The 57671-nt window shown below is 40.3% G+C and carries 57 protein-coding genes and 1 pseudogene (1 of these 58 running past the window's edge); 16 read left to right on the forward strand and 42 right to left on the reverse strand.

The annotated features are described in order from the left end of the window. Window positions 1-382: 382 nt before the first annotated feature. On the forward strand, window positions 383-769 hold the full coding sequence (locus ACRYKC_RS02735) for a DUF7147 family protein (RefSeq protein WP_433805134.1): 387 nt from the start codon (window positions 383-385) through the stop codon (window positions 767-769). Between the two features lie 78 nt (window positions 770-847). On the opposite strand, the gene ACRYKC_RS02740 is transcribed toward ACRYKC_RS02735, so the two are convergent. Beyond that, window positions 848-1126, reverse strand: coding sequence for a YlbG family protein (locus tag ACRYKC_RS02740; protein ID WP_433805135.1), 279 nt, complete (start codon window positions 1124-1126; stop codon window positions 848-850). Window positions 1127-1212: 86 nt separating this feature from the next. Between ACRYKC_RS02740 and ACRYKC_RS02745 the strand changes: the two genes are divergently transcribed. After that, window positions 1213-1542: a hypothetical protein gene (locus ACRYKC_RS02745; RefSeq protein ID WP_433805136.1), complete on the forward strand. Its 330-nt coding sequence runs from the start codon at window positions 1213-1215 to the stop codon at window positions 1540-1542. On the opposite strand, the gene ACRYKC_RS02750 is transcribed toward ACRYKC_RS02745, so the two are convergent. The 4 genes from ACRYKC_RS02750 to ACRYKC_RS02765 form a co-directional block, all read right to left on the reverse strand. Continuing rightward, window positions 1539-1982 (reverse strand): YlbF/YmcA family competence regulator, encoded by a 444-nt coding sequence (locus ACRYKC_RS02750; RefSeq protein ID WP_433805137.1) that lies wholly within the window; start codon window positions 1980-1982, stop codon window positions 1539-1541. The two genes, ACRYKC_RS02745 and ACRYKC_RS02750, sit on opposite strands and share 4 nt — an antisense overlap. A gap of 78 nt (window positions 1983-2060) precedes the next feature. Then, the gene (gene ylbD / locus ACRYKC_RS02755) at window positions 2061-2426 is read right to left on the reverse strand and encodes a spore coat protein YlbD (RefSeq protein ID WP_433805138.1); all 366 of its coding nucleotides are present in this window, start codon (window positions 2424-2426) and stop codon (window positions 2061-2063) included. 59 nt (window positions 2427-2485) lie between these two features. Further along, window positions 2486-3499: a CAP domain-containing protein gene (locus ACRYKC_RS02760; RefSeq protein ID WP_433805139.1), complete on the reverse strand. Its 1014-nt coding sequence runs from the start codon at window positions 3497-3499 to the stop codon at window positions 2486-2488. Window positions 3500-4370: 871 nt separating this feature from the next. Further along, window positions 4371-4799 carry a CBS domain-containing protein gene (locus tag ACRYKC_RS02765; RefSeq protein WP_433805140.1) on the reverse strand — a complete coding sequence of 143 codons (429 nt, stop codon included), beginning with the start codon at window positions 4797-4799 and terminating at the stop codon, window positions 4371-4373. 212 nt (window positions 4800-5011) lie between these two features. Here ACRYKC_RS02765 and ACRYKC_RS02770 point away from each other — a divergent pair, with 212 nt between their 5' ends. After that, window positions 5012-5491, forward strand: a complete 480-nt coding sequence (locus tag ACRYKC_RS02770) for a YugN family protein (protein WP_433805141.1) — start codon at window positions 5012-5014, stop codon at window positions 5489-5491. A gap of 137 nt (window positions 5492-5628) precedes the next feature. Continuing rightward, a complete protein-coding gene (ytvI, locus tag ACRYKC_RS02775) occupies window positions 5629-6687 on the forward strand; it encodes a sporulation integral membrane protein YtvI (protein ID WP_433805142.1) in 1059 nt (352 codons plus the stop codon). 32 nt (window positions 6688-6719) lie between these two features. Here the strand turns inward: ytvI and ACRYKC_RS02780 are convergent, their stop codons facing one another. The 12 genes from ACRYKC_RS02780 to glsA form a co-directional block, all read right to left on the reverse strand. Beyond that, entirely contained in the window at window positions 6720-7259 is a 540-nt protein-coding gene (locus ACRYKC_RS02780) for a GNAT family N-acetyltransferase (RefSeq protein WP_433805143.1), read from the reverse strand. A gap of 136 nt (window positions 7260-7395) precedes the next feature. Continuing rightward, a complete protein-coding gene (locus ACRYKC_RS02785) occupies window positions 7396-7851 on the reverse strand; it encodes a DUF420 domain-containing protein (RefSeq protein ID WP_433805144.1) in 456 nt (151 codons plus the stop codon). Window positions 7852-8052: 201 nt separating this feature from the next. Beyond that, a complete protein-coding gene (ctaG, locus tag ACRYKC_RS02790) occupies window positions 8053-8952 on the reverse strand; it encodes a cytochrome c oxidase assembly factor CtaG (protein ID WP_433805145.1) in 900 nt (299 codons plus the stop codon). A gap of 182 nt (window positions 8953-9134) precedes the next feature. Continuing rightward, window positions 9135-9455, reverse strand: a complete 321-nt coding sequence (gene ctaF, locus ACRYKC_RS02795) for a cytochrome c oxidase subunit IVB (protein WP_433805146.1) — start codon at window positions 9453-9455, stop codon at window positions 9135-9137. A gap of 3 nt (window positions 9456-9458) precedes the next feature. Continuing rightward, window positions 9459-10082, reverse strand: coding sequence for a cytochrome (ubi)quinol oxidase subunit III (locus ACRYKC_RS02800; RefSeq protein ID WP_433805147.1), 624 nt, complete (start codon window positions 10080-10082; stop codon window positions 9459-9461). Next, window positions 10082-11953 (reverse strand): cytochrome c oxidase subunit I, encoded by a 1872-nt coding sequence (gene ctaD, locus ACRYKC_RS02805; RefSeq protein WP_433805148.1) that lies wholly within the window; start codon window positions 11951-11953, stop codon window positions 10082-10084. The genes ACRYKC_RS02800 and ctaD overlap by 1 nt, the downstream gene beginning before the upstream one ends. A gap of 41 nt (window positions 11954-11994) precedes the next feature. Beyond that, window positions 11995-13059, reverse strand: a complete 1065-nt coding sequence (coxB, locus tag ACRYKC_RS02810) for a cytochrome c oxidase subunit II (protein WP_433805149.1) — start codon at window positions 13057-13059, stop codon at window positions 11995-11997. 74 nt (window positions 13060-13133) lie between these two features. Then, window positions 13134-14078: a heme o synthase gene (gene cyoE, locus ACRYKC_RS02815; protein WP_433805150.1), complete on the reverse strand. Its 945-nt coding sequence runs from the start codon at window positions 14076-14078 to the stop codon at window positions 13134-13136. A gap of 587 nt (window positions 14079-14665) precedes the next feature. Next, the gene (gene pyc, locus ACRYKC_RS02820; protein WP_433805151.1) at window positions 14666-18109 is read right to left on the reverse strand and encodes a pyruvate carboxylase; all 3444 of its coding nucleotides are present in this window, start codon (window positions 18107-18109) and stop codon (window positions 14666-14668) included. Then, window positions 18097-19290: a putative lipid II flippase FtsW gene (gene ftsW, locus ACRYKC_RS02825; protein WP_433805152.1), complete on the reverse strand. Its 1194-nt coding sequence runs from the start codon at window positions 19288-19290 to the stop codon at window positions 18097-18099. Before ftsW ends, pyc begins: the two co-directional genes overlap by 13 nt. Window positions 19291-19439: 149 nt before the next feature. After that, window positions 19440-19721: an Fpa/YlaN family protein gene (locus ACRYKC_RS02830; RefSeq protein WP_035549085.1), complete on the reverse strand. Its 282-nt coding sequence runs from the start codon at window positions 19719-19721 to the stop codon at window positions 19440-19442. 83 nt (window positions 19722-19804) lie between these two features. Beyond that, window positions 19805-20734 carry a glutaminase A gene (glsA, locus tag ACRYKC_RS02835; RefSeq protein ID WP_085030073.1) on the reverse strand — a complete coding sequence of 310 codons (930 nt, stop codon included), beginning with the start codon at window positions 20732-20734 and terminating at the stop codon, window positions 19805-19807. 82 nt (window positions 20735-20816) lie between these two features. Here glsA and ACRYKC_RS02840 point away from each other — a divergent pair, with 82 nt between their 5' ends. After that, window positions 20817-21311: a hypothetical protein gene (locus tag ACRYKC_RS02840; RefSeq protein ID WP_433805153.1), complete on the forward strand. Its 495-nt coding sequence runs from the start codon at window positions 20817-20819 to the stop codon at window positions 21309-21311. A 210-nt stretch (window positions 21312-21521) separates the two neighbouring features. After that, entirely contained in the window at window positions 21522-22097 is a 576-nt protein-coding gene (locus tag ACRYKC_RS02845; RefSeq protein ID WP_433805154.1) for a YhcN/YlaJ family sporulation lipoprotein, read from the forward strand. A gap of 29 nt (window positions 22098-22126) precedes the next feature. Here ACRYKC_RS02845 and ACRYKC_RS02850 read toward each other — a convergent pair whose 3' ends face one another. Continuing rightward, window positions 22127-22411: a hypothetical protein gene (locus ACRYKC_RS02850; protein ID WP_433805155.1), complete on the reverse strand. Its 285-nt coding sequence runs from the start codon at window positions 22409-22411 to the stop codon at window positions 22127-22129. 136 nt (window positions 22412-22547) lie between these two features. On the opposite strand from ACRYKC_RS02850, the gene ACRYKC_RS02855 reads away from it, so the two are divergent. After that, the gene (locus ACRYKC_RS02855) at window positions 22548-22751 is read left to right on the forward strand and encodes a YlaI family protein (protein ID WP_433805156.1); all 204 of its coding nucleotides are present in this window, start codon (window positions 22548-22550) and stop codon (window positions 22749-22751) included. A gap of 134 nt (window positions 22752-22885) precedes the next feature. Here ACRYKC_RS02855 and ACRYKC_RS02860 read toward each other — a convergent pair whose 3' ends face one another. Beyond that, window positions 22886-23260: a YlaH-like family protein gene (locus ACRYKC_RS02860; protein ID WP_433805157.1), complete on the reverse strand. Its 375-nt coding sequence runs from the start codon at window positions 23258-23260 to the stop codon at window positions 22886-22888. Window positions 23261-23377: 117 nt separating this feature from the next. Here ACRYKC_RS02860 and ACRYKC_RS02865 point away from each other — a divergent pair, with 117 nt between their 5' ends. Then, the gene (locus ACRYKC_RS02865) at window positions 23378-23560 is read left to right on the forward strand and encodes a DUF5325 family protein (RefSeq protein ID WP_433805158.1); all 183 of its coding nucleotides are present in this window, start codon (window positions 23378-23380) and stop codon (window positions 23558-23560) included. Window positions 23561-23597: 37 nt separating this feature from the next. Here the strand turns inward: ACRYKC_RS02865 and ACRYKC_RS02870 are convergent, their stop codons facing one another. Next, window positions 23598-24407 (reverse strand): inositol monophosphatase family protein, encoded by an 810-nt coding sequence (locus tag ACRYKC_RS02870; protein WP_433805159.1) that lies wholly within the window; start codon window positions 24405-24407, stop codon window positions 23598-23600. 136 nt (window positions 24408-24543) lie between these two features. Then, on the reverse strand, window positions 24544-24732 hold the full coding sequence (locus ACRYKC_RS02875; RefSeq protein WP_433805160.1) for a hypothetical protein: 189 nt from the start codon (window positions 24730-24732) through the stop codon (window positions 24544-24546). Between the two features lie 180 nt (window positions 24733-24912). On the opposite strand from ACRYKC_RS02875, the gene ACRYKC_RS02880 reads away from it, so the two are divergent. Then, complete coding sequence (locus tag ACRYKC_RS02880; RefSeq protein ID WP_433805161.1) at window positions 24913-25548, forward strand: YktB family protein; 636 nt, start codon at window positions 24913-24915, stop codon at window positions 25546-25548. Window positions 25549-25587: 39 nt separating this feature from the next. Here ACRYKC_RS02880 and ACRYKC_RS02885 read toward each other — a convergent pair whose 3' ends face one another. Then, a complete protein-coding gene (locus ACRYKC_RS02885) occupies window positions 25588-25866 on the reverse strand; it encodes a UPF0223 family protein (RefSeq protein ID WP_433805162.1) in 279 nt (92 codons plus the stop codon). An 18-nt stretch (window positions 25867-25884) separates the two neighbouring features. Beyond that, a complete protein-coding gene (locus ACRYKC_RS02890) occupies window positions 25885-26844 on the reverse strand; it encodes an NAD(P)H-dependent flavin oxidoreductase (protein ID WP_433805163.1) in 960 nt (319 codons plus the stop codon). Window positions 26845-26968: 124 nt separating this feature from the next. Here ACRYKC_RS02890 and ACRYKC_RS02895 point away from each other — a divergent pair, with 124 nt between their 5' ends. After that, window positions 26969-28438: an aminotransferase class I/II-fold pyridoxal phosphate-dependent enzyme gene (locus tag ACRYKC_RS02895; RefSeq protein WP_433805164.1), complete on the forward strand. Its 1470-nt coding sequence runs from the start codon at window positions 26969-26971 to the stop codon at window positions 28436-28438. A 66-nt stretch (window positions 28439-28504) separates the two neighbouring features. Here ACRYKC_RS02895 and ACRYKC_RS02900 read toward each other — a convergent pair whose 3' ends face one another. Then, window positions 28505-28618, reverse strand: coding sequence for a GapA-binding peptide SR1P (locus tag ACRYKC_RS02900; protein ID WP_085030086.1), 114 nt, complete (start codon window positions 28616-28618; stop codon window positions 28505-28507). A 199-nt stretch (window positions 28619-28817) separates the two neighbouring features. Beyond that, a complete protein-coding gene (locus ACRYKC_RS02905; RefSeq protein ID WP_433805165.1) occupies window positions 28818-29651 on the reverse strand; it encodes a polysaccharide deacetylase family protein in 834 nt (277 codons plus the stop codon). Window positions 29652-29787: 136 nt separating this feature from the next. Here ACRYKC_RS02905 and ACRYKC_RS02910 point away from each other — a divergent pair, with 136 nt between their 5' ends. Next, on the forward strand, window positions 29788-30852 hold the full coding sequence (locus ACRYKC_RS02910) for an FUSC family protein (protein WP_433805166.1): 1065 nt from the start codon (window positions 29788-29790) through the stop codon (window positions 30850-30852). 40 nt (window positions 30853-30892) lie between these two features. Then, complete coding sequence (locus ACRYKC_RS02915; protein WP_433805167.1) at window positions 30893-32428, forward strand: glycine betaine uptake BCCT transporter; 1536 nt, start codon at window positions 30893-30895, stop codon at window positions 32426-32428. A gap of 183 nt (window positions 32429-32611) precedes the next feature. Here the strand turns inward: ACRYKC_RS02915 and ACRYKC_RS02920 are convergent, their stop codons facing one another. The 5 genes and pseudogenes from ACRYKC_RS02920 to ACRYKC_RS02940 form a co-directional block, all read right to left on the reverse strand. Further along, the gene (locus ACRYKC_RS02920) at window positions 32612-34036 is read right to left on the reverse strand and encodes an aldehyde dehydrogenase family protein (protein WP_433805168.1); all 1425 of its coding nucleotides are present in this window, start codon (window positions 34034-34036) and stop codon (window positions 32612-32614) included. Between the two features lie 155 nt (window positions 34037-34191). Beyond that, entirely contained in the window at window positions 34192-35202 is a 1011-nt protein-coding gene (locus tag ACRYKC_RS02925) for a FecCD family ABC transporter permease (protein ID WP_433805169.1), read from the reverse strand. Further along, window positions 35199-36191 (reverse strand): FecCD family ABC transporter permease, encoded by a 993-nt coding sequence (locus tag ACRYKC_RS02930; protein WP_433805171.1) that lies wholly within the window; start codon window positions 36189-36191, stop codon window positions 35199-35201. Before ACRYKC_RS02930 ends, ACRYKC_RS02925 begins: the two co-directional genes overlap by 4 nt. 64 nt (window positions 36192-36255) lie before the next feature. Next, on the reverse strand, window positions 36256-37191 hold the full coding sequence (locus ACRYKC_RS02935) for an iron-hydroxamate ABC transporter substrate-binding protein (RefSeq protein ID WP_433805172.1): 936 nt from the start codon (window positions 37189-37191) through the stop codon (window positions 36256-36258). Next, window positions 37142-37926 (reverse strand): annotated as a pseudogene (locus ACRYKC_RS02940) (ABC transporter ATP-binding protein). Before ACRYKC_RS02940 ends, ACRYKC_RS02935 begins: the two are co-directional and overlap by 50 nt. A 585-nt stretch (window positions 37927-38511) precedes the next feature. Between ACRYKC_RS02940 and ACRYKC_RS02945 the strand changes: the two are divergent. After that, window positions 38512-38886: a hypothetical protein gene (locus ACRYKC_RS02945; protein WP_433805173.1), complete on the forward strand. Its 375-nt coding sequence runs from the start codon at window positions 38512-38514 to the stop codon at window positions 38884-38886. Between the two features lie 65 nt (window positions 38887-38951). On the opposite strand, the gene lpdA is transcribed toward ACRYKC_RS02945, so the two are convergent. From lpdA to ACRYKC_RS02970, 5 genes are all read right to left on the reverse strand, one after another. Next, window positions 38952-40361, reverse strand: coding sequence for a dihydrolipoyl dehydrogenase (gene lpdA, locus ACRYKC_RS02950; protein WP_433805175.1), 1410 nt, complete (start codon window positions 40359-40361; stop codon window positions 38952-38954). A 3-nt stretch (window positions 40362-40364) separates the two neighbouring features. Continuing rightward, a complete protein-coding gene (locus ACRYKC_RS02955; protein WP_433805176.1) occupies window positions 40365-41654 on the reverse strand; it encodes a dihydrolipoamide acetyltransferase family protein in 1290 nt (429 codons plus the stop codon). Between the two features lie 28 nt (window positions 41655-41682). Next, the gene (locus tag ACRYKC_RS02960; protein ID WP_433805177.1) at window positions 41683-42660 is read right to left on the reverse strand and encodes an alpha-ketoacid dehydrogenase subunit beta; all 978 of its coding nucleotides are present in this window, start codon (window positions 42658-42660) and stop codon (window positions 41683-41685) included. 3 nt (window positions 42661-42663) lie between these two features. Continuing rightward, entirely contained in the window at window positions 42664-43746 is a 1083-nt protein-coding gene (gene pdhA, locus ACRYKC_RS02965) for a pyruvate dehydrogenase (acetyl-transferring) E1 component subunit alpha (RefSeq protein WP_433805700.1), read from the reverse strand. A gap of 487 nt (window positions 43747-44233) precedes the next feature. Then, complete coding sequence (locus ACRYKC_RS02970; RefSeq protein WP_433805178.1) at window positions 44234-44905, reverse strand: YkyA family protein; 672 nt, start codon at window positions 44903-44905, stop codon at window positions 44234-44236. 280 nt (window positions 44906-45185) lie between these two features. Between ACRYKC_RS02970 and def the strand changes: the two genes are divergently transcribed. Then, complete coding sequence (gene def / locus ACRYKC_RS02975) at window positions 45186-45740, forward strand: peptide deformylase (protein WP_433805179.1); 555 nt, start codon at window positions 45186-45188, stop codon at window positions 45738-45740. 41 nt (window positions 45741-45781) lie between these two features. On the opposite strand, the gene ACRYKC_RS02980 is transcribed toward def, so the two are convergent. Then, window positions 45782-46561: a Cof-type HAD-IIB family hydrolase gene (locus tag ACRYKC_RS02980; RefSeq protein WP_433805180.1), complete on the reverse strand. Its 780-nt coding sequence runs from the start codon at window positions 46559-46561 to the stop codon at window positions 45782-45784. A gap of 424 nt (window positions 46562-46985) precedes the next feature. Here ACRYKC_RS02980 and ACRYKC_RS02985 point away from each other — a divergent pair, with 424 nt between their 5' ends. Together ACRYKC_RS02985 and rnjA are read left to right on the forward strand one after the other, a co-directional pair. Next, a complete protein-coding gene (locus ACRYKC_RS02985; protein ID WP_433805181.1) occupies window positions 46986-47195 on the forward strand; it encodes a DNA-dependent RNA polymerase subunit epsilon in 210 nt (69 codons plus the stop codon). A gap of 3 nt (window positions 47196-47198) precedes the next feature. Next, window positions 47199-48866: a ribonuclease J1 gene (gene rnjA / locus ACRYKC_RS02990; RefSeq protein WP_085030103.1), complete on the forward strand. Its 1668-nt coding sequence runs from the start codon at window positions 47199-47201 to the stop codon at window positions 48864-48866. Between the two features lie 57 nt (window positions 48867-48923). Here the strand turns inward: rnjA and ACRYKC_RS02995 are convergent, their stop codons facing one another. The 6 genes from ACRYKC_RS02995 to ACRYKC_RS03020 all read right to left on the reverse strand — a co-directional run. After that, the gene (locus tag ACRYKC_RS02995) at window positions 48924-50657 is read right to left on the reverse strand and encodes a pyruvate oxidase (protein ID WP_433805182.1); all 1734 of its coding nucleotides are present in this window, start codon (window positions 50655-50657) and stop codon (window positions 48924-48926) included. Between the two features lie 426 nt (window positions 50658-51083). After that, window positions 51084-51749 carry a potassium channel family protein gene (locus tag ACRYKC_RS03000; protein ID WP_433805183.1) on the reverse strand — a complete coding sequence of 222 codons (666 nt, stop codon included), beginning with the start codon at window positions 51747-51749 and terminating at the stop codon, window positions 51084-51086. A gap of 93 nt (window positions 51750-51842) precedes the next feature. Then, window positions 51843-52856, reverse strand: coding sequence for a cytochrome d ubiquinol oxidase subunit II (locus ACRYKC_RS03005; RefSeq protein ID WP_433805184.1), 1014 nt, complete (start codon window positions 52854-52856; stop codon window positions 51843-51845). 2 nt (window positions 52857-52858) lie between these two features. Then, entirely contained in the window at window positions 52859-54214 is a 1356-nt protein-coding gene (locus ACRYKC_RS03010) for a cytochrome ubiquinol oxidase subunit I (RefSeq protein WP_433805185.1), read from the reverse strand. A 264-nt stretch (window positions 54215-54478) separates the two neighbouring features. Continuing rightward, complete coding sequence (locus ACRYKC_RS03015; protein ID WP_433805186.1) at window positions 54479-56311, reverse strand: ABC transporter ATP-binding protein; 1833 nt, start codon at window positions 56309-56311, stop codon at window positions 54479-54481. Between the two features lie 15 nt (window positions 56312-56326). Next, window positions 56327-57671, reverse strand: the 3' portion of a protein-coding gene (locus ACRYKC_RS03020; RefSeq protein ID WP_433805187.1) for an ABC transporter ATP-binding protein. It continues 413 nt past the right edge of the window; the window shows 1345 of its 1758 coding nt (coding positions 414-1758); the start codon falls outside the window, past its right edge; the stop codon is at window positions 56327-56329.

Here is a 57671-nt window from a genome sequence, read left to right on the forward strand (position 1 = left end):
AGGCGCTGGAACTAGATATAACTTGGGAATGGAATGACTGGCAAGACCCCACAGAGAGCATAGCGAACGAGCAGGCTTGCCGTCATCCCCGCGGAAAGCGAGCCATTCCCCCTCCCACCTCTCCAGATTACTAGATAACTTAAACACCCCATTATCTTAGTCTTCAGGATAAGGAGGCTAATGTCGGGGGAACTCAGGATAAAAACGTATTAGAAGGCAGGAAAAATTGGGTTCATTTCTCCATAAGATAATACCACTATCCAACCATCAGTTTTATATTGGCTTGAGCAGCTAAAACCAAGATACGTTGATTAAGGATTCACATTGTCTTAGATTCATGCTAATGTGGTTTTTAGCGTGTACAAAAAGGGAGAGATTCAATATGATACAGAAATTCATTGAACTCGGTGAAGGGTATGCAGACATTTATGAACTTATCGAATTAGGGACGTTAATGCCCACCCGGATCCAGCACACCATCGCTTTTTACAGTGAGAAAAATGGACAGCCGGTCGCCTCGTTAGCACTTGTACTTAAACCGTCAAGAGATAAATTCCAGCCTATCTATATATGCAGGGAAGGAATTCCCAACCCTCATGAAAAACCAAATCAGCGTTTTGACTTATTCAAAGAAATGGCAGCTTCCGCAGGTAAGGAAGTGGCTGAATTCACGATTAAACCATCAAATATGTTTCCAGAAACAGAACTATTCTATCAACATTTAATTGGTATATTAAGAACAAATAAATTCATATCGCCTTTATCATAAGAAAAAGCATCCCTTAGGATGCTTTTTTAGTTAAAGATATAGACATTTTAATGATTTCAATATTTGCGATATTTATTCTTAAATACCCATCTTATAATCATACTGTTTTGCTTTATCAGGCTTGGCATTTTCATAATCCGTACGAACCTCAGGTTTATAGGAGGGAACAACACGGGAAACAAACGGTAAACGCTCTAATTTCTCCATTTTGTACTCCAGGTCTTCTTGATTCACATATAATAGTGCATATTTTCTTCTTTTGGATGCATGGATAAGATGCCCATGCTTTTTAATCTGCCTGACATTTTTCATATGCTGAAAGTAAACGATGATCCCTTGCCGTTTTGTTTTAATCATACGACACCCTACTTTACAAAGATATTTATCGATAGTTTACCAAATGTATGAAAAATGAGCAATTATAGAAAGGAGCTGAGTATCAAGTGAAAACGGATCACGAACGAGCGATAGAAATTTTTCACCACGAGCTGATGAATCATCCTATTTTTAAACAGGTTGAATTTAAAAAAGTCACAGGACTTCCTTTCGTGTACTTAACGGCTAAAGACGATGTTAGTCAAAAGGACATAGAGGAAACATTAAAGGTCTCTGCCGCACGGGCAATGAGAGGAAAACGCCTAACCCTTGCGATGAGCTATGTCCGCAAAGATCAGGCGCAATATGTGTATCGTGTCCGTTTTTTAGTTCCTCAACGCAAGATGTTCTGCTGCGGAAATTTATGTGACGACTGTATCCGTTTTACTCAACCTTAGGATGCACAGCCACAGCTTCCCCCACTGCCACAGCCTCCACTGCAGCCGGTGTCGGTTAAAGCCATACCATTTTTCGGAACTTTAATTTGTTCACTGACGCTGAAGGCAACGTTTTCGCTGATTTCATCCAATAACTTCTGAAGATTACGCTCAGCTTTTTTAAATTGAGCGACTTTCTCATGCATGTCCATCTCGCGCTTAACAGAACGGACTTGTTTCATGATTGAACTATAATCAGGATGATATCGTCCGAATCGTTGCACATCCTCATAATGTTCCTTCATATTATTAAAATTCTTTATCAGCTTTTGAGCCTCCGCATCATTTTCAAGCTCATATTTAGCTTGATTGTAATGCTGCATTGTATCTGAATTCATGACCATTTGGCCAATCATTTCTGAGCGGTCTAGCAGATCGACAATTTCCATTGTTGCTAACATATGTCCACCTCCACTCTTATTTTATCAAATAGGACAGCAGAATGAAATGAGAACAAGTGACTCTGCTGTCCGAGTTTATTAATAATACGGATACTCTATTTCTTTCCGGTTTTTCCCGGTATCTTTCTTAACATTAGATATAAGCTGCTGAAACTGACCTATAGCACCGTTCAACTCACCAATATGCTTCGAAACTTCTTCCCAATCCACATCTTGCATCAATTCACCGAGTTGTTTGATCCAATCTTTTTTGTTAGTAGATGTCTGTTTTTTCACTTCAGGCAGAGAACTCCAAAATGGATCGTCTTCTCCTAAGATCATCCACTTTTCATAATAAGTTTGGATAAGCTTATGGTTTTTCCTAAGCTGTTCCTTAACAGCTGGATGTTCATCCACGAAATCCTTGAATCGCTGTACACTCGGGTGTAATGACTTGTTACTCATAGCGTTCACACCTCACTGTTAGAACTACTCTATAGCCTATGCTTAAAAGGGCGGGCTGTTCATGGGATCGATAAAAAATTTTGAGTGTAATACCTTTGATGAACTCCAATTCCAATATGCGTATAGCTTTTATCCAACAATGCTTCTCGGTGATTTTGACTATTCAACCATCCATGAACTGCTGCAGTTGCATCAATATACTGAGCAGCAATATTTTCCCCTGCCTCTACATAAGAAATATCTCCGAGCCGCTCTTTCAACCCTCTCCCATCAGGGGAGTAATGTGAAAAATAATTGTGGTCATTCATATCTTTACTGTGAAGAAATGCAACAGCTGCCGCTTCCTTATGCTCCATCAACCTATTTTCCCCATGGCGTATACGAAGATAGTTTGTCATGGTTAATATCTGCTGTTCCATTCCTGTTTCAATCCTCTTCCAATCGGAACGATCTAAATTTTCTCTCATGGGTAATTGCCCTCTATAGATGACCTTGTATGGCTGAAGTTTTAAAAGAATATCATTTCTTACAAGCCTAATTGCTGATAATTTTTCTGTGACAACATCAAAATAGAGCTGCGCAGTCCAATTTTTATCTAGTGGAAGAAGTGGCCGCTCCTTTAAATCTTGTTCTGTCAATTCAAAAGTATAATTTCCTACTTGCTCAATTCGCAGGGATTGTGGTAGTTTATAGGAAGTAGAAATCTCTTGATAGGATTGTCCAATATAGACTGGCTTTTCTCTCTGTTCACTTGAAAAAGAGACGACTGAAACAACCTTATTATCCTTAATTGCCATTTGAGAAAGTTCATCATCATAGATCCACCACACATATCCATAACCGCTAGGGTCTTTCCGGTCTGGTTCCCCCCAATCCGATTCCAATTCATTAGAACTAGCTCCTTTCCAGTCAAAGATGGATTTAGTCTCTTTGACCTTTTCTGGTTCTTCAGTGGCAAATGTTTCTTCTACGGGCGGCTCTATACTGGTAGGTTCAGAGGGATTATCAAAAAAGAGTCTCCAACTTATTAAAACTAGAAATATAAGAAAGAAAACAGCTGCTAGCTTTTTCACCTATTTATCTCCTCCCTGCTTGCTTCTTACAGTATGTATAATCGTTGTTTAAAGATCCTATGAATTTCAACTTACAAAAAATCGCTGTTATCCGTTGTTAATGATATCCACTTAAAACACTATTCCAGTTAATAGCAATAGTCCGAAACACTCGAATTCGATATATTTTGGGTTTGTATTTGTAATAGTGTAAGGGATGGCTGGAATATAACTCGTCTAGCTGCATCGCCAAAACACTCGGGTCGAGTCCGCATTTGCACACTTTCCTGTGGGGGAACTGCCAAGCCTCCTCGATCGCTGCCTCTCTGGTTGGGGGCTCACCTAAGTCCTTCTCCCTTGTTCTATCCAGTTCCAGCGCCTAGCGGCTAGTAAGACTTCCCTCACTTCTTTACGATAAGTAAACATCAAATCACTTCGTTCTTCGTGCATCCTTTATCTCCGCCAGCTCAGTCCAGTCCATACGCCGCTGTGGAAGGCACTTCCCCATTTAAATTGGGGGTCTCGTCATCTTCCAGCCATCCCAGCTATCTTGAACCTTCCAAGCACACCTAGTTTCAGTATTTAAAGTAAGACTAATTGAATTTCTATAATGAAAGCATCTTGAAATCCATTACAATGTTATTAAGGCAGATTAAATAATTATACTTTCATAGTGAATCATTATTATTAAATGGACTGTATTACTTATGTATGCGTGGCCGTTCCACTAATAAATAGCAAGGTGAGAGCGGAATGGTGACAGCCCCATCTAAACAAAGCCTTCACTTTAAATAAAAGTCTTCAGGAATAGGATTTTAGTAGAGGTTGGAAGGTTTAACAAAGATAAACAAAAAAAGACCCGTCGCTATGTACGGGTCTTGAACCGAATTGCTTAATGAAGTTCTGGACGTTCGGAAATATCTTGCAATGCTACGCCTGCAGCATGGTCTGACATTTCCTCCACAGATAAGTCACCTAGTGATAGAATCCCAGTTAACTTTCCGTTTTCAACGACAGGTAAACGGCGAACTTGATGTTGAGCCATTATCTGACTAGCTTCTTCCAGAGAAGAATCCGGAGTACAGCTGTACAAGTGATCACTCATCACTTGCTGAATCGGTGTGGATTCTGGTTTCTTGTCAGCATAACCACGAATGACAAGGTCACGGTCTGTAACCATTCCCATTAGATTACCTTGCTCATCACATACAGGTACCGCACCGACATTCTTCTGTTTCATGATAGAAGCCGCATCAGATAAGTTGTCATCTGTGCGACAAACAGAAACATCACTGGTCATAATGTCTTTTACGCTTTTCATGATAGGTCCTCCTTTAAGTAATTCAATATCAATAGTTATTGTCCCCTTTTTATAAAAATTATTACATGCAAGCCATGTCCTTTTATAGTATAATAAAATGGTAAAAGCCTATATTAATGAGTAAAATGGCATTTAAAACCGAAGCAATTGAAAGTTAATCGGTTTCATACTAAAATTAGTGAAGATACATAACAATTTGTGAGGTGGAAGTAATGAAGTTAGAAGGCACTGGTATAGAAGGGCTTATGGTGGATTTCAGACCATTGACCGATCTGATGGAAAGTAACGGATTCATATTGGGTGGATCCTGGGATTACGAACGAGTAACCTATGACTACAAATTAAATGCTCCAGAAAAAAACATTACTTACTACATTCGAATTCAAGGGTATGCCGTTGAAGGTGACGTAGATAAAGGGGATGCTGTCATCCGTCTTTTACCACCTCTATTAGGCAGACACTACTACCCACATGGAGTCGAATATGGAGAACAAGAAGGATTCACTTCAGGCATCATTGAAAAAGCAATTGGACTTGTCCAAAAAGTTGTGGAACCTGCAAAAAGGTATCATAACCAAGTTCCTGAACACGTGGTCCTTGAAAGATTGACAAGATGGGCTGAAGAAAATCAAAACCAAGAAGTACTAGAAAAAATGAAAGAACTCTCCAATAATCCGGATCAGCGCAAATAACGTCTCTTTTATAACTGTTTGACCCAGATGTCCGGTATTACCAAAAGGAGTCGCACATCATTTCATATGATGAGCGGCTTTTTTTGAAAAGTGCCGCGAAAGTTTTTTTCATTAAGGGAAAGGAGTACATAAATAAATTGTTCCGATACCTGACAAAAAAACAATGGATTCTCATTTTACTCGCTCTACTGTTCATTGTAGCCTGTTATTTTATCCTGCCTGTTTCTATTCCCTTAATATTTGCATTTGTTACAGCCCTTTTCTTAAATCCTTCGGTTCGGTGGCTTCAGTTCCGCTTTAGAATCAATCGAAAAATGGCTGTAACTGTAGTGTTCCTATTATTCGTTATCTTTCTTGGATTATTAGGTACATATGCAATTACTCGAGCGGTTGCTCAGATTATTGAATTGGCAGATAATGCTCCAGAATACATTAATCAAATAAACAACGTTCTTCTGAACTGGCAGAACAATATGCATAGTTTCACCCAGAGCATGCCAAAGGAATTTGTAGATAAAGTAACAAGTGAATTAATGAACTCTTTAGATAGAACGACGGCAGCAATCTCAGAAAAGCTTCAGCTAGCGAACATTGCAGCCGCAGCTGCAAAGATCCCTGAATACTTAGTTAGCCTTCTTGTTTATTTGATTGCTCTGTTTTTATTCATGCTTGAATTACCGCGTCTAAGAGACAAGATGCATGACCAATTTACAGAAGCAACCTCTGAAAAAGTTAAATTTATGAATGCGCGACTATCCTACGTAGTATTCGGTTTCTTGAAAGCACAATTTCTTGTGAGCATCATCATTTTTATCGTTTCACTGGCTGGATTACTATGGATCACACCTGAAGTCGCAATCATTATGTCCATCATTATCTGGATCATCGACTTTATCCCAATCATTGGGTCGATCGTCATTCTTGGACCTTGGTCGATCTATATGTTGATTATTGGAGAGCTAGAGATGGGTACAAAGCTTGCTTTATTAGCCATCATTCTGTTGGCCATTCGACGAACAGTTGAACCAAAGGTTATGGGCCGGCACATTGGCCTCTCCCCTCTAGCTACTTTGATTGCGATGTATCTAGGACTTCAGCTCATTGGTCTAACAGGATTCATCCTAGGGCCACTAGTCGTGATTGCATTCAATTCGGCGAAAGAAGCAGGAATTATTAAATGGAATTTGAAGATATAAAAAAGCCTGAAAGCATTGCTTCAGGCTTTTCTTTATAATTCTTCTTTGAAATGATTGATGTTTTTGTTAGCGGTTTTTTCCTTTTTAAACATAAGAATATCTCTATTCCTGCCAGTGTGATTAAAACCATTATTAATCAGTACTTTTTGTGAAGGAATATTTGCTTTATCGCATTGGGCTTCAATTCCTTTTACTCCTGGATAAGTGAATGCCCAGCTGCAAAGATTTTCAACAGCTTCTGAAGCGTATCCTTGATTCCTCTCTGACGCGACAATATGGTATCCTATTTCCACCGTTCCCTCATCATCAGGCATACCTTTAAATCCGATATCACCAACTACATGTTCACCCTCTTTGTCCATAATAACCCAGGGGCCAAAACCGAGTTCACTTTCCTCATTTTCCAACTTTTCCACATACATTGGTAATAGCGCTTTCAAACCATCATGTGGCCAGTTTTTATTCCAAGGCAGTTGGTATTTGTAGTAGAATGCCAGAGAGTTTTTCATCAACATCTGGGCCAGGTCTATAGTAATGGGGATCATGTGCAAGCGCGGTGTCTTTAATTCCATCTTTGAAACATCCCTTTCTATGTATATTATCATACTCATACTGACCTATATTCCTGTTAAAGCCTTATCCTAAACAACATTATTACTAAAAAAAGCAGCGAGATCGTTTTTTACGATTCACTGCGGATAACATGAATTAGGTTCCTAAGATAGCTTTAATCATACTTGTTGTTGTGCCACCATCATAAATGATATACAAGAGCAAATACACGGCTACACCAGTAATAGCTGTAAAGAACCATATGATGCTCGTCACAGGTCCGACTTTACGGTGTTTTTTTATATTTCTTTTAAAAGCTAAAGTCAGGGTCACAATCCCAAAAACAGCTCCTACCGTCGCTAGGATTATGTGAAAGATAAGGAAAATTGTATAATAAATCTTTATATCATCAGGTCCGCCGAAACTTGTGTTTCCAACAAAGATTGTCCGGCTGGCGTAAATAATAAAAAAGGTTAATGCACTGATTGCTGCAGCAATCATGACTCCTTTATGAGTCTTTCTTTTATTCTTGGAAATTAACCTCCATCCGATCGCAACTAGTATGGCACTAATAACGATGAAGAATGTACTTAACGTTGGCAATAACGGCATAAAGACACCTCTTTCCAAACACTATTATATTTCTTCATATGAAAGGGAGGCCGACCTATATAGACAGGCTAGGCCTCCCTTTTAAATTAGAGATCAGAGATCTGTGTTGATATTGTTTCTTTTTTAAAATGGATAAGCAGCTCTCATAAAGTGAAATGGTAAGCTTTTATGATCTATCGCTTCACTTCCAAGTAATTATTATTAAGACTCGCTTTGAAGGTGACTTGGAATTGGATCAATTGTTTCCCTTTCCCGATTAAACCAGCTAAAAAAGATATAGGCAATTACAGATCCGAAAATAATTTCTTGTGCGATTTTCATGATGATTCCGCCTAATTGCTGATCCTCCACTAATGGCATAGGAGTGAACGTGTTCGGACCAGTCAGGTTTTGAGCAATACCGTTTAGTACATCTGCTGGTACACATAAACTCATCGCCTGCAGCCAAGCACCTGATTGGGAATACGTTTCATAAATAGGCGAGCCAGCAAAGATAATTAAACCACAGGCTGGAGTGATCAGTACTCCATTAGCGAAAATAAAACCGATTTTGAGAATGGGACTTAATCGGTCCATTTCTTGTAGTGGTGGGAATACAGACAACCACATAAAGAAAGCGAAAATTAGTATTACTGTAGTCGTAATCGCATGGGCCCATTCATTCGATTTAGTAAAATCAAAAATAGCAGGCATATGATACAACGAGAAAAGACCATTAAACAGAATCAAGGATAAGAGAGGTTTCGTACCCAATCTGAACACAGGGCGAAGCCCTTTCATGTTGAACAGTTTCCTAAAAATCCAGTTAGGAATGCCCTTAATGACTAAGATAGGAAAAAGTAAGTAATATAAAGCCATCTGCGTCATATGTGCAGTAAACATGATATGTCCTATTAAATCAATAGGGGAACCTTTAATAATGTAAAGAAGAAGCATACCCAAGTAGAACATGGTCTGCTGAAGGGCCGTCGGTCTTTCAGCACCTTTTTCTCTCCCAGGACCTGTAATATAAAAATAACCAAGAGCAAGAATTAAGACGAACAATAAGTAAAAAGGACTCCACAATGCACGAAATCCAAATATTTGCAGTTCTAACCACATAGGTGTCTCACCTCAGAATGTTTATTCATTACTTCTTATTTTAACGAATTTTAGTAGAAAAAACGAGTATAGGTTTGTGGATTTGTCTATTGTTCATAATTTAGTCAAATCTCTAGTTCACATAAGAAAAAGACCGGAAATCCGGTCTTTTTCATTTTAATCTAATTATTACGTTTTTAATCTTACCACCAGATGATAGATGTGAACGTAACGATCGTCAATAGAGCAATAGCAGCTCCCCCGTATAACATCAACGCTGGCATATCATGCCCTTTATTTTTCATGTGCATGAAATAATAGAGCTGAAACGCGACCTGAACTACTGCGAGAATAAGCAAGGTCGGAATGATGAAGTATGAGTTAACTTCAAACATAACCATTGCAAAAGCTATAAGAGTAAACAGAATCATAAGCACAAAACTGATTACCTGCTGCTTCATCTCTTCTTTATGCTGTTTACGTTCATATTCTGCTTGATGAGCCGGCTTTGAGTGATTCGCCATTGATTAACCCACCTTTCCCATTAGGTAAACGACAGTAAAGATGAAAACCCAAACAACGTCAATGAAGTGCCAATAAAGGCTTGCGATATAAAACTTCGGTGCGTTGTAGAGATTTAACCCACGTTTTTGGTTTCGTACCATTAACGTTACGATCCACAATAGACCAAACAATACGTGACCACCGTGGAAACTTAGCAACGTATAAAATGCAGATCCAAATGCTGAGGATCGGAACGTAAATCCATACTCGTGAATATAATGATAGAACTCATAAATCTCACACCCAAGGAAAGCCAGACCTAATAATACAGTAATGGCTAACCAGGTCTGCATTTTGCCAAAATCATGGTTCTTCATGTGGTACATCGCATATACACTCGTCAAAGAACTTGTAAGGAGGAACATGGTCATAAGAAAGACAAGTTCTAATCCAAATAAGTGTTCAGGTGTATTTTCTCCCTGAGTCGAACCATTCAACGCAAGATACGTACCAAAAAGACTCGCGAATAATACAGTTTCTCCACCTAGGAAAAACCAGAATCCTAGGAATTTATTTTTACCTTCAAGGGTGGCTTTTTCCGGATCATGCGGCATGTGTTTCGGATTTAAAACGTCTTCATGACTCATTATTTGCCAGCCCCCTTCTTAATATCTGCTTCAAGCTCTTCTTTATGAATATGGTATCCAAGATCATCTTTCACGGAACGGATGAACATTGAACCTAAAGTAATCCCCATACCAATGAATACCGCTGCTAACCAGGCTTTATCATCCACTTGATAGATGAAACCAAATCCTGCAATAAATAGTCCAAGGGACATTGTGAATGGCAGGATTGAACCGTTAGGCATGTGAATGTCACCGAGAGGCTCTGCAGGCGTCATTCCTTTTTTCCCTTCCATTTTCTCAACCCATAATGGATCCAGACCACGTACTAGAGGTGTCTGAACAAAATTGTAATATGGTGGTGGTGAAGGAATCGACCATTCAAGTGTACGTCCATTCTCCCAAGGATCGGCATCTGCTTTTTCTGCTTTAACAGCAGTATAAACGATGTTTATCAAGAAAATGACGGTACCGATTGCCATTAAAAAGGCACCAATTGTACTGATTAAATTCCCTGTCTCGAGACCTTGACCTTCCAGGAATACCCAATAACGACGGGGCATACCCATTAAACCTAGGAAGTGCTGGATAAAGAACGTCAAGTGGAAACCGATAAAGAATGGCCAAAATGCCAATTTGCCTAATTTTTCATTCAATACTTGACCGAACATCTTCGGCCACCAGTAGTGAAGTGCTGCAAAGATACCGAAAGCTACACCACCAACGATTACGTAGTGGAAGTGTCCGACAACGAAATAAGTATCATGATACTGGAAGTCAGCTGCAGCTGCTGCCAGCATAACTCCTGTCATACCACCAATTGTAAAGGACGGTATGAATGCTACAGTCCAAAGCATCGCTGAAGTCATACGAATTTGACCGCCCCACATGGTAAACAACCAGTTAAATATTTTTATCCCTGTTGGAACAGCGATTGCCATTGTAGCTACTGCAAAAATGGAGTTAGCAATTGGGCCCATACCTACTGTAAACATGTGGTGTGCCCAAACCATAAAGCCTAGGAAACCGATTAATACAGTCGCAAAGACCATCGCAGAATAACCAAACAAGCGCTTTTTCGAGAAAGTTGGAAATATATCACTAAATGCTCCAAACAATGGCAGGATCAGAATATAAACTTCTGGGTGACCAAATATCCAGAATAAGTGCTCCCAAATGATTACGTTACCTCCAAGACCCACATCAAAGAAAGCAGACCCAAACATACGATCAAACATCATTAGGAACAGGCCAACTGTCAATGCAGGAAAGGCAAATAAAATCAATGTACTTGTTACAAATACAGACCAAGTAAAGAGTGGCATACGCATATAGGACATGCCAGGTGCTCTCATATTGACGATAGTAACTAAGAAGTTTATCCCGCCAATTAAAGTACCTGCACCTGAAATTTGCAATCCCATGACATAATAGTCAACTCCATGTCCGGGCGATGTAGTCGAAAGTGGTGCGTAGTTCGTCCAACCAGCATCAGGTGCACCACCTGTAAACCAAGACACATTTAACAATAATCCCCCGAATAGAAACAACCAGAATCCTAACGAGTTCAAAAATGGGAATGCAACGTCACGGGCACCAATTTGTAAAGGTACGACGGCATTCATTAAAGCGAAAATTAATGGCATCGCTGCCAGGAAAATCATTGTCGTTCCGTGCATTGTTATCATTTCATTATAAAGTCCAGCCGATAAGAAATTATTATCCGGTTTCATCAACTGAATTCGAATTAACATGGCTTCTAGCCCGCCGATCAAGAAAAACAAACCACCAGACACTAAATATAAATGTGCAATCTTTTTGTGGTCCACTGTTGTTAAATAATCCCAGATCGCAGCGCCGAGCCCTCGTTTTTGCGCTACTGCAGTACTCACGCTTTTACCTCCCTTTTAAAACCTCTGTCTCATCATTTGAGTTATTCATCAGAATTTCGTGTAGGAACATCTGTCCCGACGTCTGAGTGCTTCAGTTGAAGCAAGTAATCTGCAATTTTGTTTGCTTCTTCTTTGGAAACAATATTAGCAGGCATTTGGTTACCAGGTTTGATTTCATCTGGGTTCGTGATCCAATCGACTAAGTTCTCTTTAGATGGATCCATAATTCCTGCAATTTTCTCGCGATTTCCGAAGTTCGTCAGGTTAGGTCCCACACCCGCCGATGATCCACCAATCGCGTGACAGCTCATACAGTTGTTATTAAACAACTCTTGACCTTCCTGAGCTGAAGCGGTTTCAGGAGTTGCTTCAGGATCTACATTTTTCATGTCTTCTACCCACTGATCAAATTCGTCAGGACTTACAGCAATAACCCTGAAGTCCATCAATGAGTGAGAAGGTCCACAAAGTTCAGCACAGTGACCCCAGTAAACGCCTTCTTCGTAAGCTTCTAAGTACATTGAGTTAATGTTTTCACCAGGATTCGTATCCATTTTTCCGGCAATAGATGGCAGCCAGAAGGAGTGGATAACGTCGCTGGATTTCATGTTTAAGTATACGCGCTCTCCTGTAGGGATGTAGAGCTCTTGACTTGTAGCAATTTCCTGACCAGCATAATTGAAATGCCACCAATATTGATTTCCTATGACGTCAATCGTTATTGCATTTTCATCGTCCTGACCAGACGTATCCGCTAAGTCAAATGTTGCTTGAACGGTAGGAACAGCCAACACAAGGAGCAAAATAATCGGAATTACTGTCCAAATCACCTCTAACGCCTTGTTTCCTTCCGTCTGCTTAGGAATTAAGTGTTCTTGTCCTTTTTTCTGTTTATAACGGATAAGGACAAAAGCATAAATTGCCATTACGATAACGAAGACAAAGATCATTATCGCAATACTGATGATCATAAGATCTAATAATAATTCCGCTCCGTAGCCTTTAGGCTTAAGGGCACTCAAATTGTCTACCCCGCACCCGGACAGGATGAGGGTGAGAGCACCAAATAGAAACAATGAACGGAATTTTCCCATCCAACCTCTCATGAATGATACCTCTCTTTCTCTTTTTAAACATTATATTTTGGAACTAGCCCAATAAAGTATATCGGGCTAGTACTTTAAAATGGAAATGGTAGGGTGACAAGTACCATCATAAAGAAGATGATGGTTAAATAATTAAGGGAGTAAATAAACATCCATGTTGCCCATTTATAATCATCTTTCATGAAGAAACCGGCAACTCCCAGAGCCAGCCAGCCAAGGGATAGGATGGTAGCTGTTATTAGGAATACACTTCCGAGTGAAGCTAAATAGATCGGCAATGGCAGTAAGCAAGCAACGTAGATGACAATTTGTCGCTTCGTCATATTGAACCCGTGCACCACTGGTAGCATCGGCACGCCTGCCGCTTGGTATTCGTCCTTCTTCTTCATGGCTAGTGCCAAGAAGTGAGGCGTTTGCCAAATGAACATGATTAAAAATAGAATGACGGCTTCTAACTGAAGGCCTGGGTCAATGGCTGACCATCCAATTAACGGTGGGACAGCACCGGAAAAGCTTCCGATAACCGTGTTAATTGTGTACCTTCTCTTTGACCACATCGTGTACAGCACGACATATACGAACCATCCGAACGCTCCCCACAAAGCAGCTTCTAAGGTTGTAAATAATAAGATGATAAATCCGGTTAATGAAGTCCCGATTCCTAAATTCCGAATCAATGTCAATGACATGGTTCCTGTAACGGTCGGTCGGTTTTTTGTTCGGGACATGATCGGGTCGATATCCCGGTCATACCAGTTGTTTATTATACATCCTCCTGCAATGACGAAAGCGGTTCCGAGCATTGTCAGCAGAAAAGTCAACCAATGATCGATAAAAGAGGATCCTGTAAAATATAAAGCTAACCAGAATCCCGCAAAGGTGGTGATTAAGTTTGAATTTATAATCCCTACTTTGATCAAGCTTTTGATATCAGCTAACAATGAAGATTCACGTACAGTCGATTTAGATTGGCCGATGATTTCTGTAGAAGCAGACTCGACTGTTCTTGGATTATCCATCGTAATATCTTCCTCCTTCTACCTCTCTTACGTTTCCATGATTGAGATCATCATGACGTCAATCGAGGACAGTTCCCATCCTGTAAAGTCTCAAGGACAAGAAACATCAAAATAATTGTATCATGGAATTTGTCTTCTATCTATTTAATTAAGAGATTTTTGAGATTTTGTGACAATTTTGTGAAGGAGTTTCTTCCCCTAGTATCAACAATAAAGTAAGTTTTTAACGCTTTTTTCATGGTTCCTTTTTCGTTAATGTAATATTTCAGTAATACGTACACTTCTATATTTCTAGCAGACCCTATGGAACAATGCAAGTCTTTTTACAAAAGAGTACACCTGCGTGACCATTGTTCATATAATTTTAGATGCATAATTCGTTTAGGATTACTGAATCTTCTGCCTCAATCACACAAACTTCACTATAAAAACTAATTTTCTGTCTAGTTTTTTTAATGAATAATTATTGTTAGCAACTGTGTGTCGCAGAAAAAAGTCCAGGGGAAAACCCCTAGACTTTATCCTCTTATTAATCGTTCTTATTATCTTTTCTAATAACTAAAGGTAAGTTTTACAAAAGTCACGTCTTATTCGAATTCTATGAGCAAATCACCTACGTGTATCGCTTCATTGTTTTCTACGTATATGTCCTTAATGACTCCGTCAAAAGGTGCTTGGACTGTTGTTTCCATCTTCATAGCTTCTGTGATCATTAGATGGTCGCCCTTTTTCACTTTTTCGCCTTTACTGGATATTACTTTTATTACTGTCCCAGGCATGCTAGCTCCAATATGCTTATTATTCGACTTATCCGCTTTTGGACGTTCCTGCACGGAAGCTTTAACATTTTCATCCTTAATAACGACTTCACGTGGCTGTCCGTTTAACTCAAAGTAGACAGTTCTTGTTCCATCTACTTGAGCTTCCCCTACAGAGACAAGTTTTACAATCAAGGTTTTACCTTGCTCAATCTCTACTTCGATCTCTTCACCCAATCGCATTCCATAAAAGAAGGTCGGTGTATCCAGAACAGACATGTCTCCATATTGTTCAGTAAATTTCTGATGATCCATAAAAACTTTAGGATACAATGCATAGCTGATCATATCAAAGCTTGTCACTTGTCTGTCTAGCTTATGGAACAATGTTTCCTTAAGATCATTAAAATCGACAGGTGGAAGCAATTCACCAGGCCGAACCTTAATCGGTTCTCTCCCCTTTAAGATGATACGCTGGAGTTCAGAAGGGAAACCTCCATAGGGCTGCCCAAGATACCCTTGGAAAAACTCGACTACGCTGTCAGGGAAATCAAGAGAATCTCCTTGTTCGAAAACATCGTCTTCATTCAATTCGTTCTGAACCATAAACAAGGCCATATCTCCCACAACCTTTGATGAAGGCGTCACTTTTACAATATCACCAAACATATCATTGACTCGGCGATACATTTTTTTCACTTCTCCCCAACGATCGCTTAAGCCTACAGCCTTTGCCTGCTGTTGCAGATTACTGTATTGTCCTCCTGGCATCTCATGTTCATATACTTCCGTATGCGGGGCCATCATTCCGCTTTCAAAGTCATGATAATACTTTCTCGTATCTTCCCAATAATGACCCAATTCTTCATATGCCTTGATATTAACATTTGGCTTACGTTCATTGCCTTCAAGTGCGTAATATAGACTATTTGCGCTAGGCTGAGATGTAAGTCCTGCCATTGATCCGGTCGCTACATCGACTACGTCTACCCCAGCTTCGACTGCACGGGAATACGTGAATATCCCATTTCCACTTGTATCATGGGTATGAAGATGTATTGGGATGTCAATTGCATCCTTCAATGTGCTAATTAATTGATAAGCGGCTTCAGGTTTCATAAGACCTGCCATATCCTTAATTCCAAGAATATGAGCTCCTGCATCCTGTAGCTCTTTAGCTACTTTCTTATAATATTCCAAATCATATTTCGGACGAGAAGAATCTAAAATATCTCCTGTGTAGCACATGGCTGCTTCTGCCACTTTGTTGTTCTCACGCACGGAGTCTATAGCAAGTTTCATACCCTCTACCCAGTTAAGACTATCAAAGATACGGAAAACATCGATCCCAGCATTCGAGCTTTCTTCAACAAATTCCCGAATCAAGTTATCAGGATAGTTTTTATAGCCAACAGCGTTAGATGCTCTCAATAACATTTGGAAAAGAACATTGGGTGCTTTTTGTCTTAGTTTCAATAAGCGTTCCCACGGGTCTTCATTTAGGAAACGATAGGAAACATCAAACGTGGCACCGCCCCACATTTCAAGAGAGAAAAGGTCTGGGAGCAGACGGGCGGTAGGCTCTGCAATGTTTTCAAGGTCCTTAGTCCTTACACGAGTAGCGAGCAGGGACTGATGTGCATCTCTAAATGTTGTATCTGTCAGCAATACTTCCTTTTGAGCTTTTAACCACTTTGCAAGCTCCTCCGGTCCCTGTTCATCGAGAATCTGTTTTGTTCCACGAGGAATCGGCTCTGAATGCTTAACATGAGGCATACGAGCCCTTGAATAGGTAGGTTTCTTACGATTGCCATAGCCTTCAAATCCATTTATCGTTCGATCGGCAATGTAAGTCAGCATTTTTGTTCCACGGTCTTTTCGTTTAGGAAATACAAAAAGCTCAGGAGAACGATCGATGAAAGTCGTATCATACTCACCAGTTAAAAACTGCTTGTGCTGAATGACATTTTCTAAGAACGGGATATTGGTTTTAATTCCACGGATACGAAATTCTTTTAAGTTTCTTACCATCTTATGAGCCGCTTGATCAAAGCTTAGTGCCCATGTTGAAAGTTTGACTAGCAATGAGTCATAGTATGGTGATATTACAGCACCTTGGAAACCGTTACCTGCATCAAGACGGACACCAAACCCTCCACCTGTACGGTAAGCCATGATTTTCCCTGTATCCGGCATAAAGTTGTTTAGAGGATCTTCGGTCGTAACTCTTGACTGAATTGCGTAACCGTGAGTTCGGATATCCTTTTGCTCCGGGATATTTATCGGTGCATTATGTAACCCATGACCGTCCGCAATCATAATTTGAGTCTGAACAATGTCCACACCAGTAATCATTTCGGTAATGGTGTGTTCCACCTGGACACGCGGATTTACTTCAATAAAGTAAAATTCGTTGCCTGTCACTAGGAATTCCACTGTTCCTGCATTTAAGTAGTTTACATTACTCATCAGCTTGACTGCCGATGAACAAATTTCTTCTCTTAATTCGTCTGAAAGGGAGACACTCGGGGCAATTTCTACTACTTTTTGATGTCGTCTCTGGACAGAACAATCTCTTTCGTAGAGGTGTATAATATTTCCATCATGGTCTCCGATAATTTGGACTTCTATATGTTTTGGTTGTTCAATCAATTTTTCTACATAGACATCGTCACTGCCAAAAGCGGCCCTCGCTTCTGACCGAGCACGATCATAGGACTCCTCTAGAGTATCCGCACTTCTCACTACTCGCATTCCTCTTCCGCCGCCACCCATGGCAGCTTTAATCATAAGCGGATAACCATGCTCTTTACCAAAACTGCGAATCTCTTCAATCCCGCTGACAGGACCATCACTCCCAGGAATAACAGGGATATCAGCAGCAATAGCCTGCTCTCTTGCCTTAACCTTATCACCAAACATATTCAAGTGGTCGCTCGTTGGACCAATGAAGGTAATTCCCTCTTCTTCACAACGTCTTGCAAAATGAATATTCTCGGATAAAAAACCGTAACCAGGGTGAATCGCATCGACTTCGACACTTTTCGCAATTTCAATAATGCCCTCGATATCAAGATACGCATCAATTGGTTTTTTTCCTTCTCCTACTAAGTAAGCTTCATCTGCTTTGTATCGATGATAAGAACCTGTGTCTTCCTGGGAATAGACCGCTACTGTACGGATGTTCAATTCTGTACAAGCCCGGAACACTCGAATAGCAATCTCTCCACGGTTAGCAACTAATACTTTATTAATGTGTTTTAGTTCTGCCATGATCTCACTCCTCGATTATTCATATATGTTTGTTTGGATTGTGCTCTTTCCACTGGTGCTTCTTCCCCCTCTTGCTCTTTGATTTTAACGGTGCGGGCAATATTGTTAAGGATCCCAACAGCAACCATCAATATCAACAAGGATGACCCCCCGTAACTAATAAAAGGAAGGGTAACACCGGTAATTGGTAATAACCCACTCATTGCACCTAAGTTAATCATAGCCTGAATAGCAATCATAGAAGAGATTCCTATCGCTAACAGTGCTCCAAAAGCATCCCGGCACTTGGACGATATGTATAGTCCTCTTAAAACGATTAGTGCCATAAGTCCTATTGTGATGGAAACTCCAATGAAACCTAATTCTTCTGCTATGACTGCCATAATAAAGTCAGTGTGAGGTTCAGGTAAATACCCTAATTTTTGGACCCCTTGTCCAATTCCTTCTCCTAACAATCCGCCAGTTCCTATGGCAACGTAAGACTGAATCAAATGGTATCCGTCTTGATCAGGCGATTCAAAAGGCTGATAAGCACCTGAGAAACGCTCCAGTCTTTCGTCTGTGACCATTTGTGTACTTCCAATTAAGATAAGTCCCACGGTTACTGCAACTAAAATTAAGATATGTTTCCAGTGGATACCTGAAGTCATAATCAACACGCTTGCAATCAAACCGATAATAGCTGCAGAACCAATATCAGGTTGCAAAACGATCATAGCTAAAATCAGTGAAGTCAAAATCAGCGGAGGTACAACAGCTTTCGTAAAGTCTCCAATATACTTCTGCTTTTTGGCATAGACGGCAGATAAATAAATAATCAAACCAATCTTTACAAATTCTGCCGGCTGAAAGTTCATAAAACCAAGATTATACCAGGAGACTGCGTTATTGACCTCTGTACCAAATACGAACAATCCAGCTAATAGCGTTACCATAAGCAATACGCTCAATTTAGCTAACCTTTGCCAGTGACGGTACGGAACTAACGAAGCTCCGATCATCAATACGATCCCTATAGAGAACCATTGGATTTGCTTCATCAGGAAGTGGTCGCTTGCCACCCCGAATCGGACTGGACCGTAAACCATACTTGCACTGTAAATCATGACCGTACCGAATGCTATGAGAGCAATAGGGGCAAATAGCAAGCTAAAGTCATAACTTTTCAAATGTCGTTTCATGTTTATTCATCCCTACTTTATATATTTGTTCTCGCTTAACTTACAGAATCCCTTCTATTTTGACAAATATAGAGCGAATTTTCGCGAAAGCGCTTTAATATAAAAAAACTCAAATTACAACAGAGGTCGTCGCAATTTGAGCTTGTCCTTTATGAGTTTTGTGCAGCCTCATGCAAAACGTTTAATTGTTGTTCTAAGTTATCAAGAATTTGCTTTCCTTCTTCATCGCTGATTAAGTTCAAGCGAACCGCAAAATGAATTTCGCGTGATAAACCGAACATTTGTGTATCTAAAACTTCTTCATAAAGTGGACACTGAGGCATAGTCAAGTTGTCCATCTGCACTTTTATTAACTTCAAAATTTTATCAGCGTCAGCTTTTAGAAGGGCATAGGCTTTTTCACGATGATCCACAGCCACATCAGACAACATCAAAATCCCCTCCATTTACAGTCTCTCTTCTAATAATATTATCGCTTACCACTGAAAATTGCAACAGAGGATATGGTATAGGTTTAAAAAATAGAGAGGTCATAACGGTTGGATAAAAGCTCCAATAGTTTTAATCCAACAACACTGTTCCCCTTCTCATCTAAGCTGGGGCCGTACACTGCTATTCCACCGAAACCGTTTAAAGAGGCAAGAACCGAACCTGATACTCCACTTTTGGCGGGTATTCCAACTTTGATAGCGAATGAACCAGAAGCATCATACATCCCACATGTAACCATAAACGTTTTGCAAATTCTTGCTAAATGCTTTGGGATAATTCTTCTGCCTGAATTTAAGTCTCTTCCACCATTAGCTAATAAAGCACCTATTTTTGCAAGCTGGCAGACGTTAAGCTCAATCGCACACTGCTTTGTATAAGCATCCAGGGTTTCTTCGACACTTCCTGTAACAATCTGATGCTGTTTCATATAGAAAAGAAGCGAGCGATTCAAAAAAGCAGACTCAAATTCAGATTCAGCTACTTCACGGTCGTAACTGATAGACTGGTCATCCGTCATCTCGTGGATAAAGGTAAGAAGACGGCCGACCTTTTCATCAGGAGTATCCCCATGAATCATATTCGTCACTGCAAGTGCTCCGGCATTAATCATTGGATTAAGAGGTTTTGATGGACGCTGTTCTAAACGATAGATGGAATGAAAGGGATCACCTGTCGGCTCCATACCGACACGGTCAAATACATATTCCTCCCCATTATCCATCAAGGCTAATGCAAGGGAAATGACTTTAGATATACTTTGTAAGGTGAATGTTGCTTCAACTTCCCCTGCCTCAATAGTTTCACCATCTATATAATGGATGGCCACAGCTAAATCTTCTGGATTCTGCCTTGCCAAGGCAGGAATATAATTGGCGACTTGCCCATCATATGCATACGGCCGAACATTATCTAACCATTCATTGAGTATATCCGTTGTTATATCTTTGTTCACTGTTTGAACCTCCTTAATGAAATCGAATTCAATTTTTGCTATGATTTGTATGGATGATTTTTTTGGAAAGGTGGCATGAGCCATGATTGTGCAAATTGCAGGAAATGTAAAATTCCCTATTACCCTTGATCCGACAGTCTGGATCTTTGACGACCGAAAGCTTACGTTTAATGAAGCATTCCATCCAGAAGAAATAGAAAAGTCAGATGAAGAAGAAGACGAACTGAAAAGAAAGTCTCTTCGATTTGACAGAGAGGTTTACCAACAAAAATTAAACCCTCCTGTTAACAAAAGCATCAACCGGTTTGAGAAACAACGTATTATGAAAGGTACTTTTCTTATGCCACTAAAACCTTTCCTTCATACAAGCGAGCCTGAGGCTAGTGTGGAAGAAGCAGCTCTTGTCACGGATGAAGGCGAACACACCATTCCAGCTGACGCTTTATCAGAATCCTTGCTTCTCTTTGCGGAAGATGGTAAACCACTAAAAGAAACAGGTCCTGTTCATTTATATTTCAAGGACGGATCGAACAAAGCAACTCCAATTAAAGGCATTAAAAAAATTATTTTGAAGTAAAAATGAGGACGGCTGTTGCAGCTGTCCTTTTTTAATATATCTCTTGTTTCTTAGCACGCTCGTGTATGCAGCACGTTCTTCTATAGCAGTTCAAAGCGAACCACAATGAAGAGGATTGTTTTATTCTTTTAATGATTCATTTTAATTCAATGGTATACAGTATATTATTCTTCATGTAACACACGCTATAAGAAAAAAAGTGGTGGTTTGATGAAGAAAATTATTTGGCTGACCTTACTCATTGTCCTAGCGGCCTGTCAACAAACAGATGAAGAGTCTTTATTGAAAGAACGTCAAGGCAATTCTGAAATGAAATATGTGACAAATTCAGACCCAGTTAAAAGACAGAAGAAGACAAGCCAGCAAGCAGCTAGGCATCTTGCTAAACTTGCAGTCCAAGTACCGGATGTTCATGATGCTACTGCTCTTGTCCTTGGTGACTATGTAGCTGTGGGCATTGATGTCGATAAAGATTTGGACCGATCTAGAGTAGGTGTAATCAAGTACTCTGTGGCTGAAGCAATTAAGCATGATCCATATGGAAAGCAAGCGGTAGTAATTGCTGATGCGGACGGCGTCGAACGATTACGTGGTCTTGGCAAAAAAATATCTCAAGGACACCCAATAGAAGGGGTAACCGATGAACTTAGCAAGATTGTAAGCAGATATATGCCTGAAGGACCAATCAATGAACGCCCTCAGACCGATTCAAATCAAGAATCAATTCCTGAAGAAGAACAGAAAAAACTGAACCAAATAGAAAAAGAACAATCTAAACAAGAGTGACAGAAAAACAGCTAAATCCCCTAGAGGATTTAGCTGTTACTTTTTTCTAGAATTTCTCGTTCTTTCTCAGTCAATTCATTGTAGTATTGAACTCCGAATTGAGAACCCTCTGAAACCATATCTGCATTCTCTAAGTTATCCAGTTGAGGGTTACCGGCCTCTTCAACAGGCAAATCATCTTTCTTCTTAAAATTCTCCTGTACAGACTTAGCCTTGTCTACCACCTGTTTTCTGCTTTCCTCATTTCTGAGGAAAAATGCAGCTGCACCTCCAGCGGCAGCTCCTACTGCAGTATAAATCCAACGCTTTCTCATATAATCACCCTTTCTGAACTTCTGTAAATTGAATTCCCCTTTCCAACTATCCTCAAACATGTGGAAGTGAATTATACGGAACCGTTATAGTATGTTAAAATATCTGTAACAATTGAAACAGTTTGAGGTGAAACGGATGCGTGTACAATGCGTAATTTGCGATGAAATAGAAAAAATTGATAGTTATTGTCTCCAAGCAAAAAGGCTTAGAAACCGACGGATCCACACCTATATGTGCCAATCCTGTCATGATCGAATAGAAGAAAACACAAAGAAGCGACTAGCTACAGGGAAATTCCGCTTTAATCGCGAGCGCAAAAAAGAGAAACACTTGAGTTAAAATTAAAGGTGGTACCACATCAGAGGACAAAGCTTCTGTTTATAAAAAAACCGTTCAGCATCGCTGAACGGTTTTTTATATTATATAAATTCCAGTCTTCCGTCTCTCTACATAAGGACTTAACCCTAATCATATCATGATTCATTCTGTCTTGCTCCTCTTTCACGGTGCAGCCTAAGACGATAAACACCAAGAATAATGGCAGCCACAAACAAACTTTCCGGAAGAGGTAAATTCAAACCAAGGATTAGAGTCAAAATGAACGTACCTATGATCAAAACGGTATAAACAACTATGTTTTTACCCAAAGGAAGTTTTCTAGCAAAACCCAATTTAAATGTAATGATCGTCAAGATGACTACAGTTAGATATAAAAGCATAAAAGAACGAAATAGCATGGAAACTTCATTCTCATTATTCAGATTTATTTCATTACCAAGTCCTTGAAAAAAGAAATCAGCTACCGGCCACAAATCTGTAGGGACCGTTAGTGTTGACATGTCTTGCATGTTGTTCCTCCTCGCATCTCCCAGTTCTATCCTCTATCATACTAAATGTAAATAGAAGAAACCACCCTTTGTCTAATTTTCAATCCTAAGTTAAATCATTTATAATCGAGGAGTGAGGTGAGACTTTTGAAAAATTCCCAGCTAAATATGGTTATTTTGGCTTTTTTAGTTATCTTATCCTTTATATCTGTGGGATTCGCCATCGGGCAGGAAATTTTCTGGCTGGCTGGCTTTCTTTTTGTATTAGGCTTTATGATTATGGGATATGGTTTGAAACTGAAAAGACAACAGAATACGTAAAAAAAAGCGACCGCTTATTATTCGGTCGCTTTTTTCATTATTTCTTCAGATCTACATAATCATCGATGATTTCATCGTAAATGTTTACACGACTAGCCAGAACGGTAGTTTGATCCAAGAGATCAAGTTCCTGCTTGTCTGCTTTCGAAACCGTACCTCCTACTTCTCTAACTAGGATTGCACCTGCAGCGTAGTCCCAAGGCATCAACGTCATCGTTAAATATCCATCCAGAATCCCTTCTGCTACAAATGCGAACTCCAATGCTGCAGAACCGTAAGAGCGGGTGCTCCTTAATTTTTTCACCAACTCTTCTATTCCCTTATGGTTCACATGAGGATTTTCCGGGAGCATCCAAGTAGTGTTCAGGGCTAGTATTGATTGCTCTAATGGCCTCGTTTGGTTAAGGGGAGGGAGCTGCTGATCATTTTTAAATGCTCCTTGTCCTTTTTGAGCGGAATATAGAACGTCTTCCATCACATTGTAGATAAACCCGACTTCTCCTATTCCTTCGTGGTAAATTCCGATTGAAATAGCAAAATTTCTTTTTTGATGCACAAAATTCATGGTTCCATCAATCGGATCCACAATCCAAACGGTACCTTTCATTTCTTCGATTTCATCTCCAAAGCCTTCTTCGCCTAAAAGGTAATGTTCAGGATAAGTTTCTTTAATCCTATTAGCAAAAAACTCTTCTGTTTCCTGATCCATTTCAGTAACAAGATCATTTGGGTTCGATTTCGTTTCAATTGACCTAGGCGCATCAATCTTTTCTCTGATCCTTTCCCCTGCTTCCAAGATCCAGGCTTTCGCCTTTTCATATACTTCTTGCTTCATATTTTTATCCATATATTAAGTACCCCTTTAATCAAGTTCAATCTTTATCGTATCAAAATGACGATTGTCTTGCATGTATCATGAGTTATCATGGAAAAACGCCCATTGATAAATGAAAAAATACGAGCAACCCTATTGTTGCTCGTAATTATGAAGACCATTCAATTAATTGTTTACGAAGTTCCGAAAGCTTCTTTTTACTTCTCTTTATCTGCTCCTCGTCACAGGCGACCATTGCATCATGCAATGTCACAAGTTCGTAATCAATTTCCATACGGATTACCGGGAGCTTCTCTTCAGCTTCTCGTTTACGTAACGCTTCCATGACATGTTTCATTGCCATTCCCTCCCTCTTAAATCCTTGCTATATATATATGTTAGCAATGTGTCAGAAGTTTCAGTTAGATTACTTATATGTAACCCATTTTATTTAGATTCAAACCAGGGAAACACATTACTTCATAATGTTGAACAGTTTTTGTTAAACTAACAAGGAGTTGAAATAGGAGTTGATACTGTGGCTACATTTAACGGATTTACCCAAAAGGATTTCGACGTATTTTCCATTCCAGGTTTGGAAAACCGGATGAGTGCATTAAGAGAACAAATTTCACCTAAACTTGAAGCCATTGCAACAGAATTGGAACCTGACGTTACAGCTTTAACGGGAGATGAAATGTTTGTTCACGTGGCAAAACACGCCAGAAGAAAGACTAATCCTCCAAATGACACATGGGCAGCGCTTGCTTCCAACAAAAGAGGTTATAAGAAACTTCCTCATTTCCAAGTCGGTTTATGGGAAAGCCATGTATTCATTTGGTTTGCGGTTATTTATGAAAGTCCAATAAAGCAGGACTTTGCAAAAACCCTTGACAAAAACAGGAAAGAAATATTTTCTCAAATCCCAGACCATTTTGTATGGTCAGTCGATCATACAAAACCTGATTCTATTCCTCAAGAAGAGGTCGATGAAGAGAAATTCCTATCTATGACAGAACGCTTGAAAAATGTTAAAAAAGCTGAAATCTTATGCGGCCAAAACATCTCTCGAGATGATCAACGTTTGAAAGACGCAGATGCTTTCCTTGAGCTATGTAGAGAAACATTTGAAAAGCTTGAACCGCTCTATCGCTACACAAAACAACTGGATTAAAAAAGGAGCAGTCACGAGTCCATCGTGCTGCTCCTTATATTATTGTTTCATACTGACCCGATCACCCTGGGCAAGAGCTTTCGCTTTTTTTACTGTATGATAACAGGAGTACCCGGATTCTTTTTCAAACTCTCCACATAACTTCTTCTCTTCACTTTTGGATGGAACAATCTGCTTAAACCGAGTATAAGCAAGCAGTAAATCATCTCTGCTCACACTTTTTTCATAGGCCTGCTCCACCATTGAATAAAAATTAACGACATCAATGATTTCTTCCTTTGACCAATACGTTTCATCAATTGGATAACTATAGCTCATGTTAGACCTCCTTATGTATTACATTGACCATCTCGTTCGGATTTGTTCCGCGTCCTTTATCATTCGCTGGAAAAGCTGTTCAACGGTCGGGACATCATGAATTCTTGAAGTGACCTGACCGGCCCACCCGAAGCCCTCTTCTCCAGAACCATCATAAATATATTTCTTGTTAGCTTCTCCGCTTATATAAGTCTTTAATCCTTCATAACCTGGATTCGTTTTCTCCAACTCAATAATCTGGTCTGTCCAGCTATTTTTCAAAGCTCTTGCAGGTGCCTTAATGCTGCGCTTAATGACAGTGGTCGACGTCTCATCCGCTTCTATCAATGCTTGTTTATAGCTTTCATGGGCGTGAATACATTCTTTAGTTGCGATGAACCGTGTTCCCATCTCGATGCCTTCCGCACCAAGTGCTAGCGCAGCCATCCACCCTCTTCCATCACCGATTCCTCCAGAAGCGATTACCGGAATAGAAACAGCATCTACAACTTGAGGTGTCAGAACAAAAGTCCCTACGTCGTCCCTTCCAAGGTGTCCACCGCCTTCGTGGCCGACTACCATGACTGCGTCTGCTCCAAGCTCCTCTGCTTTAACCGCTTGACGGCGAGCAGCTACCAATACGAGAGTTTTAATCCCTGTACCCTGAACCATGTCCAATACCGGCTTAGGATTTCCACCTGTGACCGAAATAGCAGGAACTTTTTCATCAATAGCTACTTGGACTCGATCTTCAAAGGGTCTTCCGTGCTGTCCAATAGCAAAGTTTACCCCAAATGGATTCTCAGTCATTCGTCGGACCTTTCTAATCTCATCTCGTAACTGTTCTGGTCCATCCATGCTCATCGCAGTAATTTGCCCTAACCCCCCTGCATTAGAAACAGCTGCAGCGAGATCTGAATAAGCAAGATGAGCAAGCCCTCCTTGAATAATAGGATACGAAATATTCATTAACTCTGTCACATTTGTTTTCCAATTCATCCTATCCCTCCCTTATCCCGTATTTTACCATGAGCCGATTGAGATGAGAAAAATAACTAGCCAGTTTATAGTGAAACTGCTATAATTCAGTTGCTTTCAATATATAAAGAGGTGCAAACAATTCATGAAACAAAATGAAACTCCTTTATTTACAGGTGTCAAAGAGCACGCTGCAAAAAAACCTATTCAATTTCACATCCCAGGTCATAAAAGCGGAAAAGGCATGGATGAAGAGTACCGTGACTTTATCGGTGAAAATGCTCTCTCCATTGATCTGATTAATATTGAACCCTTAGATGATCTTCACCATCCTCATGGGATGATTCAACAAGCACAGGAACTGGCTGCAGAAGCTTTCGGAGCTGACTATACATTCTTTTCTGTTCAGGGGACATCAGGAGCTATTATGACTATGATCATGAGCGTCTGCCATCCTGGAGATAAAATAATAGTTCCAAGGAACGTCCATAAATCGATTACAACCGCGATTATTTTTTCAGGGGCCAAACCTGTATTCATTCATCCTGAACTAGATGACAGATTGGGTATCTCTCACGGAATTACACCTGAGGCTGTAGGGAGAGCATGTGAAGCAAACCCTGATGCTAAGGGCGTTCTAGTCATCAATCCTACGTACTTTGGTATAACGGCTGATTTGAGAAAGATTGTTGAGATCGCTCATTCGTTTGAAATTCCTGTGCTGGTAGATGAAGCACATGGGGTCCACATTCATTTTCATGAGCGGCTTCCCCTTTCAGCAATGCAGGCAGGCGCAGACTTAGCGGCTACAAGTGTCCATAAACTTGGGGGTTCTCTGACCCAAAGCTCGGTCCTCAATTTGCGCGAAGGTCTTGTTTCTCATGAACGTGTACAGACTATTCTTTCGATGCTTACCACGACTTCAACTTCCTATATCCTTCTTGCCTCGCTGGATGCTGCAAGACGACACTTAGCTATCCATGGTAGGAGTTTGTTAGATAAATGCTTATCTCTCGCGGACGACGCCAGAGGAAGACTGAATGAAATCCCAGCGATTTATTGTCCCGGCGAAGATATTTTAGGAAGTGAAGCCACCTTTGATTATGACCCTACTAAGCTGATTATTTCTGTAAAAAATCTTGGGGTTACAGGTTATGACGTTGAAGTGTGGCTGCGGGAAAACTACAACATAGAAGTAGAGCTTTCAGATCTATACAATCTCTTGTGTATCGTCACTCCCGGAGATAGCGAAGAAGATTTAGGTCAATTAATTCGTGCTTTGTCAGAGCTCTCTGAACGGTGTTCTCCCTCACATGAAATGAAAGAGGTAGCTGTCAAAGTGCCACAAATACCTGTTCTTTCACTCACACCACGAGATGCTTTCTATGCATCAACCGAAGTCGTTCCGTTAAAATCTTCAATAGGAAGAATTAGTGCAGAATTTGTAATGGTCTACCCTCCAGGAATCCCGATTTTTATCCCTGGTGAAATCATTACAGAAGAAAACATCCAATACATTCAAGAAAATATTGAAGCAGGCCTTCCTGTCCAAGGACCTGAGGATGACACATTAGAAACCATTCATGTTATACAGGAACAGCATGCGTTTAAATAACCCTATAGATCACCAAAAAAGCCATCCCGACGATTTACGCCGGGATGGCTTTTCTATGATGATCAATTATTTCTTTTCTGAAGTATTGCAAGTCGGACACGTGCTGTAAAGAGTAGAAACCTTCTCATTTTCATAATGCTCAATCACTTTTTGGCAGTCTTGACATACGATTGTACCCATTACACCCACTCCTTAATATTTGTAATCGTTTTCACTGTAAGTTCATTTTAATATGGCACAATCCAAAAATCAAGCCCAAAAGTATAACATTTTATATTTTGTGACATACTAATTAAGTTCATCACTATTATATGTATGACATTCTTAAAATAAATAGTCCAAGAAAAAACGGAAATCTCTTGAGATTTCCGTTTTTTCTTTATGGTGTTTTAATTAGTGCCGGGTCGAGGAGCTCATACCCTTTGTCTTTCAATCCTTGGACAATGTCAGGAAGGGCTTTAGCTGTCCATTCCCTGTCATGCATCAATAAATTAGCTCCATTACCCAACAGGTCTGTATTGACCATTATATCCGCTAATTTTGTCGCATCCATATATTCCTGATTCCAATCGTAGCCGTACGTCCAGTTCATAAGCAGCATATTTTCTTCTACAGCTAATTGCTTAGAGTATTCGGTGTTCTGTCCAAATGGAGCACGGAAGAATTTAGGACGCTCACCGATGATTTCTTCGATACGATCATTCAGACCGATAATTTCTTCTTTTTGTTCTTCTTGAGAAAGATCAGGTAAGGAAGAATGGCTATATGTATGATTCCCGATCGGAAATCCCATTTCATGAATCTTCTTTAATTCTTCTGCTCCTTCAGGTGTATCAATGAAATGACCATTCACGAAAAAGATTGCTGGGGCGTCAAGATCTTTAAGAGTTTTTGCCATTTCAACCCCATGGTTATCAGGTGCGTCATCAATAGTAATTAAAGCTACTTTAGGATTAGCATCCCCAAATGGCTCAAAAGACCAGTTACCAGTCAATTGATATTGTGGTTGTTCAGGTGTTGTGCTTGCAGGCTCTGTGGTCTTATTATCTTTTTGTTCTTCTTCCTTCTTTGTATTTTCATTTTCCTTATTCTTCTCCGACTGTTCTGTCTTCTTTTCTTCGTTGCTTTCCTCTTCCTGCTTGCTTATACTTGAAGCACCGTCACAAGCTGCTAGCAGCAAAACAAGCAGCACAATTCCAACCCACTTTTTCATAGATGACCCTCCACTGTTATGAATTTCCAACTACTATTATATAAGAAGAAATAGGATTTTATCTATCGTTTTTGGGGAATTTATTATATAATGACTAATCGTGGTCCATAGCATTTCTTCATAATAGGTGATTTTTATGATTCAATCTCTTAAAAAGTTCAAAATTCTTGGAGGAAGAACTTTAAAAACAGGGATTTCTGTGTTCTTAACTGCATTAATCTGCGGTTTTTTTAATTTGCCTATCATTTTTGCTGTAATCACAGCTATTGTTACGGTAGAACATACGGCTGCAGATTCTATCAAAAAAGCGTTCGTGCGCTTTCCTGCATCAGCGATAGGAGCTTTATTGGCCACATCCTTATACGCTATTTTAGGAAAAGGTGCACTGACATTTGGGCTCGTTGCTATGATTACGATTGCAGTGTGTCATAAACTGCGTCTGGATGACGGGATCATCGTTGCTACCATCACAGCTATCGCCATGATTCCTGACTTTCAAGAACATTACATTGTTTCGTTCTTTACAAGATTGGGTACAACTTCAATTGGAATCATCATTTCAACTCTTGTGAATTTTTTCCTTTTACCACCCAATTATTCCCCCATGATTTACAAAGATATAAATTCTTTGTATAATCACGCTGCGGTGCTGCTTGAACGTATAATTTCAGACATTGTAGCAGAATCTAAAGAGAAAAACCGGGGAATTCAAAGGTCTTACAGGCAATTGACGGCGCACTTAGAGAGAACATACCAATTGTCACAATTTCAACGTGAAGAGTGGAAGTACCATAAGCACACGAAGAAAGAAATGTCGGCCTTTCAGTTTTCTCAAAAAAAGTTAGGCGCATTCCAACAAATTGCCTACCATTTGGGAAATTTGCAATACGTAAAAACACAGTCATCTGATTTTACCGAAAAAGAAAAAGAGCTCTTACTCACTTTAACAGAAGATTTTGTGAAAGTTCTTCAAGATCCCACACACGGCATTAGCGAGGATCAATTCCAAAGAGTTGAACAGTTGGATGATGTATTCTGGAAGTGGAAAGAAGAACATGTAGAAAAGCAAACGGGATTCAGACATCACTTACCTCCTCAGACCATTTTGATTTATGAACTTTTATGCTTTCATGATGTCCTTGAGGAGCTTCAAAGCATGTCTGAAAAACACAAGCCTATGGTCCATGAGTGTTACTTATAAAGTGAGTGAGAACAAACACTAAATAGGAGGGATGATATCAATGAAACAAGTTTCAAAAGTTTTTTATATTTCTGTTGTTGTAGCCTTCTTATTTATCATTTGGGGAGTCATCCCTAAAGAAACGTTACCAACATGGAATTTAACCAACGTAACATCAACCATCCAAGGATTTTTAACTGATAAATTCGGATGGTTCTATTTACTGTCAATGACAGGATTCGTGATTTTTGCTATCTTTTTGGTTTTCTCTAAGTATGGAAAAATTAAGTTAGGCAAGCCGGATGATGAACCAGAATATCCATATATCACTTGGTTCGCCATGTTATTCAGTGCCGGTATGGGTATCGGTCTAGTGTTCTGGGGTGCAGCCGAGCCATTATCACACTTCCACTCGCCCCCCATTGCAGATCAGGAACCTATGAGTGAAGCAGCAGCGCAATCAGCCATGAAATACAGCTTCTTCCACTGGGGTCTCCACCCATGGGCAATGTACGCTATTTTTGCACTGGCACTTGCCTATTTCAAATTCCGTAAGGATGCACCTGGTGTTATCAGTGCAGCCCTGACGCCAGTTTTAGGTGAAAAACGTGTCAAAGGACCAATAGGAACTCTTGTTGACTTTATTGGTGTTTTTGCAACTATTTTCGGTGTTGCAACATCGTTAGGTTTAGGTGCCTTGCAAATTTCCAGTGGACTTGCCTACACGATTGATGGTCTCGAAGATACATTCACTTTGCAGTTGATCATCATTATTGCGGTAACCATCTTGTTCATGACTTCAGCTATGACTGGATTGAATAAAGGAATTAAATATTTAAGTAATACAAACATTGTCTTAGCTATCGGGTTAATGGTCTTCCTGCTATTTGCAGGGCCGACAAACTTTATTATGGATTTCTTTACAACAACATTCGGATCTTACGTTCGTGATTTACCGTATATGAGTTTCCGAATGACACCTTTTGCTGAAGATAATTCATGGGTTCAAGCCTGGACAATCTTCTACTGGGCATGGTGGATTTCCTGGGCTCCATTCGTAGGTACGTTTATTGCACGTGTATCTAAAGGTCGTACGATTAGAGAATTCATTTTAGGTGTATTGCTTGTACCAACAGTATTCGGTGCCCTATGGTTCTCTGTATTTGGTGGAACAGCGATTTCGTTAGAATTCTTTGATGGTATCGATATCTACTCTGACGTAAGCGAATTGGGTACAGAAGTTGCTCTATTCTCCATGCTGGAACATGTACCGCTTGGTGCAGTCATGTCAATCATTGGACTGCTGCTGATCAGTACATTCTTTATCACTTCCGCAGACTCTGCAACATTCGTACTGGGAATGCAAACTACTAACGGAAGCTTGAATCCACGAAACCAAGTTAAATTCACTTGGGGAATTATTCAAGCAGGAGCAGCAGCAGTACTATTGTGGCAAGGTGGATTAAGTGCCTTGCAGACAGCGGCTATCATTGCTGCATTTCCGTTTATCTTTATAATGATTTTGATGTGTATCTCTCTCCTTCGCGCGTTTAGCGAAGAAGCGAAGAAGGTTGATTTGAAGAAGAAAACTAGATAATTTGTTTGTAGACCTCCGTCCAACTTGCGGAGGTCTTTTTTTGTTTACATGGCCTGTTCTTCCAGATCCTGTTGTTAGAGTATCTTACTCTTATCAAAATTTTTCCTTGGAGTCGATGTTAACTATCAGCACTTCCCGATTGATCAAAAAAACAGGAGCTTAGTGTAAGCTCCTGTTTCATCTTTAGGATGGATATCCAAGAATAGTTTTCGTTTCAAGATATTCCTCGATGCCGTGATCTCCCCACTCTCTTCCAATTCCAGATTGTTTAAATCCGCCAAATGGAGCTGCAAAATCTGCCTCTGCATCGTTTACCTTGATTCGGCCAGCACGGATGCTTGTCGCTACTTTCCTTAATGCTTCTTTGTCTTCTCCAACGACATACCCGGCTAATCCGTACTCGGTATCATTACTTATCCTAATAGCATCATCAAGGTCTTCGTACGTAAGGATGGACATTACCGGACCGAATATCTCTTCTTCTGCTATTGTCATATCGTTTTTAACATCTGAAAACACTGTCATCTTAGTATAATATCCTTTGTCTAGTCCTTCTGGTTTTCCAGTGCCACCAGCGAGGAGTGTCGCACCTTCCTCTACTCCTTTTTCAATATAAGATTGGACTGTATTCCATTGTTTCTTAGATATAAGTGGGCCAACTTTATTATCTTGACGAGGATCTCCTACAGTAAATTCTGGGAGCACTTTCAAGACTTCTTCTTCGAAAGCCTCTTTCATTGAATTAGGAATCAATATTCGAGTTGCAGCGGAACATACTTGACCTGTGTTTGTAGCAATATGATTAACAGCTGTTCTTGCTGCTTGTTCGATGTCCGCATCTTCCAATACAACAAGTGGTGACTTACCACCAAGCTCAAGAGCAACGTTCTTAATGCTTTCTGATGCATTTTGCATTATTTTCTTACCTACTCTACCCGAGCCGGTAAATGACACAAAATCAATACCTGGATGAGAGCTAATGCCATCACCAATAACGTCTCCTTTACCGTTTACAAGATTGAAGACACCTTTTGGTACTCCAGCTGCTTCAAATATTTCGGCTAAAATAATTGCGGCAAACGGGGTAACTTCTGCAGGTTTTAATATGACTGGGCTGCCAGCCGCAAAAGCACTCGCTATTTTAGTAGAGGTCTGATTTGTTGGGAAATTCCAAGGTGTAATTAAACCACTGACTCCTACAGATTCTTTCACACGCGTGTGTCCGCCCATATCCTCCATAAAGGAGAACTCTTTCAAAGATTCGGCAGCCTGAGAAAAATGGTTGTAACCCATCATAAAATGAACTTTTTCAGAAACTGCTAAAGGAGATCCCAATTCATCCGTAATGGTTTCTATAATGTCGTCTTTTCGTTTCTCATACTCTTCTGCAATTCGTTCAAGCATTTTTACTCTATCATCCTTAGACATTGTTGAAAAAGAAGGAAAAGCCTCTCTAGCTGCTTTCACAGCTTTATCTAAATCTTCCTTCGTTCCTAAGCTGATTTTACCTATAACTTCTTCAGTAGCCGGGTTGATAACCTCTTCGACGTCCGATCCTGTGGATTCAACCCACTCACCATTAATGTAATGTTTGAGATAATTACGCATCCTATCCGACTCCTTCTATAAAAAGTCAACTACAACTATTTCTATATTGAGCTTCCACTATTGAACATTACCTTTTTTATCCATAGTGAAACCTCCCCACTAGTCGATAGAATTGAAAAAAGCACACACCGTCTTAGATGTGCGCTATTTCAAAATTAAGCGTTTTTTATTAAAAGGTATATAAAATATGGCGCTCCAATGATAGCCGTCATGATCCCTGCAGGAATTCCACTCGGATCTGTTAAGTTCCTGCCGATGGTGTCTGCGACTAATAAGAGCCATCCACCTAACAAAACAGCCACTGGTATAAAAAGCTGGACGCGTGGACCGACAAGTGATTTTGCTAAATGAGGTGCGAGTAAGCCGATAAATGCAATGCCCCCTGTAACGGAAACAGAAGATGCGGCTAATGCCACTGCAATTATGAATAAGATAAATCGGTCTTTCTCAATGCTAACACCTGCACCGATTGCCACAGGTTCGCTTAGGTGCAATAAGTTCATGCGGTTCGATTTATAGAGAGTGTAGGGAACGAGAATGGCTAACCAGGGAAGAATAGCGATGATAAATGGCCAATCTGTTCCCCAAATGTTCCCTGCCAGCCAGTTGGCAATGAAATCAACTTTTGTACGCTCAGCTGAAGATATCAAAATAATCATCGACCCAGAAAGGGCCATCGCAAATCCTATTCCCACAAGCACCAGTCTGACCGGTTTGAATCCTGCATTTTTTTGATAGGAGAACAAATAGATTAGTAAAGAAGTGACAAGGGCGCCTAAAAAGGCTACTAGTGGAAGCAAATACACAAAGGAGCCTGCTTCTATTGGAAAGTACAAGAAAAATACTGAAATGGCGACACCTGCCCCAGCATTAATTCCTATGATTCCAGGATCGGCTAAATCATTACGGGTAATTGTTTGAAGGATTGCACCTGATAAGGCTAAAGCCATTCCTGCAAGCATTGAAATAATCAGCCTAGGTAACCGGATTGAAAACAGAACAAACTCTTCCTTGAATGAACCTTGACCAAAAATTGTTGGAATGATCCGATCAAAGGAAACAGAAGAGTACCCTATCCCCATAGCGATAAAGCTAGTTATTAAGATTAAAATAGCAAAGCCAAGGACATACAGCCGCTGTTTTCGCAGCAAATGAGGATGAATCATAACGTCTTCCCTCCTTTTCTAACAATTAGAAGAAAAAATGGAAGCCCTAGCATTGCTACAATTGCTGCCACAGGAGTTTCATATGGAGCATTTATTGTTCTTCCAACCGTATCTGCCAGCAGCAAGAATGTTCCTCCTGTGAAGACTGACATAGGTAAGATGAAACGGTAATCAGTACCCGCAAGCGCACGAACAATGTGTGGAATCATGAGCCCTATAAACACCATATTACCTACGAGAGCAACTGCTGCTCCAGCAAGAATAATAACTGAGACAAACAGACAAATTTTGATTAAGAGAACCTTCTGGCCGAGCCCTATCGCCAACTCTTCATTCAAGCTTAAAACCGTCAGTTGTTTTGATAGAAATAAAGCAAGCAAGGTTCCAATAACGACAAAAGGGATAACAATTTGAAGCTGACTCCATGTTGTTCCGATAAGCCCTCCTGCGGTCCACATGGTAATATCTTTCGAAACTTTAAAGTACAGCCCGATAAACTCACCAATCGCTGTCAGAAATGCTGATACTGCTGCCCCCGCTAATACAATACGAAAAGGAGAAAACCCTCCTCGTTTTATGGAACCTATCCCTATGACGAGTACGGCTCCAGCAGCCGCTCCTATAAAACAAGCGATTGTAATCCAGAAGTAATTAGCTCCCGGGATAATGGCAAGGGCAACCGCGAGAGCCATGTTAGCACCAGATGTCAAACCTAACAGTCCAGGATCAGCTAAGGGATTCTTGGTTAAACCTTGCATGATTGCCCCAGATACAGCCAGTGCTGCTCCCACGACAACAGCCCCTATTTCTCTTGGCAGGCGAATTTCTTTGATAAGCAGCGTCCCTTTATTTTCAACGTCACTCGTTAGCGCTAACACGATATCTTTCATATGAATGTCGGCTGCTCCATAGCGAATTGCAATCACAAAACATACGATTGATACTAGTACCGTAATTATCAATTTATAAATAAACGATATTTTTTTCATGAAAATCTCATCTTTCCTATGTAGATTAAGAAAAGGGAATCATAATGGATTCCCTCCTTTTAAATTATTCACCTAAGAATTTCTCTTGGAAAACTTTTAATTGATAATCTAATGTGTGGGCGTCGTTGAAGTAGAAAGATTTCGCATTTACTTCAAATACATTACCGTTTTTAACAGCTGGAATGTTCTTATACGTTTCTGTTTCCTGAAATGCATTTTCTTCATCTTGATTCTTGCTGAAGATAATATAATCCCCGGCATACTCTGGAAGTACTTCTGGAGAAATTGCATAATATCCAGGTTCTAACGCCATTTCTTTTACTTTTTCAGGCATTTTCAATCCCATTTCTTGATATAGGATTTCTGTTCCACGTGCCCAATTATCTCCGAATACGTAAATTTGTTTTTCAAATTTCTCAATGACGGTGACCGTAGCATCTTCCCCAATTTTCTCTTTAATTTTATTTCCAGTTTTCTCAGCTCTTTGTTTAAAATCTTTTACCCACTGTTTAGCTTCTTCTTCTTTATTAACGAGCTTACCGATTTCAATATGTTGTTCTAAGTAATCGAGCTTGCCGTAAGTATAAGTGACTGTTGGAGCAATTTCTTTCAGTTTATCGACATTCTTTGTGTTTGATAATCCTATAATTAAATCAGGATTCAATTCAATTATTTTTTCAAGATTATCACCTGCAACCGTTTCTACTCCTTTAAGCTCGTCTTCAAACCTTGGATTCATTTTGGACCAAGAATCCACTCCTACCATGTTCACATCTAATGACATCAAGTTTCCCGCAAAAGATGAAAGAACGACAACTCTCTGCGGATCTTTCGGTACTTCAACAGGTCCGTTTTCAGATTCATAAGTAACCATTTCAGAAGAAGCCTCTTCTCTACTGTTTTCTTTATTTTCTTCAGATTCTGCTGCTCCTGAATTGCTTCCGCATGCGCTAAGAATGAGCACTAGCAAAAGCAATAGGATTGTAGATAATTTCTTCATTTGTTTCTTCTTCTCCCTTCCATAAATCATAAGTTAAGCACATCGGTTTATCTGTTCTCGGATCACGCCCAATTACCGCATCAATATGAAACACTTGGCATAACACCTCCCGTTGTATAACTTCTTCGCAAGATCCAGATTTAATTATTTCTCCTTGTTTCATTGCAACGATATGATCAGCAAATCGTGCGGCTTGGTTCAGATCGTGGAGGACCATCACGATTGTCCGTCCTTCTTCACGGTTCAATCTTTTCAAGAGCTCCAGAACTTCAAGCTGATGAGCCATATCCAAATAAGTCGTAGGTTCATCAAGAAAAATCATCTCAGTCTCTTGAGCTAAGGACATCGCAATCCATACCCTTTGACGTTGGCCTCCAGATAAAGCATCAACAGATTCGTATTTGAATTCATGGATTCCAGTAACATCGAGTGCCCATTCTACTACTTCCAAGTCCCTTTTTGTTAAACGTCCAAATCCTTTCTGATAAGGAAACCTTCCATAAGAGACAAGCTCCCCAACTGTCAACCCACTTGCGCTCTCCGGATTTTGAGGGAGTATCGCTAACTTTCTAGCTAGTTCTTTCGTGTTTTGTTTAGTAATACTTTCACCATCCAAAATATAGACCCTGATTGATGCTGAATGATCCGCGTCATCGCTTTAAGTAATGTTGATTTGCCACATCCATTTGATCCAATAATGGTTGTAATCTGCTTATCTGGGATCTCGACTTGCAGATTCTTAACAACCTTTTTATCTCCATAACCAACGTTAACGTTTCTTGTATGTAGGCGAGTCATGAATAGCCCTCCTGTAAATATGCGCCCCTCTTATTTGATAATGATTCTCAATATCATTACCAATAATACTATAATCCTAATCCAAATGGATGTCAACTAAATTCCTACCTTTTACTCTTTTTTATGTAGTTAAAAGACAAATTATTTCTTGCTGTTACAATCGCACTTAAAAGACATTATGAAGGACTTGCATACGCAAGTCCCTTATAATTCTTACTCTGTTCCTTTGTTCGTTGCTTTTCCTTCTTTTTCGCCTTTTTCTTTTCTCATTGCATTCAAGTCCCTTTTACTTTTATGCTTCTTGTTTTTATCCTTCATCATTCATCCTCCTTTCTTTACTATTTTGTGTCACAATGGCTAATATCATCAGGGACAAAGCTTTACAAATTTCATAAAGATTAACAAGTCGGTTAATAATAAAACACTGCGATATCATTTAAATGACATTTCCTTAACATCAACAAACCTGTTCATTCCCTTTGTTACACTGTGTGTGGAAGGAATGAAAGGGAGTGGGACTTAATGAAATTCAGCACGTTACTGGCCATCTTGTCGGTGCTCTTATTAACAGGCTGTCTCCCACAGTCAGAAGATGTAGAAGTCTTAAGTGCGCAAGAATCTTCTTATGAGCTTTATCTTTATACAGAGACGGATAACAAGGATAAGGCAAAGAACTACTTAAGTGCCTTGTTGGATTGGAAAACAAGTCAGATAGAGTCTAAGAATATTGAATTTAAACAATCCAAAACTAATGCAGATAAAATTGGCATTTCTGAAGAGAAACTCCCCTCTCTTGTCATAAAAAAAGAAGGCAAAGTTGTAAAACATATTACAGGGGATCCACCAACAAAAGAGATTTTAAATGAATTAGAGCAATCCATCGTCATGGTCCAATGATTTCTCTCTCTTTTCACATAAATAAAAGAGCAGCCAAAAATTTGGCTGCTCTTTTTCATTTAAATTTATTTTACAATGTGGATAGGTTGTCCAATAGCTACTTCTGCAGCTTCCATTGTAATTTCTCCAAGCGTTGGGTGAGCGTGAATCGTTAACGCAAGATCCTCAGCTGTCATACCAGCTTCAATGGCCAGCCCAAGCTCAGCGATCATGTCACTGGCATTCGGCCCAGCTACTTGCGCACCGATCACAAGGTCGTCCTCTTTACGAGTGACAAGCTTCAAGAATCCGTCACTATCGTTAAGAGATAGCGCACGTCCATTCGCTGCGAATGGGAATTTAGAAGCTTTGACTTCAAACCCAGCATCTTTAGCTTCCTGCTCTGTATATCCGACAGAAGCAAGTTCTGGATCAGAGAAGACTACAGCAGGAATTCCGTGGTAATCAATCTCAGATTTCTCACCAGCAATGGCTTCCGCTGCAATTTTACCTTCATAAGAAGCTTTGTGAGCCAATGGAGGACCTTCAACAATATCACCAATCGCATAGATGTTATCAATGCTAGTACGGCATTGCTTGTCGATTTCGATAATTCCTTTATCACTCATTTTCAATCCTAATTCTTCTAGTCCAATTTCATCTGTATTCGGACGACGACCAACTGTTACTAGTACATAATCAGCGTCAATCGTTTTTTCTTCGCCTTTTACTTCGTACTTCACAGTTACTCCGTCTTCTTTCTCTTCTACACCTTGAGCCATTGCTTCTGTAACGACGTCAACACCTTTTTTCTTAAGGCGCTTCTTAACAAGAGAAGACATTTGCTTCTCAAAACCACCAAGGATATCCTTCGTTCCTTCAAGAATCGTTACTTCAGTATCAAAGTTTGCATATGCAGTTCCTAGTTCAGTACCGATGTAACCTCCACCAATGACAACCATTTTCTTAGGTATTTCATTCAGCGAAAGAGCTCCAGTAGAATCTAGAACACGATCTGAGAACTTGAAATTTGGAATTTCGATTGGACGAGAACCTGTTGCAATGATGCAATTGTTAAATGTGTAAGTTTGAGAGTTCTTATCATCCATTACACGGACTGTATTGTTGTCAACAAAATAAACCTCACCTTTTACGATATCTACTTTGTTTCCTTTAAGAAGGCCTTCGACACCGCCAGTAAGTTTTTGAACAACGCCGCTCTTCCACTCTTGTACTTTAGAAAAATCGACTGTTGTGTTCTCAGATTGGATGCCCATATCTTCAGAGCCTTTAGCATGTTCAAAACGGTGACCTGCTTGAATCAATGCTTTAGAAGGTACACAACCAACGTTTAAACAGACACCGCCTAGGTTGCCTTTATCAACGATTGTTACCTTTTGCCCTGTTTGAGCAGCACGGATGGCAGCTACATAGCCACCAGGTCCTGCTCCAACGACTAACGTATCTAATTCAATTGGGAAATCTCCTACTACCATACTTTACGCCTCCATCATAATTAGTTGTGGATCGTTCAGTAAACGCTTGATGTTGTTCATTGCATGCTGAGCTGTAGCACCATCAATAATACGGTGGTCAAAGCTCAAGGAAATCGCAAGAACAGGAGCTACAACTACTTCTCCGTCACGTACGACAGGTTTTTCAGCAATCCGGCCGATACCTAAGATCGCTACCTCTGGGTGGTTGATAACTGGTGTAAACCATTGACCACCAGCAGAGCCGATATTTGTAATCGTAGTGGAAGCACCTTTCATTTCGTCAGAAGAAAGTTTACCATCACGAGCTTTCACAGCTAGTTCATTGATTTCGCTAGAGATAGAGAAGACAGATTTGCGATCTGCGTCTTTAACGACTGGAACCAATAGTCCCTTATCTGTATCTGCAGCGATACCAATATTATAATAGTGTTTCTGGATAATTTCATCCGTATTGTCATCAACAGAAGTGTTGAGTACAGGATATTTCTTAAGTGTAGATACAAGAGACTTCACGACATAAGGAAGATATGTCAGCTTGATATCTTGTTCTGCAGCAACCGCTTTGAATTTCTTACGGTGAGCAACAAGTTCAGAAACATCCACTTCATCCATCAACGTAACGTGAGGTGCCGTTTGCTTGGAGTTAACCATAGCTTTCGCAATTGCTTTACGGATACCGCTCATTTTCTCGCGCGTTTCAGGATACGCTTCGCCAGCAGCTGGAGCCGCTTGTTGTGTAGATTCTTGTGCTGTTTCTTCTTTTTCCTGTGCAGTATCTTGGGCAGCTTCTGCCTGACCGCCGCTCATGAAGCTTTCTACGTCTTCTTTAGTGATACGGCCATTTTTGCCTGACCCTTGGACCTTACGAATATCCACATCGTTATCACGTGCGAATTTGCGTACTGATGGCATAGCAATGACACGTGTATCATCATCTACTGAATCATCTTGAGCTGCAGGTTCTTGAGATTTCGAATCATCTTTACTTTCTTCTTTAGGTTCCTCTTTAGGTTCTTCTTCCTTAGCTTCCGCTTCAGATTCACCAGAATCCTCAGAACCATCGTCAATTGTGATAATGACTGTACCGACTGTAGTTGTTTCTCCTTCATCTACATGGATTTCTTTAACCGTTCCATCTACTTGGGAAGGAATTTCAACAACAGCTTTGTCGTTTTGCACTTCACAAAGTACATCATCTTCTTTTACTTCATCGCCTGGTTTGACAAACCATTTTGCAATTTCACCTTCGTGGATACCTTCACCGATATCAGGCAATTTAAATTCAAACGCCACGGTTATAACCTCCTATTATTAGAGATGATTAAAAGTTCATAACTTCGTTTACTTTTTCAACAATCGTGTTATGGTTTGGTAACCATACTTCTTCAGCTTGAGTAAATGCATATACAGTGTCAGGAGCCGTTACACGAAGAACTGGGGCTTCAAGGTGCAAGATCGCACGTTCTTGAATTTCAGATACAACATTCGCAGCAATTCCTGCCTGTTTTTGAGCTTCTTGAATCATGACTGCACGGTTAGTTTTCTTCACGGACTCAAGGATTGTTTCATAGTCTACAGGACTGATTGTACGAAGGTCGATGACTTCTGCACTTACACCATCTTTTTCAAGTTCATCCGCTGCTTTCAAAGCAGAGTGAACCATCGCACCATAAGCGATAAGAGTAATATCGGAACCTTCACGCTTAATTGCTGCTTTATCAAGTTCTACTGTATATTCTTCTTCTGGTACTTCATCACGGAACGAACGGTAAAGCTTCATGTGCTCAAGGAAAACAACTGGGTCGTTATTACGGATGGAAGAAATCAATAGACCTTTCGCGTCGTAAGGGTTAGATGGAATAACAACACGAAGTCCTGGCTGCTGAGCCATTAGCCCTTCAAGGCTGTCTGCGTGAAGTTCAGGTGTGTGTACACCACCGCCGAAAGGAGAACGAATAGTGATCGGCATTTGACGTGTACCGCCAGAACGGTAGCGATAGCGTGCCATTTGACCACTGATTGCGTCCATAGTCTCGTAAACGAAACCGAAGAACTGGATTTCAGGTACTGGACGGAATCCAGTTAAAGCGAGACCAATGGACATACCACCGATTCCGGATTCAGCTAGAGGTGTATCAAATACACGATCTTCACCGAATTCTTTTTGAAGACCTTCTGTCGCACGGAATACTCCACCGTTTTGACCAACGTCTTCACCGAAAACTAGCACGTTTTCATCGTTTTTTAGTTCTGTGCGCATCGCGTCTGTGATGGCTTGAATCATTGTCATTTGTGCCATGATCTACTTCGACTCCTTTTCCTTGTATTCTTCCATCTGTTCTTTCAAGTTGGACGGAAGTTCATCATGCATGATACCGATCAAGTCAGTAACTTTTTGTTTTGGTGTGTTGTCTGCTTCTTTAACAGCTGCTTTAATTTCTTCTTTTGTTTTCTCAATCAATTCATTTTCTTCTTCCTCAGACCAAAGATCTTTAGCCTCTAGGAACTTACGGAAACGAACGATTGGATCTTTCTTTTCCCATTCGTTATCTTCATCTTCCGTACGGTAACGTGTTGGATCGTCACCAGCCATTGTGTGTGGTCCATAACGGTACGTAAGTGTCTCAATTAGTGTTGGGCCTTCACCGTTGATTGCACGTTCACGCGCATCTTTAGTTGCAGCATAAACGGCTAGTACGTCCATCCCATCAACTTGGATGCCTTCAATACCTGCAGCAACAGCTTTCTGAGCGATCGTTTGCGCCGCTGATTGCTTCTCAACAGGTACAGAAATTGCGAAGCGGTTGTTTTGCACGACAAAAATAGCCTGTGCACCGAACGCACCTGCGAAGTTAATCCCTTCATAGAAGTCACCCTGTGAAGCACCACCATCACCAGTGTAAGTAATAGCTACAGCATTTTCACCGCGCTTCTTATATCCAAGTCCTACACCAGCGGTCTGTGTAATTTGCGCACCGATAATGATTTGCGGGCTTACAGCGTTCACACCTTCAGGCATTTGGTTACCTTTATAGTGTCCGCGGGAGAATAGGAATGCTTGATATAGTGGAAGACCATGCCAGATCAATTGTGGGACATCACGATAACCTGGAAGTATAAAGTCTTCTTTCTCAAGTGCAAATTGACTTCCGAGCTGTGATGCTTCTTGACCAGCTGTCGGAGCATAGAAACCAAGACGTCCCTGACGGTTAAGTGCAATGGATCGCTGGTCCAAAATACGCGTATAAACCATACGGCGCATAATTTCTTTTAAATCTTCATCTGATAAATCAGGCATAGCGTCTTCGTTGACGATTTCGCCTTCTTCATTAAGGATTTGAAACGTTTCGAACTGATTTTCAATGTTCTCAAGAGTTCGTTTCAAAGTCATTCACCTCTTCCTTTCCTATTTTAAAAATGGATGCTGTGAGTAGCTTTCCCAATTATGAAAAAAAACTGTACCTTTTTGCTCTTTACGTTTTACCCTGTACACAACTTTATTAATCATACGTGCAAACTTAGCTAAAACTGTTATATTGAACGGCAACTTCTTAATGGTACAATGTAAATCCAATATGTAGTTTAGCTCAATTCGCCATCATTCGTCAATTACTTCGTAAAAGATAATGTCCTTCTGTGAACAGAGTCTCTTCATAGTTGTAAAAAACAGGCTGAAAATGTCGACAGAAATATGAATACTGTATCACTGAATTATTCAACCTGTATTAATCATAATTTTTTTCAGATGCAGATGCAAGAAAGAAAACTTCAGCAGACTTTCCAATTTGATTTCTATCCCTCGCAGCCTTCAACATCTTTGCTGAGAATATTTTCAAACAAAAAAACCGTTGAAAACAACGGTTTTATCATTTCTATTCATTCTCTTCTTTATAAGTAACTTCAACCCCTAGAGCATCATAGAACTCTTTCTTCTTGTCATTGTACTGATCTGTGTACTTGTTGAATTCTTCGTTTGCTTTTGTAACTTCGTTATACTTTTCGTTAATGCTCTCTACTTGTTTCTGAAGTTTTTCTTCAGTCAGATCCTTCTTTTGAAGCATTTCATACAATTCAGCATCAAGAGTTAATGCTTCTTCGTATGATTTGTAAAGCTTTTGATAAGCATCATAGCGTTTTTGCATAATCTCTACAAGCTCATTGCCTACTTCTTTCGCTTCTGCTTTTTCCTCATCTAAATCCTCGATTAACGGTTTGATCTTATCAAACTCTTCTTTCGCAGCTTCGATACTTTCTTTCTCTGTCTTTATTTTCTCTCTTCTTTCTTCAACGATGCCAGCCGCTTTTTTAGACTTCTCTTTAATCTGTTCAAATTCATCCATACTTAAATCAATGATTTCGTTGTACAATTTCTGCTCTTTATTTTCTAGATCGACTAAAGGCTGTTGCTGTTGGCGAAATTCATCCTCCAGCGTAACCGCTTTTTCCAAATGATCATAAATTTTTTCTTGAGCAGATTGGCCTGTACACGCAGTCAATAAAAAAACGCCTGCAGCTATAATAGCCATAAGCACGATTCGACGCACAAACATTTCCCCCTTGTTCTTACAACAAATCATTATTGTAATCTCGGCATATGTACAATAGTATAATAAATGAAAATAAATTGGAAGTGGATTTCTTTCAAATGTTTCCAATACGTCCTTATTTTGTTTGGAGCAAAAAGTTCCTCTTCTATCCCGTAAATTTGGAATGCGATCATAAATTTTTCTGTCTTAAATATTTAAATTGGACTTCATATGTAGTAAGGTACAATTTCCTAATTGCAAATGCTATGATCGAGATGATAAAGAAAGGATGTTTTCTATGATCACAATGGACGATATCGTTCGTGAGGGTCACCCAGCACTAAGAAAAGTGACCGAGGAAGTGTCTCTCCCTCCCTCAGAAGAAGATAAAGAAACACTTGAGGAGATGCTACAGTATTTAAAAAACAGTCAAGATGAGCAAGTTTGTGAGCGCTATGGTCTCAGGCCTGGAGTAGGACTCGCAGCTCCTCAAATTAACGTCAATAAACGTATGCTCGCGGTTCACTTCGTTGACCTTAAAGACAAACTCTACAGTTACGGTCTATTTAACCCACGTATTGTCAGCCATTCCGTGGAACGTACGTACCTGTCAACAGGAGAAGGCTGCCTATCGGTTGATAGAGAAGTACCGGGATATGTTCCACGCTATAGAAGAATTACCGTTAAAGCGACTGATCTTGAAGGCAATGAAGTAAAACTTCGTCTTAAGGATTACGCCGCTATCGTCTTTCAGCATGAAATTGATCATTTGCACGGAATTATGTTCTACGATCATATTGATAAAGACGATCCATTTAAAGAGCCAGAGAATGCCACTCCGGCAGATCGCTAATATAAAGAAGCCTGCACACAACGTGCAGGCTTCTTTACATACTATTTGGTTAAAAGTCCTAACTTATAGATAGCGTTGACTAAACCGCCCTCACTAACATCATCCGTTATCAAATCACTGACCGCTTTCGTCTCTTGGACGGCATTTCCCATCGCAACCCCCGTACCGATCTCCCGGATCATTTCTATGTCGTTCAATCCATCGCCAAACGCATAAGCTTCTTCGTTTTTGAGGCCTGCCGCTTCAATGAGTTTTTTAATCCCTTCAGCTTTTGATCCCCCCTGAGGAAGTACATCACAAGAAAACTCATGCCAACGAATGTAATCGAATGCTTTATGGTTTCTTCGGTACTCCTCTATCTCATCTCCTTCACAGAAAAGAAGGGATTGATAAATGTTTCTGCCTTTGAAAAAAGCTGTATCTTCTGGTGGATGATCCAAAAATAAAGAACCTAAGCTCTTTTCAATGTGTGAATGGTCGGGAGTCGATGCCTTCATTTCTTTGTGATTCATGAACACCATCGGGTGATTATTTGCTTCCGCATTTGAGTAAAGAGCTTCTAGTTCAGGTTCTGACAAGGGGTTTCTATAGATCTCTTCCCCTTCAAAAACAACATACTGGCCATTAAAACTGACAAAGGAATCGATTCCAAGTTTTTCTCTTAATTCTGGATACATAAACGGTGCTCGTCCTGTAGCAATAGCACAATACACCCCAGCATCTTGAAGCTCCTTTACGGCTTTAACCGTTGCTTCTGGAAGCTTTTTATCATGATCTAATAAAGTACCATCAATGTCGAAAAACGCAATTTTTTTGCTCATAGCCTATCCTCCATGATTTATTTTGTCTTACTATAATAGTTCTATGTACTATTTGGCTATACTGTAGCACGAGAGCATAGGTTTGAGAAGAAAAACACACGATAATAGTAATTTCTAATAGGTAAATGTTTCATTCTTTAAGAAACAGTATTATACTAAAGGTAACAGGGATTGGGCGGTTTAACGTTTTTGGCGCTTTTCTTCATCAGCGAAAGGAGATGGGCACAATGATGAAGCGTCTTCGAAGAAAGCTTAGAAAACGTTGGAAAAAGTTAATGAATCGTAAAACATACGCATAAGTCATGAATGCGGAACTTTTTACAGGGATGACTATCATTATCCTTACCATACGGCAAACAAACGTGCTATGATTGATGACAGGACAAGAATGTGGAAATTATATCTAGTTAGGAGCGATAGAGTAATGATATTCAAAGTACTATATCAGGAGCTTGCACAAGAAGTTCCTGTGCGCGAACGTACACAGGCCATGTACGTCGAAGCGGAAACCGAAAGAGAAGTACGTAAAAAATTGGCCAATAATGGGTTTAACATCGAATATATCCAGGTGCTTGATGAGGATCACTTGGCATATGAACAACAATCCGAAGATTTCGCTGTGGAGAATTTATAACACATGAAATTCGTAAAAAATGACCAAACAGCTGTGTTCGCACTCGGCGGACTCGGTGAAATTGGAAAAAATACGTACGGTGTACAGTTCCAAGACGAAATCATCCTCATTGATGCTGGTATTAAATTCCCGGAAGACGAACTGTTAGGAATCGACTATGTTATTCCGGACTATACCTACCTGGTACAAAACCAAGATAAAATTAAAGGGCTTTTCATCACGCATGGTCACGAAGACCACATCGGCGGAATCCCTTACTTGTTACGTGAAATCAACATTCCAATTTATGCTGGAAAGCTGGCAGCTGGCCTGCTTCGTAATAAACTGGATGAACATGGATTGTTACGGAATACAAAGATGCACACCATCCAAGAAGATGATGTCATTAAATTCCGTAAAACATCTGTGTCCTTCTTCCGTACGACGCATAGTATTCCAGATTCTTACGGAATTGTAGTAAAAACACCTCCTGGCAATATTGTGCACACAGGAGACTTTAAATTTGATTTCACCCCTGTTGGAGAACCAGCCGACTTAGCCAAAATGGCTGAGATTGGAAAAGAAGGCGTTCTCGCTCTGTTATCAGATAGTACAAACAGTGAAGTTCCTGGCTTCACAAAGTCCGAGCGTGTGGTCGGACAAAGTATTCATGACATCTTTTCACGCGTTGATGGCCGATTGATTTTTGCTACCTTTGCTTCAAATATTCATCGTCTGCAACAAGTCGTTGAAGCAGCTGTAAAATATGGCAGAAAAGTTGCGGTGTTTGGTCGGAGTATGGAAGCATCAATTTCAATTGGTCAGGAACTCGGTTATATCCGTGCTCCTAAAGATACGTTCATTGATGCACAGCAGATTAATCGTCTGCCAGCCAATGAAGTGACGATCCTTTGTACTGGTTCTCAAGGTGAACCTATGGCGGCTCTGTCCAGAATTGCCAATGGAACTCACCGTCAGATCCAAATTCAGCCTGGTGACACCGTTGTGTTCTCGTCTTCCCCAATCCCTGGAAACACAATCAGTGTCAGCCGCACAATCAACAAACTATATCGTGCAGGAGCAGAAGTCATTCACGGCCCATTGAACGACATTCACACTTCCGGTCACGGTAGTCAAGAAGAAATGAAATTGATGCTGCGCTTAATCCAACCAAGATTCTTCATGCCTATTCACGGTGAATACCGTATGTTGAAAGAGCATGCGAACTTGAGCCACGACTGCGGCCTTCAGCCTGAAGATTGCTTCGTCATGGATAATGGAGATGTATTAGCTCTAGGTAAAGACGAAGCGATGGTTGCTGGTAAAATCCCTTCTGGCTCCGTTTACGTAGATGGAAGCGGTATTGGCGATATCGGAAACATCGTGTTGAGAGACCGCCGTATTTTATCTGAAGAAGGACTTGTTATTGTAGTTGTGAGCATCAATATGAAAGAATTTAAGATCGCATCAGGTCCAGACATTATCTCTCGAGGATTCGTATACATGAGAGAGTCTGAAGACTTAATTAAAGAAGCTCAAAAGCTAGTCAGCTCCCATGTTGAGAAAGTGATGGAACGCAGGACCACCCAATGGTCTGAAATTAAAAACGAGATCACGGACACGATTGCACCATTTTTATTCGAAAAAACAAAACGTCGTCCAATGATCCTTCCGATCATTATGGAAGTATAAACCATAGTTAAAACCCCGCTGAAAATCAGCGGGGTTTTTGATTTAAAAAATAACGGTTTAAGTTAATCTTTTTATTGCTTTCTTCATGTCGGGTAAATCAAGGGAACCTGTTTCAAAGAAATTCTTAACAATATATTTTGAGAAATTTACGGCTGATTGATAATCAATATGACCAGGCAATGGAGCTTGATCTTCAATGACAACATCAATGATTACCGGTTTTTTTGATACGAAAGCCTGTTCCATCTTTGGTCCGAGTTCTTCGTAACTTTCAATTCGATACCCTTCCCCTCCACATGCTTCAGCAAATTTGGCAAAGTCCATATCCCCGAGATTCGTCATATAATTAACGTGTCCCATCTGCTCTTGCTCGTATTTGATCATACCAATTTTACTATTGTTCAATATAATCATCTTGATCGGTAAATCATATTTGACCGCGGTGACAAAATCGTGCATTACCATAGTGAAGCCTCCATCGCCTGCGACCCCTATGACTTGCTTATCCGGATATGCCTGTTGAGCAGCAATTGCTCCTGGCAATCCGCTCCCCATTGTTGCAAGCCATCCAGAAATAATAAATTTCTGATCAACCAATGGTAAAAAGCGAGTCAACCATACGGTAACATTTCCAACATCTCCTGAGATGACTGCCCCAGGCTGCATGTGCTTCTCTAACTCGTACATGACTTGCGGAGCGTGTAGAGGGTCATCTGTCGATCTCTTCTCTTCTTGGATAGCGACACGCCAATTGTTCATTTTTTCTTGGTACTCATTTAAGTAGGCACGTTCCTCAACTGGTTTAATCAGTTTAGTAAGGGCTGTTAGCGTTTCCTTCGCATCACCTGCAAGTCCCATTTCAATTGGATAATACTTACCAAGGTTTTCTGGGCGATAATCGATCTGAATAGCTTTTACGTGATCCGGCAAGAAATCACGGTAAGGAAACTGTGTACCAATTAAAATCAATAGATCGGTCTCCTTCACAGCATGGTAGGCAGGCTTTGTTCCTATTTGGCCATGCTGCCCAAGACAATAAGGATGATTGTCCGGTATAATTCCTTTTGCAAGTAAACTAAGTACAATAGGGGACTTAATCGCTTCAGCAAAATTGATCAGCTCATCCCTTGCATCTACTGTTCCTTTTCCTGCTAAGATGAGTGGCTTTTCTGACTGATCGATCAGTTCTTTCGCTTCCATCATATGTACCGTCTTCGGTACCATATCAGGCTTGTAATAGCCTCTTGATGTCAATCTAACATCGCCTTTTTGCTTCTTATCAAAAAGATCGTCAGGAACGATGAGAACAGCTACACCACTATGTGCATAAGCTTCTCTTATAGCTTGGTCTAAAAGATCAGGCAGCTGAGCTTCTGTTTCTGCACGCTTATTGTAAACTGCTACGTCATCGAACATTCGCTCCAAATTGATTTCCTGAAAGGCCTCTGTTCCTACTTCATCCGAATGCACTTGACCAACGAGAGCTAAGACAGGCGCTTTATCGGCTTTTGCATCATATAATCCGTTCATCAAGTGAACAGCCCCCGGTCCAGCGATTGATAAACATACTCCGAGTTTTCCGGTGAGTTTAGCGTACGAAGCAGCTGCAAGAGCTCCCACCTCTTCGTGTCGGACCTGAACGAATGATATATCCTTTTGCCTTTTCCTTAAATCATCGATTAATTCGTTAATAGAATCTCCTGGCATTCCGTAAATATGATCAACGCCCCAATCCACTAGTTGTTGGGCCATTACATCTCCTGTTCGTTTTTCATTAAACATTAGGCTCATCCTTTCACATTCACTGGGCTATTGTATTAGTCTTTAGCTATCTCTATTTCCGTTATTCAATAAAAGTAAACTAAATAAGTGAGTTGGGTGCTGGGCTAATGTTATTATTCATTCAAATTAAGGAGATCCGTTCTTCCATATAAGCCTCCTTATCTTGAAGACTTGAATTCGAGGTATTCTCCGGGCCGTTGCGTAATAAGTCTAAGGTTTCACGGAGAGCTTTAGCTCGAGGAGGCTCAGCACATGCCCACGGAAAGCGAGTGATTTCTCGGACCTCCAAATTCTACTTAGGGCAACGGAAAGCTCACAGTACCTCGAAATCAAGTCTTCCACTATCCTGGAATATAGTTTGATAAATCATTCTGCAGATTGCTTAACACTAATTGTATATAAATAAAAAACCCTACCTAAATGGCAGGGATTTTGTTAGTCTTCCACAACTAAGTTTTTCTCAAAGCGGCTAATATCTTTATCCGCACCAATTACAATTAGAATATCACTCTCACGAATTTCTTCAGTTGCCATCGGAGAAACAATAACGTCTTTGTTCCGCTTAATCGCTACGACATTACATCCGTATTCTGCACGAATATCAAGGTCAACAAGCGTACGGCCACTCATTTTACTTCCAGCTTTCACCTCAACAACACTGTGATCATCGGACAGTTCGATATAGTCCAGAATGTTGTTTGAGATGATGTTATGGGCGATACGTTTCCCCATATCACGTTCAGGGTGTACAACGTGATCGGCTCCAATCTTATTTAGAATCTTTTCATGATAATCATTTTGTGCTTTTACGGTAATCGTTTTGATGCCCAATTCTTTTAACATCAACGTAGTCAGCATGCTGGCCTGTATGTTATCGCCTATAGCAACTATTACATGGTCAATATTTCTTAACCCTAGCTCTCTCAACACACTTTCATCTGTAGAATCGGCGATTACTGCATGAGCTGCTATGTCACGATATTCATTAACTTTATCCTCATCGAGATCCAATGCAAGAACTTCCATACCTTCTCGGCTAAGTTCCCTGCAAATGCTGCCTCCAAAACGGCCTAGCCCTATGACGGCAAATTCTTTTTTCATGTGGCATTTCCTCCATCTTCTCACTGAAAATCTAAAGTTATTTTATCATATAACGCTTGATAAAACACAAAAAGTAGAGAAGAAGAAACTTCTCTACTTTTTACCTTTTACATAATCCGCATCGAACAAGAACATTCTCATTAGTAAAACAAGAGATGGGATAAGTAATAGTAACCCGGCGATGAATACGATTATTAGGGAGATTGCCATTGTTTCATTCGTTACACCGCTTGAAAGAGTAACATAAGGATTAAGAAGGTACGGAAGATGGGATGCTCCATATCCAAAGAACGCAACAAGGAATTGAAACATAACCGCAATGAAGGCCCATCCATAATGTTTCCCTTGATAAACTAGGAACACAGCGACCATGAAGAAGGCAACGGAAATCCCAAATACCCACCAAAGTTCAATGGCACGTTGATAATGCTCGGGATTTTGCTGACTTAATGCAATAAAAGTAGTTAAACTTGCAATGATGGTTGGTGAGCTCCAGAAAAGAGCATACTTTCTTACTAAATCTAATGCTGGCTGATCTCCAGCTCGATTAGCATAATACGCTAAAAACATCGAACTAATGTAAAGGACGGAGACAATAGCCAGGAAGACTACACTCCATGAATAAGGGCTCCTCAATAACTCTCCAGAAAGCAAATGAACCCCTGTTTCCGTCTCTTCAATAAATCCACCCTCTGAGATTGTCAATGCGGTAGAGAGTGAAGCTGGGATAAGCAATCCAGTCGCACCATAGAAGAACATGTAAACGAGATTATCTTTTGAGCCGTAGCTTTCAAATGCGTAGAAAGATCCGCGAATCGCGATCAGCACGATGGCGATACTTCCTGGAATTAGTAACGACTGGCCAAAATAATAGGCCATATCCGGGAAGAACCCGACCAATCCAACAAAGAAGAATACAAAGAAGACATTCGTAACCTCCCATACTGGAGATAAATACCTTGAAATCAGCTGGTTAATGATATGATCTTTTTTTGTTGCCTTCGCATAGAAGGCAAAGAATCCAGCCCCGAAGTCAATAGAGGCGACAATCAAATATCCATAAAGAAAGATCCATAGTACTGTAATTCCAATTAATTCGTAACTCATAATCAGTCATCCTCCTTCGTCGCTGCTACTTGAGGATAACGGTGCTCGAGTTCAAGCTCTGCAGGGTTATTTTTGAACATTTTTCTAAGAACAACGATACACCCTACAGCTAACACAGCATACAAGGCTACAAAAAGAATAAACATCCAATCGACATGAGGAGATGTGGTCGATCCTTCGAACACAGTCATGAACCCTCTTAATATCCACGGCTGACGACCAACTTCAGCAAAGACCCAGCCAAATTCAATGGCAAGCATAGACAATGGACCACCTGCGGCAATACCCCATAATAATAGCGGGTGATGTTCATTCCAATTCTTCACTTTCAGAAACACAATATATAAGAGTGAAATTCCAAGCGTGAAGAAACCAATAGAAACCATTAAATCAAACATATAATGAATCCAAAGAGGTGGCCGCTCATCCTCTGGAGTTTCTTCAAGCCCTGTCACTTCAGCATTGAAGTCTCCGTAGGCGAGAAAGCTAAGCGCATTTGGAATACGGATGGCATTTTCCACTTCGTTGTCTTCATTGAGCGTTCCGAACACGATTAAATCAGCCTGTTCTTCCGTTTCAAAATGCCACTCCCCTGCTGCTAGTTTTTCAGGCTGATGTTCAGCTAAGAATTTAGCAGAAAGGTCTCCAGCGATAGCTGTCATGATCGCAAAGATAAAAGTAGCAATTACCGTCAATTTTAAAGCCTTCTTATGATATTGAGATCCTTTTTTCATAAGAATAAAAAAGGCAGCAATAGCCGCTAAAACAGCAGCAGCCGTCAAATAGGAGGATGAGATGACGTGAAAAACTTTCGTCGGTGTAGCTGGATTGAACATTGCTTGTAAAGGATTAATGGACGTCACATTTCCATCTTCTAATTTGAACCCTTGAGGCGTGTTCATAAACGCATTTACTGTTGTAATGAAAAAGGCAGACATCGTCCCCCCAATGACCACTGGAATTGATAGGAGCCAGTGATAAATTGGATTCTTAAATCTATCCCATGTATACAAGTAAGCTCCCAGGAAGATGGCTTCAAAGAAGAAGGCAAAGGTCTCCATAAAGAGCGGCAGAGCGATAATATTTCCAGCCAACTGCATAAAACTTGGCCATAATAAAGACAACTGTAAACCGATAGCCGTACCTGTCACAACCCCTACGGCTACAGTAATTGTGTACCCTCTCGTCCATCGTCGAGCAAGTAATGTGTAGTGCGGATCTTTTTTCTTTATTCCAATGAGCTCTGCGATGGAAACCATCACAGGTACTCCTACGCCAATAGTTGCAAATATAGCGTGAAAGAGTAGCGTCAAAGAAGTCAGCATTCGACTCAACGTCGCGCTATCAAATTCAAACATTATTTTCCCCCTCACCACTTAAGGTCTAAAAAACATCGTCTATTTCACAGTATAAATGGTGGATAAGATCTATGGTTAAGATGTTAATGACTATTTTGTGACAAACTTCACAATCTATATAATTTACAATTATCATACCTTACACGTAGAAAACTGTCTAAAATTATGCCTATCTCTTTCTCCTCTTCCCTTTCTTTTGAAAGCTCTAACTTTAAATAAAGCATTAAAAAAAGAGACGCCTTTATTCGGCGTCTCTTCATAGACCTAAATGGCATCAAGCATTTGAAATTGTGCTTTAACCAGTTCATAGTATTCTCCCTTTTGTTCCATCAACTCTTCGTGGGAACCATTTTCTAGGACTCTTCCATTCTCTAGAACGAAAATATTATCGGCTTCGCGAATCGTTGACAAACGGTGTGCAATGATAATGGCTGTTCTGCCTTTCAATAATTTCCTAAGTGCCTTCTGGATTTTCATTTCTGTTTCTGTATCAATACTGGCGGTTGCTTCATCCAATATCAAAATCCTTGGATCCGCCAATAGAGCGCGGGCAAAGGATAACAATTGCCTTTCACCAGCAGATAGAATGTTACCTCGTTCTTCCACCTCAGTTTCATAACCATTGTTAAGGCGCATAATGAAGTCCTCGGCTCCCACGACACGAGCTGCTTCCTTAACTTCTTCATCAGAAGCGTCAGGACGTCCAAACCGAATGTTTTCCATAATCGTTCCAGAAAAAATGAAGGTGTCTTGTAGCACGACACTAATTTGCTGGCGGATGCTATCGATTGTGGCATCTTTTAGATCCACTCCATCAATTTTCACAGCTCCCTTTGTCGGATCGTAAAAACGACTAATTAAATTGGCAATCGTAGATTTTCCAGAGCCAGTATGACCAACAAGAGCCACTGTCTGTCCCTGCTTCATTTCAAGATTAATGTCATGGAGGGCGATACGTTTGTCATCATAGGCGAACTGAACATGTTCAAATTCGATGTGTCCCTTCATATCAGATAATTGCTTAGCATTAGTCTTTTCCTCAACATTTGGTTTTTCATCAAGGAATTCGAAAATTCGTTCAGATGCAGCCATAGCCATTAAGAGCTGATTGTACATCATTCCAAGTCTTGAAATAGGTTCCCAGAACATCCCTAGGAAAAAGGCAAACGATACAAACGTACCAATTTGGATGTCCCCTTGCAAAATTAGAAAAGCCCCAAATGAAATGAGGATGACCGTACCTACAGCATTACTCATTTCTACAAAAGGCCGGAACATAGCACTTTTCTTCGTAGCAGTACGCCAAGAACGAAAATTATCCGTATTTACGCCATCAAAGTATTCCGTGTTCTCCTTTTCTTGGGAGAAAGACTGGGTGATCCGGATCCCTTGGATACTCTCATTTAAGTGAGAATTCAGACGTGATTGCTGGATCCGTACATCCTGCCAGGAGCGTCGAATATTCCTCCTCAGCTTTGTGGAAATGTAGAACATAATCGGCATGATGACCATGATTGCCAATGCAAGCTCCGGGCTTAATACTAGTAGGATAACAATAATCCCCGTCAGCATCACTACATCCATCAGCAAATTTATAATCCCGTTTGTAAACAGCTCTTGAAGGGAATTAATATCATTCATAATACGAACAAGGATCGAACCTGCTGATCTTGAATCAAAAAATCGGTGAGATAAACGCTGGACGTGTGAAAATAGGTGCTGGCGCAAATCATAGATCACATTCTGCCCCAGAATATTAACATATTTAATTCTCAGAGCATTTCCTATATAGCTGAGTAAATAAAGAATTGCAATCCCTATAACAAGTTGAATTAATAAATTGGTATCACCGTCGCTAATGGCGACATCAATGGCAACTTTACCGATCAATATAGGAACGACCAGCCTTACAATGGTGGAAACTAGCATCGCAATGATAGAAATCGGAAGAAGATTCTTCGAATATGGTTTTACATATCTCAACAGCCGCCACATTTGACTCCAGTTAAATGGCTTTTCCACTGCTTGATCTTGAGTATATTTAAATCGATTTAAGTGTTTATTCGTTGTTGGCCTGTGTTTCGGTTTTCTTGCCAAATTAATCTCCCCCCTTTAAGAAATATGGGATGCATTCAATATTTTTTCTTTATCCTGGTATTGAATATCGTAAATACGCTGGTAAGGCCCACCATTTATGACTAGCTCCTCATGTACGCCGCGTTCTTTTACGACGCCGTCCTCGAGAACTATAATTTCATCGGCATGTTTTAAAGAAGAAATTCGGTGTGCAATGATGAATGTCGTTCTCCCTTTCATAACTTCTTGCAACGCTTTTTGAATTTGGAACTCTGTTTCCATATCTACAGCTGAAGTGGCATCATCTAAAACTAAGATTGCAGGGTCAATTAAGATTGCTCGTGCGATCGCGATCCTCTGTTTTTGTCCACCAGATAAACCCATCCCTCGTTCTCCTAGAAGGGTATCGTATCCTTCTGGCATCTCCATAATGAAGTCGTGAGCTTGAGCTCGTTTGGCTGCTGCTTTCACATCTTCAATTGTAGCATCTGGATTTCCATAAGAGATATTTTCCTTAATAGTGGTAGAAAATAAGAATGACTCCTGAAGGACGAATCCTATGTTTTTACGCAGTGTTTTTAATCCATATCTCTGGACAGGTTTACCGTCAATTAGTACTTTTCCTTTTTCAGGTTCATAGAATCTCGTGATCAACTGTGTGATGCTCGTTTTACCTGAGCCTGTTGCTCCGATTAAGCCGATGGTTTTTCCGGGAGGTGCATCAAACGTAATTCGCTTTAAGGCTGAATCGTCGTCTTCCGCATAAGTGAGTGTTACGTCATTAAAGGTTACATGCCCTTTAAGACGATCCTGTACAATAGCATCGTTTTTCTCCTGAATGTCCTCCTCAGCTTCCAGAATTTCCAAAAGGCGTTCGCCGGAAGCTTTTGATTGTGAAAACAAGTTAATCACAAACCCCAGGTTCATTAGGGGACCGAGAATATACCAGACTAAGCTGAAGAAGGCGACCAGTTCCCCTAACTGGAGAGGCCCGCTAATCACTAAGTATCCTCCATATGCCAGCAAGGCTACGACAGATACATTCCCTATAAATTCCATTAAAGGAAAATATTTAGACCAGATGTTGGATGTGTCAATATACTTCGTGCGGTAATCATTACTCCGCTTATCAAAACGTCCAATTTCAAAATCTTCTCTGGAAAGCGATTTCACTGTATTCATACCGCTAATATTTTCTTGAACACGTGTATTCAGTTTTCCAAAAGACTTCCGGATTTTTCGAAAAGCAGGGTGAACACGGCGATCAAACTTATATACAACGATACCCAAAAACGGCATGACAGCCATAGTCACTAAGGCGAGAGGAGGGGAATAGTAAAACATTACGCTTAAACTAATGAATATTAGTAGGAAGATTCTT

It is taken from the genome of Halobacillus sp. A1-3 (genome assembly GCF_050971765.1).
GTDB classification, from domain to species: Bacteria; Bacillota; Bacilli; order Bacillales; family Halobacillaceae; genus Halobacillus; species Halobacillus mangrovi_B.

What these genes read in the sequence shown, in the direction of transcription:
- ACRYKC_RS02735 (WP_433805134.1), top strand. Translation starts at nt 383, where the DNA reads ATGATACAGAAATTCATTGAACTCGGTGAAGGGTATGCAGACATTTAT.
- ACRYKC_RS02740 (WP_433805135.1), bottom strand. Translation starts at nt 1,126, where the DNA reads ATGATTAAAACAAAACGGCAAGGGATCATCGTTTACTTTCAGCATATG.
- ACRYKC_RS02750 (WP_433805137.1), bottom strand. Translation starts at nt 1,982, where the DNA reads ATGTTAGCAACAATGGAAATTGTCGATCTGCTAGACCGCTCAGAAATG.
- ylbD (WP_433805138.1), bottom strand. Translation starts at nt 2,426, where the DNA reads ATGAGTAACAAGTCATTACACCCGAGTGTACAGCGATTCAAGGATTTC.
- ACRYKC_RS02765 (WP_433805140.1), bottom strand. Translation starts at nt 4,799, where the DNA reads ATGAAAAGCGTAAAAGACATTATGACCAGTGATGTTTCTGTTTGTCGC.
- ACRYKC_RS02770 (WP_433805141.1), top strand. Translation starts at nt 5,012, where the DNA reads ATGAAGTTAGAAGGCACTGGTATAGAAGGGCTTATGGTGGATTTCAGA.
- ACRYKC_RS02780 (WP_433805143.1), bottom strand. Translation starts at nt 7,259, where the DNA reads ATGGAATTAAAGACACCGCGCTTGCACATGATCCCCATTACTATAGAC.
- ACRYKC_RS02785 (WP_433805144.1), bottom strand. Translation starts at nt 7,851, where the DNA reads ATGCCGTTATTGCCAACGTTAAGTACATTCTTCATCGTTATTAGTGCC.
- ctaG (WP_433805145.1), bottom strand. Translation starts at nt 8,952, where the DNA reads ATGTGGTTAGAACTGCAAATATTTGGATTTCGTGCATTGTGGAGTCCT.
- ctaF (WP_433805146.1), bottom strand. Translation starts at nt 9,455, where the DNA reads ATGGCGAATCACTCAAAGCCGGCTCATCAAGCAGAATATGAACGTAAA.
- ACRYKC_RS02800 (WP_433805147.1), bottom strand. Translation starts at nt 10,082, where the DNA reads ATGAGTCATGAAGACGTTTTAAATCCGAAACACATGCCGCATGATCCG.
- coxB (WP_433805149.1), bottom strand. Translation starts at nt 13,059, where the DNA reads ATGAGAGGTTGGATGGGAAAATTCCGTTCATTGTTTCTATTTGGTGCT.
- cyoE (WP_433805150.1), bottom strand. Translation starts at nt 14,078, where the DNA reads ATGGATAATCCAAGAACAGTCGAGTCTGCTTCTACAGAAATCATCGGC.
- pyc (WP_433805151.1), bottom strand. Translation starts at nt 18,109, where the DNA reads ATGGCAGAACTAAAACACATTAATAAAGTATTAGTTGCTAACCGTGGA.
- ftsW (WP_433805152.1), bottom strand. Translation starts at nt 19,290, where the DNA reads ATGAAACGACATTTGAAAAGTTATGACTTTAGCTTGCTATTTGCCCCT.
- ACRYKC_RS02830 (WP_035549085.1), bottom strand. Translation starts at nt 19,721, where the DNA reads ATGTTGTCTGATGTGGCTGTGGATCATCGTGAAAAAGCCTATGCCCTT.
- ACRYKC_RS02840 (WP_433805153.1), top strand. Translation starts at nt 20,817, where the DNA reads ATGATTGTGCAAATTGCAGGAAATGTAAAATTCCCTATTACCCTTGAT.
- ACRYKC_RS02845 (WP_433805154.1), top strand. Translation starts at nt 21,522, where the DNA reads ATGAAGAAAATTATTTGGCTGACCTTACTCATTGTCCTAGCGGCCTGT.
- ACRYKC_RS02850 (WP_433805155.1), bottom strand. Translation starts at nt 22,411, where the DNA reads ATGAGAAAGCGTTGGATTTATACTGCAGTAGGAGCTGCCGCTGGAGGT.
- ACRYKC_RS02855 (WP_433805156.1), top strand. Translation starts at nt 22,548, where the DNA reads ATGCGTGTACAATGCGTAATTTGCGATGAAATAGAAAAAATTGATAGT.
- ACRYKC_RS02860 (WP_433805157.1), bottom strand. Translation starts at nt 23,260, where the DNA reads ATGCAAGACATGTCAACACTAACGGTCCCTACAGATTTGTGGCCGGTA.
- ACRYKC_RS02870 (WP_433805159.1), bottom strand. Translation starts at nt 24,407, where the DNA reads ATGGATAAAAATATGAAGCAAGAAGTATATGAAAAGGCGAAAGCCTGG.
- ACRYKC_RS02875 (WP_433805160.1), bottom strand. Translation starts at nt 24,732, where the DNA reads ATGAAACATGTCATGGAAGCGTTACGTAAACGAGAAGCTGAAGAGAAG.
- ACRYKC_RS02885 (WP_433805162.1), bottom strand. Translation starts at nt 25,866, where the DNA reads ATGAGCTATAGTTATCCAATTGATGAAACGTATTGGTCAAAGGAAGAA.
- ACRYKC_RS02890 (WP_433805163.1), bottom strand. Translation starts at nt 26,844, where the DNA reads ATGAATTGGAAAACAAATGTGACAGAGTTAATGAATATTTCGTATCCT.
- ACRYKC_RS02895 (WP_433805164.1), top strand. Translation starts at nt 26,969, where the DNA reads ATGAAACAAAATGAAACTCCTTTATTTACAGGTGTCAAAGAGCACGCT.
- ACRYKC_RS02900 (WP_085030086.1), bottom strand. Translation starts at nt 28,618, where the DNA reads ATGGGTACAATCGTATGTCAAGACTGCCAAAAAGTGATTGAGCATTAT.
- ACRYKC_RS02905 (WP_433805165.1), bottom strand. Translation starts at nt 29,651, where the DNA reads ATGAAAAAGTGGGTTGGAATTGTGCTGCTTGTTTTGCTGCTAGCAGCT.
- ACRYKC_RS02910 (WP_433805166.1), top strand. Translation starts at nt 29,788, where the DNA reads ATGATTCAATCTCTTAAAAAGTTCAAAATTCTTGGAGGAAGAACTTTA.
- ACRYKC_RS02915 (WP_433805167.1), top strand. Translation starts at nt 30,893, where the DNA reads ATGAAACAAGTTTCAAAAGTTTTTTATATTTCTGTTGTTGTAGCCTTC.
- ACRYKC_RS02920 (WP_433805168.1), bottom strand. Translation starts at nt 34,036, where the DNA reads ATGCGTAATTATCTCAAACATTACATTAATGGTGAGTGGGTTGAATCC.
- ACRYKC_RS02925 (WP_433805169.1), bottom strand. Translation starts at nt 35,202, where the DNA reads ATGATTCATCCTCATTTGCTGCGAAAACAGCGGCTGTATGTCCTTGGC.
- ACRYKC_RS02930 (WP_433805171.1), bottom strand. Translation starts at nt 36,191, where the DNA reads ATGAAAAAAATATCGTTTATTTATAAATTGATAATTACGGTACTAGTA.
- ACRYKC_RS02935 (WP_433805172.1), bottom strand. Translation starts at nt 37,191, where the DNA reads ATGAAGAAATTATCTACAATCCTATTGCTTTTGCTAGTGCTCATTCTT.
- ACRYKC_RS02945 (WP_433805173.1), top strand. Translation starts at nt 38,512, where the DNA reads ATGAAATTCAGCACGTTACTGGCCATCTTGTCGGTGCTCTTATTAACA.
- lpdA (WP_433805175.1), bottom strand. Translation starts at nt 40,361, where the DNA reads ATGGTAGTAGGAGATTTCCCAATTGAATTAGATACGTTAGTCGTTGGA.
- ACRYKC_RS02960 (WP_433805177.1), bottom strand. Translation starts at nt 42,660, where the DNA reads ATGGCACAAATGACAATGATTCAAGCCATCACAGACGCGATGCGCACA.
- def (WP_433805179.1), top strand. Translation starts at nt 45,186, where the DNA reads ATGATCACAATGGACGATATCGTTCGTGAGGGTCACCCAGCACTAAGA.
- ACRYKC_RS02980 (WP_433805180.1), bottom strand. Translation starts at nt 46,561, where the DNA reads ATGAGCAAAAAAATTGCGTTTTTCGACATTGATGGTACTTTATTAGAT.
- ACRYKC_RS02985 (WP_433805181.1), top strand. Translation starts at nt 46,986, where the DNA reads ATGATATTCAAAGTACTATATCAGGAGCTTGCACAAGAAGTTCCTGTG.
- rnjA (WP_085030103.1), top strand. Translation starts at nt 47,199, where the DNA reads ATGAAATTCGTAAAAAATGACCAAACAGCTGTGTTCGCACTCGGCGGA.
- ACRYKC_RS02995 (WP_433805182.1), bottom strand. Translation starts at nt 50,657, where the DNA reads ATGAGCCTAATGTTTAATGAAAAACGAACAGGAGATGTAATGGCCCAA.
- ACRYKC_RS03000 (WP_433805183.1), bottom strand. Translation starts at nt 51,749, where the DNA reads ATGAAAAAAGAATTTGCCGTCATAGGGCTAGGCCGTTTTGGAGGCAGC.
- ACRYKC_RS03005 (WP_433805184.1), bottom strand. Translation starts at nt 52,856, where the DNA reads ATGAGTTACGAATTAATTGGAATTACAGTACTATGGATCTTTCTTTAT.
- ACRYKC_RS03010 (WP_433805185.1), bottom strand. Translation starts at nt 54,214, where the DNA reads ATGTTTGAATTTGATAGCGCGACGTTGAGTCGAATGCTGACTTCTTTG.